Source organism: Pseudomonas protegens (assembly GCF_013407925.2).
Lineage (GTDB): Bacteria > Pseudomonadota > Gammaproteobacteria > Pseudomonadales > Pseudomonadaceae > Aquipseudomonas > Aquipseudomonas fluorescens_AP.
The window spans coordinates 1,521,223-1,576,400 of the sequence record NZ_CP060201.1 but is presented as its reverse complement, the minus strand read 5'-3'; the positions used below and the strand labels follow the sequence as shown (position 1 = coordinate 1,576,400).

The following is a 55,178-nucleotide window of genomic DNA, read 5'->3' as shown; positions in this document are numbered from 1 at the left end:
CTGCCGGCAGCACCGCCGACGTGGAGTTCACCAACCGTTCGCTCAACACCGGCCTGGACGCGGCGCTGGTGGACGACATGCTGGCCAGCATGAGCCGTACTGCCGAGAAAGGCGGTTCGGTGTCCCTGTTGGCGGCTCGTGATTTCGATACCCCAAGCCGGGTCAGCCTCAGCGAAGACGGCAGCGGCAACCCGGTGCTGAACCTGGGCGCCGACCTCGATCGCGCCTGGTCCAGCGTGGGTCGCGCCCTGGAGCAGGGCGAATGGCGGGTTGAGGACATCAACCGCAGCCTGGGTCTGTACTACATCAACCTGGCGGAAAAAGCCGAGAAGAAAAACGACGAGCCGGGCTTCTTCGGCAAGTTGTTCGGCAGCAAACCGGCCAAGGAAGAGATCGAAGCTCGCGCCGAGCGCTATCAGGTTCGCCTGAGCAAGGTCGGCGACAACGTCCAGGTCACCGTCGAGAAGAACATCAACACCGTGGCGCCGGCCGATGTGGCGCGCAAAGTGTTGGGCGTGATTCAGGACAACCTGGGCTGATCAGATGCGTTTTGCCGTTCTCGGCAGTGGTAGCCAAGGGAATGGCACGCTGATCGCCAGTGCTGACACCTGCATCCTGGTGGATTGTGGTTTCTCCCTGCGGGAAACCGAGCGGCGCCTGCTGCGCCTGGGAGTCCATCCCTCGCAGTTGAGCGCCATCCTGGTAACCCACGAACATGCCGACCACGTGCATGGCGTGGGTTTGCTGTCTCGGCGCTACAATTTACCGGTCTACCTCAGCCAGGGCACGTTGCGCGGGATGCGCAAGCCGGTGGAGGCGGAGGGTTTTGTCCGCGGTGGCGAGCAGTTGCAGATCGGCGACTTGTGCATTGACGTGATTGCCGTCGCCCACGATGCCCAGGAGCCTACCCAGTTTGTCTTCAGCGACGGTCAGCGGCGCTTTGGCCTGTTGACCGACCTGGGCTCCTACTGCGCCGACGTACTGCAAGGCTACCGTGGCCTGGATGCCTTGATGATCGAGGCCAATCACTGCCGTGACCTGCTGGCGCGCGGTTATTACCCGTACTTTCTCAAGCAGCGGGTTGGTGGTGACCAGGGACATTTGAACAACCATCAGGCCGCAAGCCTGGTGGCCGAATTGGGATGGCAGGACCTGCAGCATCTGGTCCTGGCCCATCTGAGCAGCAAGAACAACCTGCCGCAGCTGGCCCGGCAATGTTTTGTCGACACCCTCGGGTGCGACCCGGACTGGCTGCAACTGGCCGATCAAGATTCAGGGCTCGACTGGCGTCACATCGCCTAGCCCACCTACGTAGCAAGCGGAGCCCATCATGGAAAAACGTGAAGAACTCTACCGCGGCAAAGCCAAGTCGGTTTACAAGACCGATGACGCCGACCGCTTGATCCTGCTGTTTCGCAACGACACCTCGGCGTTCGACGGCAAGCGCATCGAGCAGCTGGACCGCAAGGGAATGGTGAACAACAAGTTCAACGCCTTCATCATGCAGAAACTCGAAGCCGCCGGTGTGCCGACCCAGTTCGACAAGCTGCTGGGCGACAACGAGTGCCTGGTGAAGAAGCTCGACATGATTCCGGTGGAGTGCGTGGTGCGCAACTACGCGGCCGGCAGCCTGGTCAAGCGCCTGGGTGTGGAAGAGGGCATGAAACTCAACCCTTACACCTTCGAACTGTTCCTCAAGGATGACGCCAAGGGCGATCCGTTCATCAACGAATCCCACGTGGTGGCGTTCGGCTGGGGCACCGCTGAGCAACTGGCGCGCATGAAAGAGCTGTCGCTCAAGGTCAACGAAGTGCTGAGCAAGCTGTTCGATGACGCCGGCCTGCTGCTGGTGGACTTCAAGCTGGAGTTCGGCGTGTTCAGCGACGGTTCCATCGTCCTGGGCGACGAGTTCAGCCCGGACGGTTGCCGTCTGTGGGACAAGGCCACCAAGAAGAAAATGGACAAGGACCGCTTCCGCCAGGGCCTCGGTGATGTCATCGAAGCCTACGAAGAAGTGGCCCAGCGCCTCGGCGTACCGCTGTAATCGACGCAAGCATCTGATAGCACGGAAAAAATTCGCTTAAGGGGCTTCGCTTCAAGCAAATGTGCTGTTATGATGCGCGCCGTTGGAGAGATGCCAGAGTGGCCGAATGGGACGGATTCGAAATCCGTTGTACCTTCACCGGTACCTAGGGTTCGAATCCCTATCTCTCCGCCATACATGAAGTACGCAAAGCCCCCGCAAACATCGATGTTTGCGGGGGCTTTGTGGTTTCTGGGGTAGTGATTGGGGCAGGTTTAGGGCGGGATTCGTCTGGCTTGGGCCGTTCCAGTCCGCTCAGTGCCTTTTGTGCTTGGGGCTATGGAGTCCTCCACCGAGCAGCTATGGCGCTCAACCTCTGTCCTGGGAGGTTATGGACGTATCTCAAGTTCATTGAGGCTCATCTACCTGCCGCCGAGACCGCAGTAGCGCGCGCCTTGTTGCGCAATTGTTTCGGCGAAGTCTTTTAACTCATCAATGCTCTCGACATCGAGAATGCGCTTCACGTCCTCAACGTATTTTGCCGATATGCATCTGGTGAGTATTTAAAATGCGTCAGGGTTATGGCCAAGACCAACCAGTGTTTTGCGCCATCAGTGGCCAGCATTCGTTTTAGGTAAATATTTCACTGTGTTAATTATTGCGTGAAGAAGTTTGACCCTGATTAGGGTGGTTCTTTTATGCGTTTGAGTGCTTGTTTGTTAAAAGTAATATGTCGTTATTGGGTTCTATCCTTAAGTTTAAAAGTGTTTGAGTGTGATCCTCTAATGCCAAACTTGAGATGTCCTTTGATCTTTTGTCGTTGAGTTTACTCGATTGGCGATAGGTGCCAGCGAAGCCAGTTTTTAAATTTTAGTCATCCAGTACCGTGGCAATGCCAGGCATCATTTGGTTCTTTGCAAGATCAAGAATCCATTGCTTAGGCTTTGGATTGGACCAGCGGTACGAGGTGAGTGTTTTGGGCTGCACTTGTTTATTCCTCAAGCGCTACTAGCTGCCTACTTTGGATCAGGTGTCTCAAGCTGAGAGGGGATGTTGCCACCGATGGATAACAGCAATGTCTTCGACTATCGCATTGCCCGCTTCGGCCGCTATTTTCCACATCAATTTCCTGGCGGGGGTGATCAGCTCAATGTGCAAAAGCTGGCACGCTCCTTTGCTACTTTAAATTCCCTGATAACTAAGGCGTAACGATCCCGTATAAAACATGCACAGGGATATGCCCCATGCACACTGCAACTTCTGCAGAACCCCTTGACCCGCCACTGACTTGCCTGACCTTCCTCAAACTCATGCGATTGCTGATCGTGGCCTATGTGCTGCGCTCTCCCGATCGCAGCAACATCGCCCTGGCCAAGCCTGGGTCTTGCCGCCGCGGCCTAAGGTGTGTGAGAGCGGGGCTGGGCCTTCGCGCCTATGCGCTGTCCGATGCGCCGGGCAACCGGATCACGCACAGGGGCGACGCGCGTTTTTGAATCACCCGGATCAGGGGCGCCAGGGAGCTGATCCCTGCTGCCATCAATTGCAGGTTTGCAGTGTAGGCGACTCTATATAAGAAGTGTCTTATTTAATGGTTGTTTTTAATCTGCTTGAGCGGTTTTTTATAAGTAGTACAAGTTCCCAAGAAAAATCTTGTTTATTTAGGGAGCGCTCCTCGTCACATGAGGATTGGTCGTTATTCTAAAAGAACAGATTGGTCTGTATCGTAATGTCCGCTCTGGATGGAATGCAGATGCCTGTTGTCGATGTGTATTTCATTGTGGGTAACAGCAGCTGATTGAGGTTGTTGTGGTGTTCAACTCATGTTTCGTTGGCTCGAAGTTCAGCAAGGCTGTACGTCTCGGGAGAGCGAGGTTGTTTTGAATGCTGTGCTCTTAGACGGTTTTTTATAATAGGGAATCAGATGAAACTTAAATCTTTTGCATCCAAGGCGACCTGTGGGTTGCTACTTGCGGCACTGACTCCGGCATTGAGTTACGCAGAGACCGGTGTCAACTCCGGCAACGTGAAGTTCGAAGGCCTGATCTCCAGCGTCAGTTGCAAGGTTCAGGTCGATGCCAACGAGTCCGGAGCGAACACGGGCACGGTCAAGTTCGGCAACGTCCTGCCTTCGGTTTTCGCCGGCGGCATCGGCTCCGCCTCCGAGTTCAAGGAATTCAACATCAACCTCAGTGGCGGCGGCTGCACCGACGGCTCCAAGGCTGCCGTCAGCTTCAACAAGGACGGCTTCATCGATAACGCCACCGGCAACCTGCGTCTGATCGACAGCGGTTCCGGTTCGGCATCGGGCGTGCAGATCCAGATTCACAACAACGGCGCCACCCCGGGGAAAATCGACCTGTCGGAAAACAACAACCAGCAGTTTGCCGAAGTCGTGGGCAACAAGGCGGTGCTGAAGTTCAAGGCCTCCTATGTGGCGGTCAGCGACACGATCGTCGAAGGTCGTGCCGACTCCAATATCAACTTCGATGTGACGTACAACTGACGTCTGTCAGTTACATAAGGAGTTGCTCATGGCGCCGAAAGCGCATGTGTTTAAAACTTTCGTTATCGGCGCCATCTTTCTGGGTCTGTTTTCATCGGCAGTCAATGCGGAAATAGTCATTCATGGCACCCGTGTGGTTTATCCGGCGAGTGCCCGTGATGTGACACTGAGAATGAATAACCCAGGCAGTATGCCGATATTGGTCCAGGCCTGGATTGATGATGGCGATGCCAGTAAGGCACCTGAAGAAATGAAAGTGCCCTTCCAACTTACTCCGGCACTCAGTCGCCTGGAACCCAATGCCGCGGCGGTACTGCGTATTGGTTATTCGAAAGAACCCTTGCCCGCGGATCGTGAGTCACTGTACTGGCTGAACATTCTGGAAGTTCCGCCACAACAGAAACAGGATGAAAACCGATTGGCCTTTACCTTCCGCCACCGGATCAAGTTGTTCTTTCGTCCTGCGGACTTGAAGGTCAATGTCAACTCGGCGGTGGAAAGACTCAGTTGGAAGTTTGAGCCCGCGGGAGTTGCCCAAGGCAAGGCCCCGGGGCCCGTCGTCCAGGTGTCCAATCCAACCCCTTATTACCTGTCCTTCAGCAAGGTCGAGGTGCAAGCGCAGGGACGCACCGTTGACCTGGGGGCTGGGATGGTCGCGCCCTTTGCCCGTGAGTCCTTTGCCTGGCCGGCAAACGCCGAACGAGCGCCACGCAATGCGGCTGTGCGCTTTGAAGTGGTCAATGACTTCGGCGGCCGGGTGCCGCTGGAAAAGAACCTTCTCTAGTTGCCCTGTTAATTCAACTCCGCTCTTGGCCCTGGTCATTAAACGCTGAGTGCATTGGTATCGATTATGTTCAGTGTGCAGCCCTTCTGGCTGGGTTTTCCTGTGCTCGCACGAGTCTGTCCTGGCGATGCTCCGGCCCTGTTCTTGCGAGCACTCTCGGTGCTGGCGGGGTTGTTGGGGCTGGCGGCTCCGGTGGCTGCCCAGCCGACGAGCGCTGATCAAGCCGTGCGATCGGAGGTGTCCGGCGATGCGTCTCAGAACAGCCCGGTGTTCTTCGATACCCAGATGCTGTTCAAGGCGCCAGGAGCCCTCATCGACACCCAGCGCTTCGAGCGTGCGGGGTATGTGGCGCCGGGCAAGTACCTGCTGGATGTGCGAGTCAGTGGCGCCTGGCGCGGCTTGATCGAGATCGAACTGCGCGAAAGCGATGACCCCCAGGGCAGCCAGCCCTGCTACAACCGCGAGTTGCTCAAGCAACTGGGCATCGACCTGAACAAGGTCGACGCCGCGCTGGCGCCTGCCAGTCATCCGCTGCAGGGCGACGGTGAGTTCTGCGGGGACCTCGCCAGTTACATCCCCCATGTCATCACCCAGGTCAACATGGCCGAACAGCAACTGGAACTCTCGGTGCCACAGCTGTTCGTGCTGCCCGAAGTCGCAGCCAGCTACGTCGATCCGGCCAGCTGGGACTCGGGCATCAACGCGGCCCGGCTCAACTACAGCACCAACCTGTTCAGCACCCAGAGCCGTGGCCAGCGCAGCACTAGCGGCTATGCCGGATTGAACATGGGCCTGAACCTGGGAAACCTGCGCCTGCGTCACAGCGGCACCTTCTCCTGGTCGCCGGACAGCGGCAGCGATTATCAACGGGGCTATATCTACGGCCAGACCGACCTGACCGACTGGCGTTCGCAATTGCTGGTGGGGGAGAGCGTGACCGACTCCGAGCTGTTCGATTCGGTGTCGTTTCGCGGGGTCAAGCTGTTCAGCGATGAACGCATGCTGCCCACCGCCCAGCGCTATTTCGCCCCGGTGGTGCGCGGTACGGCCAATACCAACGCCAAGGTCACGGTGCGTCAGCGGGGTTACCTGGTGTACGAAACCACCGTCGCCCCGGGCCCCTTCGAGATTGCCGACCTGCAGGCCGCGAGCTTTGGCGGCGACCTGGAAGTGACGCTGACCGAGGCCGATGGTCGCATCCAGCGTTTTACCGTGCCCTTTGCCACCATGGCCCGTCACCTGCGACCGGGGAGCACCCGCTACAGCCTGACCGGCGGGCAGGTGATCAGGGCCGGCGGGCGTGGTCAGCACCAATATGTGGCCCAGGGCACCCTGCAACGCGGGCTGGACAACCAGGTCACCGGTTATGCCGGCGCCTCGTTAACCGGCAGCTACATGGCCGGCCTGATCGGCGCGGCGCTGAACACCGAGCTCGGCGGTTTCGGCCTCGACCTGACCCAGTCCCGCACCGAGGTGCCGCGCAACGGCAACCTGCAGGGCTCCAGCCTGCGTCTGTCCTACAGCAAGAACCTGCATGACAGCGGCACCCAGTTCTCGTTGCTGGCTTATCGCTATTCCACCCGTGGCTACCTGAGCCTGAGGGATGCCATCGATCTGGAGGACTTCGTCAATCGAGGCGCGCGGTTCGAAGACTTCGCCCGGGTCCGCGATCGCCTGGATGTGACGATCAACCAGCGGGTGGACGGTATCGGCGGTGACTTTTACCTCAATGGCTCCTCCCTCAACTACTGGAATAGCCGCGGTCAGGCGCGCAACTACTCCATGGGCTACAACCACCAGTGGCGCGGCCTCAGCTATGCCTTCAGCGTTCAGCGGACCCAGGGTTCCAGCCAGTTCTCGGGGCGTCGCACCCGCAGCGAGAACACCCTGTGGAGCCTCAGCCTGTCGCTGCCCCTGGGGGGCGTCGCCGGGCGTTCCACCCTGGCCAACGCCTTCATCAGCCACGACCAGAATTCCGGTTCCCACTACTCCAGCGGCATTTCCGGCTCGCTGGGCGAGCGTGAGTCCGCCTCCTATGGCGTGTCGGTGTCCCATGACGCCCAGCCGCGGGAGACCTCGACCAACGCCAACCTGAGCTACTACCTGCCGCAGGTGTCCCTGAGTTCGAGCCTGTCCCAGGGCCGTGACTACCGGTCCCAGTCCCTGGGTGCCTCCGGCGGCATGCTCCTGCATTCCGGGGGCCTGACCCTGTCCCAGACCCTGAGTGAAACCGCAGCCCTGGTGCATGCCCCCCATGCCCGCGGCGCCAGTGTCGGCTATGCCGGTGCGCAGGTGGACGGGCAGGGTTATGCGGTGCTGCCGAGCCTGACGCCCTATCAGCTCAATACCGTGGACCTGGACCCCAGCGGCATGGATGAGGATGTCGAGCTGCAGGTCAGTTCACGCAACGTCGCGCCCAGGGCGGGGGCCGTGGTCAGGCTGTCCTACCCGACCCGCAAGGCCCGGGCGTTTCTGCTCGACAGCCGGCAGGCCGATGGCTCGCCGCTGCCCTTTGCCGCCAGTGCCCTGGACGCCGACAGCGGCGAGGAGCTGGGAGCGGTGGGGCAGGGCAGTCGCCTGGTGCTGCGCAGCGAGAAGGATCGGGGCCGCATCCGGGTGCAGTGGGGCGACGCACCCGCCGAGCAGTGCCTGATCGACTATGTGTTGCCGGCGCCCGCGGCGCAGCCGGGCAACGAATCGCTCTTGCTCGACTTGCCGTGTCACGGCCTGTCGCCGCAGAGCACCATCACTGCGGAGCCTGCATCTTGAGGGGCTGCCTTGCTCGTGTGTTGCGTGGCGTGTGCCTGCTGGGGGCGGCGTTGCTGCTGTTCAGCCAGGGCGCCTGGGCCGACCTGTCGATTGTCGGCACGCGCTTCATCTATCCCCAGGGGCTGGCGGCCTTGAGCATCCGGGTTGGCAATCTCGGCACGGCGCCGCTGCTGCTGCAGACCTGGCTGGACAAGGGCGATGCCTCGGTCGATCCGAGCCGGTTGGCCGTGCCATTCGTACTTTCACCGCCACTTTCGCGACTCGATCCGCAGCAGAGCGCCGTCCTGTCGCTGCGTCACAGCGGCGAGCCGCTGCCTGCCGATCGTGAGTCGGTGTTCTGGCTCAACTTTCTGGAAGTGCCGTCCCTGCGGCCTCTGAGCAGCAACCAGCTGAGCCTGAGCTATCGCCTGCGGATGAAGCTGCTGTATCGCCCCAAGGGCCTGCCGGGTCGGGCCGACGACGCGGCGCGCCAGTTGCGCTGGAGCCTGCACGGGGCGACGCAGGCGGGAGGCGCTGCGACGCTCAGCGTGAGCAATCCGACGCCGTACTACGTGTCCCTGGCTCGGGTGGATGTGGGCGATCCGCGCCAACCCATGACTGTACAGAGCATCACCGTCGAGCCGTTCGGTTCGGCGCGCCTGCCTTTGTCCGCCGCGCCGCCGTTGGGCGGCGGCGCGACAGAAATTCGATACCAAGTGGTTTTAGACAGCGGGGAGACGCTGAGTGGAAGTGTGCAAGTACAGCTGTAGTGGTACGCCAGCCGGCCAGCCGGCCGCTGAAGGCAAGGGGCCAGGTCCGGAGCGGGCGCGAGTGCAGTCGGCGCTGCGGCCGGGGATGTTGCTGGCGCTGCTGTTGCCCGCGTTGGCGCAGGCGCAGATGCGGGTCCAGGTGCCCAGTGCCGGGCAGGCCATACGGGATATCGAAGCCACCCAGCCGGCGCTGCCGCCGCCCACCGATGACGTGCAGCTGGAGGTGCCCAAGGCCGAGCGGCCGACACCGGCCCCGGATACTTCGGGCCTGCGCTTGCTGGTCAAGGCATTCGTCATCAAGGGCAATCAGGTGTTCAGCGATCAAGAGCTGCAGCTGCTGCTGGACGATCTGCGCGGTCAGGAGCTCGACCTGGGTGGTTTGCGTGACGCGGCGCAGCGCATCACCGCCCATTACCAGCAACAGGGCTACCTGCTGGCCCGGGCTTTCCTGCCGGCCCAGGAGATCGATGGCGCAGTGGTGCGCATCGAGGTCATGGAGGGCCGCTACGGCCGGATCGAGCTGAGCAACCAGTCCCGTGCCCGGGACAGCGTACTCCGCGCGCCGCTGACGGCCCTGGACGGTGGCGCGGCGGTCAACAGCGCAGACCTGGAGCGCAGTCTGCTGCTGCTCAACGACCTGCCCGGGGTCCAGGCCAAGGGCACCTTACGTGCGGGGCAGGCCCCCGGCACCAGCGATCTGTTGGTGGAGGCGCAGCCCGGCCCCTGGGCCAGCGGCAGCCTGGAGGCCGACAACTTCGGCGGCTACCACACCGGCGAGTTCCGCCTGGGGGGCAGCTTCAACCTCAACAACCCCCTGGGCCTGGGGGACCAGCTCAACCTGCGCCTGCTGGGCAGCGACCGCGACCAGCGCTACTGGCGCAGCGCTTATCAGCTGCCCGTGGGGCCCTGGTCGACCCGGGTCGGCGCCGGCTACTCGCACATGAGCTACGAGCTCAACAGAAAGCGTTTGAAGAAGCTGCAGATGAATGGCCAGGCCAGTGTCCAGAGCCTGTTCCTCGTCCAGCCGATCCTGCGGGGGCGGACCTTCGACCTGAGTGCGCAACTGCAGTACGAGAACAAGCAACTGCGCGACGACATCGACTTGTTCGAGCTGAGCAAGCGCAAGCACATCGAGTTGTGGACCCTGAGCCTGGGCGGCAGCCGTCAGGACCGCTTCTTCGGCGGTGGCTACAACCAGTTCAGCCTGTCCTACGGCTCGGGCCGCCTGACCTTCGATGACGCCTTCGAGCAGCGCCTGGATCGCTATAGCGCCGCCACTGGTGGCGGCTTCGCCAAGACCAACCTGCAGGTCGCGCGGCTGCAGCGCCTGGGCAACCGCTTCCAGCTCTATGCCCAAGTCAATGCCCAGTGGGCCTCGGCCAACCTCGACAGCTCGGAAAAGATGGGGCTGGGCGGCCCCTACGGCGTGCGCGCCTATCCCCTGAGCGCCGGTATTGGCGACCAGGGCTGGCAGGCCGGCCTGGAGCTGAGCTACGCCCTGGCACCGCGCTGGCAGCTCAGCCTGTTCGCCGACAAGGGCTATGTGCAGGTCAATCGCCTGCCCTGGACCCGCGAAATCAACACCCAGCGCCTGCAAGCGGCGGGGCTGGGGGCACGCTGGAGTGGCGACCGGCGGCAACTCAACCTGACCAGTGCCTGGCCCCTGGATAACCAGAAGGCCGGGGACGGTCCCGAGCGCACCCCACGGATCTGGGTCAGCGCGACACAGTTTTTCTGAAGGCCTGCGTGTGCTTTGGAAGTAGTGCCGTTCTGCGAACAACAGCAGAGCGTTTGAACGTTAATAAGGAGTCATTGTGAACAAGATTTATGCGTTGGTATGGAACCAGGCCCAAGGTCGCTGGAGCGTGACGTGCGAGGGCGCGCGGCGCCGGGGTCGCAGTGGTGGGCGCAAAGGGTTGCTGGTGATGGCCGCCGGCTTGCTCGCTCTGGGTGGGCTGACGCCGGCGATGGCGTTGCCCGAAGGTGGCACGCTGGTGTCCGGCAGTGCCAATTACGATGTCAATGGCAACAACCTGGTGATCAATCAAAAGACCGACAAGCTGATCACCAACTGGACCGAGTTCAACATCGCCGCCGATCAGTCGGTGACCTTCAACCAGCCGGGACGCGACTCCATCGCCCTGAACCGGGTGACCGGCTTCAAGGCCAGCAACATCCAGGGCGCGCTGAACGCCAACGGCCAGGTGTTTCTGATCAACCCCAACGGTGTGCTGATCGGCCAGGGCGCGCAGGTCAACGTGGGCGGCCTGGTGGCCTCGACCCGTGGCATCAGTGATGAGGATTTCGCTGACGGTCGCTACCAGTTCTCCGGAAAATCGGCGGTGGAAGTGATCAACGACGGCAAGATCACTACCGCCGAGGGCGGCTACGTGGCGCTGCTGGGCGCGCGGGTGCGCAACAATGGCGAAATCGTTGCCAATGGAGGAGCCGTGGCACTGGCGGCTGGTAACGATTTCACCCTGAGTCTGGGTAACGACAATCTGATCAGCTTGCAGATTAACGCTGCCGCCGCAGATGCGTTGGCGCAGAACACGTCGTTGCTCAAGGCTGATGGCGGTCAGGTGCTGATGCTGGCCAAGAGCGCCAATGCGCTGACTCAGGCGGTGGTCAACAACCAGGGCGTGATCGAGGCCAATACCCTGTCCAACAAGGGCGGGCGCATTGTTCTGGACGGCGGCGAGCGTGGCGTGGTCAATGTGGGGGGGAAATTGACGGCCAAGGCCGAAGCCACCTACGGCGACGGCGGTACGGTACAGACATCGGGCGCGGTCACACGAGTCGAGCTCAATGCCGAGGTCGATACCCGCTCCAGGAACGATCGCACCGGCACCTGGGTCATCGAGTCCAACGAGGTCAAGGTGGGGGCGACGGGCGTGACTGGCAGCCCGACCCTGGTCGACAGCACCCTCTCCCAGAACCTGAACAAAACCAACGTTCATCTGCGCAGCCGCAATGGCGATGTGGCGGTGGACGCTGCGGTGGCGTGGAAAAGCGGCAACCAACTGACCCTGACCTCCGCCAAGGACGTCAAGGTCAATCAACGGATCAACGCCACGGGTGACAATTCGCGTCTGCAATTGAACGCCGCCAAGTCGGTTCGGCTCGACAATCACGTGAGCCTCACCGGCGTCAACAACAGCCTGGGGGTCAATCATGGCGAGCAACTGGTCGTGGGCAACCAGGGCCTGGTGACCTTGTCTGGAGAGAACGCCGGGTTTGACGCCAATGGCAAGCAGCACAAAGTGATCCAGAACAGCCAGCAGTTGCAGGCCATCGGCAACAAGCTCGATGACCACTATGTCCTGGGCAATCAGATCATGGGATCAGGGACCATCAACTCCATTGGCGGCGATCAGCTGTTCACCGGCTCGCTCAATGGTCTGGGCAATACCATCAGTGACTTCACCATCGACAGTTCGGGCCTGTACGCCGGATTGTTCGGCCAGTCCTCCGGCACCATCAGCGATCTGAAGCTGGCCTCGATCACCGTCAACGGGCAAAACAGCAGGAACGGTTTCAGTGAAATCGGCGGCCTGGTGGGGCGTAACAGCGGCAGCATCGCTCGGGTCAGTGCCCGTGATATGCAGGTCAACGCCGAGAGCAACCAGCGCAACAAGCTGGGTGGCCTGGTGGGGGTCAACTACGGCGGTTCGATCAAGGACTCTTCGGTATCGGGTTCGCTGTACGGCGGCGCCCATACCGCGGCCATCGGCGGCGTGGCCGGGGAAAACCGCTTCGGTCTTGTCAAGGCCGGCATCATCAGCGGCAGTTCCAGTCATGTCGATATCACTACCCATATGCAGAGACAGATCATGGGCGCCGCCGGTGGGCTGGTGGGGGTCAACAATGGCGCGGTAATTATCAATTCGTCGAGCAAGGGCTCCGTCGGTACTTACAACCCGCTCTACAAGGGGCTGTATCTGGGCGGGTTGGTGGGTAATAACCAGAACGGCACCATTACCGGCTCCAGTTCTTCGGCGAGCGTGTATGGCTCGCTGGGTAGCCATATTGGCGGCCTGGTCGGGGTCAACCGGTCTGGCACCATCAGCGGTTCCAGTGCCAGCGGCAATGTCTATGGGGTGGGCACTGAGGCGGCCGGCGGGTTGGTCGGCTCGCAGCAGAACCAAAGCGTGCTGAGCAACGTCCAGGCCTCCGGGAATGTCATTGACCGCGCTGGCATGAATCTGGGGGGGCTGGTAGGAAAGAGCGATGACAGCACGATCCGCGGTTACATCGAGGCCAAGGGACAGGTCAAAGGCGGATTGAAGGCCAACGTCGGCGGCCTGGTCGGCAGCAACACCGGTGGGCTCATCTACGATGCCAAAGCGCTTGGCGCGGTGGAGGGCTATGCCAGCAGTAATATTGGCGGCCTGGTGGGCTACAACGATGGCGACCTGATCTCGGTTGAGGCCCATGGCAAGGTATTTGGCGATACCTACAGCTCGGTGGGGGGACTGGTGGGTACTAACACCAACTACTCCAACCACATCATCGAGCGTGCAGTGGCGACGGGCGACGTCCATGGAACCTGGCACAGCAAGGTGGGTGGCCTGGTCGGCGACAACCAGTCGCGGATCATCAACTCCGAATCCCGTAGCAAGGTCAGTGGCGGCTGGCGTGCCACCCTAGGTGGCCTGGTGGGCGTGAACGAGGGGCAGATCCAAGGCTCGAAATCCACCGTCAAGGTCGATACCGTCTGGCACTACTTCCAGACCTCCGGTGATCAGGTCGGCATCAACCAAGGTACCTACTCGTCGGTCCGCGTTCCCGACAGCCTGACGCGGTTTGCCAGCCTGACGGAGTAAGTCTCGTCCGTAAAACCTCGGCCCGGCTGCCAGGGACTGTCCCTGGCACGCCGGGCACCGCAACCTATCCACTATCGATTGGCGGGCTCCCGGGGCGCTTTAGCGCGCCAGGAGCCGGCATGGAAAAAGAGGCAATGACCGATGAGTGACCCATGGCTCAGGCTTCTCACCGATGGGCGGCGGCCCGGACTGTTGATTTGCGCGATCATCCTGATGCTGTCTTGCCAGCTAGGAAGCCTGCCGGCGTATGCCGTTTCGGAGGGCCAGGCCACAAATTGCGTATTCAGTAGCTATGGCGGCACTGCCCGGGACTGGGTCGAGATCACGCCATTGACCCGCAGCACGCCGGTGGGGTCCGTATTGCAGCAGCGTCACGTGAACCCGATCATCGAATACACCACCGAGGAGGCTGAATCCCTGGAGATGCATGAATTGGTGGCCGCTGCGCATTTGCCGGGGGTGAGATTTCCCGACGGCATCATTCCGACCAATATCGATGGCATCAGCCTCAAGGTGACGGCCTATCCGTCCGGCTCGGACCCTCATGTCCTCACGGGCAATTTCTATCCCCGGGTACTGGAAAAGTACAGCGTGGAGCATTCAAGTGGCGCGTTGAAAAAGGTAGTCACGGCCTACGTGTATTCGCTGATCCTGACCCGGCCCGCCGATGAGTTGCCCAAGGGCACGCTGGTGGTCAACAGCTTGAGCGGTGCCCAGATGGCGCTGTACGCGCTGGATCTGGACAAGGGGGCGGTGACGGTAGGGCAACACTTGCTGGAGCTGCCGCAATACGACAATAGACAGCGCTGTTCGAAACAACTGCTGCTCAGCGAACAGGAACTGCTGGGGGGCGAAGGCGTCAAGTTCACCGCCACGTGCCAGGTGATCACCCGCAACGTCACGCTGCGTCTGGGCAGTCCCTCGGCCCATGACTTTCCCACGCTGGGCTCGACCTCGCCGCCCTCGGCCGCGGCCAGGCTTGAAGTCAACGACTGCTCGTTCAACAGCCTGCCGAAGGTTTCGTTCAGCGCCGAACCCGCCTCGCGCTGCGATCCGACAGGAATCCTGGGGCTCACTCAATCGGCTCAGGATCAGGGGCGGTCCGTCGCCAAGGGCGTCGGCATCGTCATGTTCAACGAGCAGATTCCGCGCATTCATTGCAATGGCACTCAGTACCCCATGGAGCGCCTGTTGGGCGGCGATAGCGCCAGCTTCAGCTTCCGCGCCCAATACATCCGTACCGGTCCGATCACCGAGGGGGCAGCCAACAGCAGCGCCCAGTTCAACTTCACCTTCGACTGACGCACCGGCCGCAGGCCTCGGGTGTTTGCCTGGACGCCGGCCCCCGGGCCTTTCTACACTGACCTCCGTCTGGGGACCGGGGGAGCACCGATGAATCGTAATGAACTGCGCAAGGCCGACATCAACCTGATGGTGGTGTTCGAGGCGTTGATGTTGGAACGCAACGTCACCCGGGTGGCGGAAAAGCTGTTTCTCGGCCAGCCCACCATCAGCTCCGCGCTCAACCGCCTGCGGGCGATGTTCAACGATCCGCTGTTCATTCGCGTCGGCCATCGCATGGAACCCACCGCGCGCGCCGAGCAGATCATCCAGCACCTGTCGCCGGCCCTCGACGCGCTGTCCTCGGCCCTGAGCCTGACCCACGATTTCGATCCCGCCAGCAGCACCATGACCTTTCGCATCGGCCTGTCCGACGACGTCGAGTTCGGCCTGCTGCCGCCCCTGCTGCGAGCCCTGCGCCAGGAAGCGCCGCAGGTGGTGGTCGTGGTGCAGCACGTGGATTACTGGCGGATTCCCGATCTGCTGGCCTCGGGCGACATCACCGTCGGCATCAGCCAGACCCGGGGCCTGCCGGCCAATGCCAAGCGCAAGTTGCTGCGGCATATCCAGCCCAGCGTGTTGCGGGCCGATGCCAGCGAGACGCCGCTGACCCTCGACGAATATTGCGCGCGGCCCCATGTGCTGGTGTCGCACACCGCCAATGTTGCCGGCTTCGCCGACGAGTGGCTGGCGGAAATCGGCCGCACCCGCCAGGTGGTGCTGTCGGTGCCGCAGTACAGCTCGTTGCCGGCGCTGCTGGCGGGCACCGACATGCTCGCCAGCCTGCCGGACTATGCGGCGGCGGCCATGGCCGCCTCGGGGCAGCTGTTTGTCGAGCCTTATCCGTTCAAGACCCCGACCCTGGACTTGTCCATGGTCTGGCTCAGCCACGTCGACAGCGATCCCGCGGAACGCTGGCTGCGTTCGCGCCTGGAAGCCTTCATGGGGGAAAGGGCGCCCATCGCCCCGTTCTGAGCGACTACCGAGCAACCGGATTGGATTCGCTGTTGCCGGCTTGGCATCGGCACCGGCGGCTGCTTTGCTGTGTAGATCATCTGTTGAAACACTGATCGGTGGAGTGTGCCCATGAGTCGTTCCCGTTCCCTGTTGCGTGGGCGTGGCCGCCACGACAGCGGCAAGGTTGGCATGGTCGAGCTGTTTTTCGACCTGGTGTTCGTGTTCGCCGTAACCCAGCTGTCCCATTCCCTGCTGGCCCATCTGTCCCTGGGCGGCGCCGTGCAGGTGGCGTTGCTGATGGTGGCGGTGTGGTGGGTGTGGATCTTCACGTCATGGATCACCAACTGGCTGGATCCGGAAACCCTGCCGATCCGCCTCGGGCTGTTCGTGCTGATGGTGGCGGGGCTGCTGCTGTCATCCTCGATTCCCCAGGCCTTCGGCGAGCGCGGGCTGCTGTTCGCCGGGGCCTATGTGTTCATGCAGGTGGGGCGCACCGCCTATTCCCTGTGGGCGGTGCGCGGCGAGCCGTTGAACATGACCCGCAATTTCCAGCGGATTTTGTTGTGGCTGATGTTCTCCGGGGTCTTCTGGATCAGCGGCGGCCTGCTCGAAGGGCCGCAGCGCCTGGCGTGTTGGGGGCTGGCTCTGGCCATCGAGGTGCTGTCGCCGTCGCTGTATTTCTGGGTGCCGGGGTTGGGCCGCTCGACCCTGGCCGACTGGAACGTGGAAGGCAATCACATGGCCGAGCGCTGTGGCCTGTTCGTGATCATCGCCCTGGGGGAGTCGCTGCTGGTGACCGGCGCCACGTTCGCCGAGCTGAGCACCAGCGCCCAGGGCTTGCTGGGCTTCGTGGTGGCGGTGCTGGGCAGCATTGCCATGTGGTGGGTGTACTTCGACAGCGGCGCCGAACGGGCGCACCACCGGATCGCCCACTCCGCCGATCCGGGGCGGCAGGCGCGGATTGCCTACACCTACCTGCACCTGCTGATCGTGGCCGGGATCATCGTCAGCGCCGTGGCCGATGAGCTGGTGCTGGTGCACCCGGATCACGCCAGTCCGGCCGGGGTGCTGGTGATTGTCGGCGGTCCCTGGCTGTTTCTCCTGGGGTGCGCCCTGTTCAAGTGGGTAATGAACGACCGCCCGTTGCCGCCGCTGTCACACCTGGCCGGGCTCGTGGCGCTCCTGCTGTTGTTGCCGGCGGCCGGCAGTCAGCGGTTTTCCGCCCTGGCGCTGGGCAGCCTGAGCACGCTGGTGATGCTGGGCGTGGCGGCCTGGGAAACCCTGGCCCTGCGCGAGCGGAGGTCGACTGCCGGGCAATGAGGTCAGGAACTCATGCGGTCGGCCGCCGCTGCTTGTGTAGTATGGAGCGCCTTTTTCCCTGACAGACCAGGAGTTCTGCCATGCCGCACCTGCATATGGAATACACCGCCAACCTGCCGCAACTGGACGTCGACAAGGCGCTGCTGCGACTCAACCACGGGCTGGTGGCGTCCGGGCAGTTCTCCGATGAGTTCGATATCAAGAGCCGTGCGGTCAAGGTCGAAGCGTTCCGGGTCGGCACGGGCCTGGGCGAGCGGGCCTTTGTCCACGTCAAGCTGGCCTTGCTCAGCGGCCGTTCGCCGGAGGTCAAGAAGCACTTGTCCGAAAGCCTGCTGGCGGTGCTGCAGGACCTGGCGCCCTGGCCGGCGGACATTCAGGTGCAGCTGTGCGTGGAGATCATCGATATCGATCGCGCTTCCTACAGCAAGGCCGCCATCGGCCGTTGACGGCTAGACCAGCCCCGGTTCGGCGCAGACCTTGACCACCTGTTCGCGGAACCAGGTCTGCGCACTGTCCTGATCGGTGTGCTCGCTCCATTGCATATCCAGGGTGAACCCCGGCAGGCCGCTGGGGGCCTCGCAGTGGCTGAACACCGCCTCGTTGGCCAACAGGCCCTGGATGCGTCGCGGCAGGGTGAGGATGAAGTCGGTGCCGGTGATCATCTTCAGTGCCGCGCTGTAGCTGTTGGAGCGGGCGACGATCTGCCGCTTGTGGGCCTGGCGGGCCAGCCAGCCATCCACCATGTTGCTGTCCGAGGTCCAGGGCGTGGGAAACACATGGCGCCGCTCGATGAACGATTGCAGGCTGAAGCGCGGCTCCTTGGGCGGGGTCGCGCGCTTGTCGAAGACGCACACCAGGTCGTCCTCCAGCAGCATCTGCGATTTCAGGTCGGCATGGCTGCGATGGAAGTTGGGGCCGAAGCAGATCACCAGGTCGACGCTGCCATCGCGCAGTTCCTCGGCGGGAATATCGCTCTCCAGTTTCTGCACATTGACCGTCACCGGCAGGTCGGCGTAGTCGAAGCCCTTGAGTAGCCGGGGCAGGATCAACAGCTCGAAGTACTCCGGGGCACAGAGGTTGAAGGTCACAGCCTGGCGGGTCGGATCGAAGGCCGGCACGCCGCTGTGGCACAGGTTGATGCTCTCGAGGATCTTCAGCACGTGGCCGTACATGCTGGTGGCCTTGTAGGTCGGGCGCATGCCGTTGCGGGTGTGGACGAACAGCTCGTCCTCGAAGCCGTTGCGCAGTTTCTTCAGGCAGTAGCTGACCGTCGACTGACTGACGCAGAGGGTTTCCGACACCCCGGTGACACTGCTTTGCTCGTACACCGCGACAAAGACCATCAGGTCCTGCATGTCGAGTTTTCTGAGCGTGTTGTTGATGAGCATCCGTTCCATCCCGCTGGGCACCTGGCGCCGGTGGCGCGCAAACCGGATCGATGCTAGCGGAACGATCGTCCTAATTAAATGCCCGGAACGGGGATTCGCGGACAGCATCGGGACATTAAATTCCGATAACACGACCTGCGCATTTTCGCTCAGCCAGCGGCTGCCTGTCCCGGGGCAATTTCAGGCCGCGGCGGCCTGCGGACGGCTGCCGCGTACCAGGCCGAGCATGCCCAGGGCCACCAGCACGGCACCCAGCAGTTCCCCGGGGTGCGGCGTCTGGCCCAGCCACAACCAGTGGAACAGCGTCAGCAACAGGGTGCTGAGGTAGATGTAGGAAATCACCGTGGCCGGGGCGATGACGCCGATCGCCCGATGCAACAGCCAGAAGGTCGCCAGGGTGGCGAACAGCGCTAGGTACAGCAGCCACAGCAGATCCTGGCTGTCCAGCAGGGTTGCGCTGCGCCAGCCGCCGCTGGCCAGACTGGCGGCAAACAGAAACAGGGCGCCGAACAGCATGTTCCAGAAGGTCATGGCCGCCGGGCTGCGCCCTTGAAGGCTATGGGCCTTGAAGCGCTGGCTCAGCGGCGAGTAGGCGGCCATGGCCAGGCATCCCAGGCCATAGACGCCCATGGCGTACAGCGACGGCCATTGCCCCGGGGCATCCCCCTTGAGGATCAGCAGCAAGGCCCCGGCGCCGGCCACCAGCATCGCCGGCCAGCGCCGGGGCTGGCGCTGGCCGGGCAGCAACCAGCCTTCGAGCACCAGGGTCAGCAGCGGCACCAGGGTGAACAGGGTTCCGGTGTTGACCGCCGAGGTGTAGCGCAAGGCCTCGAACAGCGAGCCGAAGTACAGCGCCAGCAGCAGCCCCAGCACCGCGTGGGCCCGCAGTCCGGCCAGGGTCATCGCCGAGGAGCCCTTGAGCCACAGCAGGGGGGCGAACAGCAGGGCCGAGAACAGCAGGCGCAGCGCGGTCAGCAGCACCGGGTCGATGGCCTGATTGACCTGGGCGGCGGCGAAGAACGAAGCGGCGATCAACGCCGCCCACAGCAGCATGCCGAGATGCGCCTGGGTGAAGTTCACGGGATTCATGGCAGGCTCCGGTGGCTCAGCGGATGTGCTGGCGGTAATGCCGCGGATCGAAACGCAGCACCATGAGGATCATCAGGCCCATCACCGCGGTCAGGGACCACCAGGCCCATTCAAAGCTGCCCAGCTGGTCGCGGATGATGCCCGCCAGCAGCGGCGACAGGCCGGCGATCAGGTAGCCGATGCCCTGCACGAAGGCGGTCAGGCCCCCGGCCCGGCGTGGGTCGGGCAGGTGGTCCAGGGACACGATCAGGCTCATCGGAAACAGCCCGCCAATGCCCAGGCCCAGCAGGCACGGCCACAGCAGGCTCAGGTGCTGCGGGCTGAGGATCAGGCCGCAGAAGCCGGCGATGATCAGCACCAGCAGGCTCACCAGCACCCGGCGCCGGTCCGGGCTGCGGTTGGCGATGGCCGGAGTGACCAGCCCGGAAATCACTTCCATGGCGGTGAGAAAACCCAGTAGCAGGCCGGCGTTCTGTTCACTCCAGCCGTTCTCCACGTAATAGGGCGCGAGCCAGGCCAGCACGCAGGTGTAGGAGGCGGTGCCGAGGCCGAAGAACACCGCCAGCAGCCAGGCCCGGCGATTGCCGGCAAAGGACTCCCGTGCACCGCGCGAGGCCGGCAGGCTTGGCAGCGAACTGCGCTGGGCGTACCAGAACACTAGCGCCAGCGCGGCCAGTGCGGCCCAGATCGCCAGGGCCAGGCGCCAGCTGCCGCTGTGATTCATCACCAGCGGGGCGAAGGACGCCGCAATGGCCGCGCCGCCCATGATCGAGGTGACATACAGGCCCATGAACAGCGAGACATTGTCGGCAAAACGCGACTTGATCAGCGCCGGCATCAGCGCCTGGATCAGGGCGATACCGATGCCCGCCAGCACCGCGCTGAGAATCAGCTCGGCGGCCGAATCCATGAACAACCGCGAAACGGTCGCCAGGCCGATGATCAGCAAAGACAGGACCACGGTACGGTGCTCGCCCAGGCGCTGACTGACGGCCATGCCGAAGAACATCGCCAGGCCCATGGCCATCACCGGCAGCATGGTCAGCAGCGAGGCCAGACTGAAACTCAGCGGGATGTCACCGCGAATGCCCGACAAGAGCGGGCCGACAGCGGCCATCGACGGCCGCAGGTTGAGCGCCACCAGCACCACACTGACCATCAGCCAGAGCGCGGGGCGGGAAGTTGCACGAACGTTTTCCATAACCAGACCTTCAAGAAATCAGGACCTGATTAGGCGGTGCGGCTCAGAAACGGCGCAAATCAGAAAGTCTGCGGTGCTATTTAAAAATTAAATAAGCCGCAAGCCGCAAGCCGCAAGCTGCAAGCCGCAAGCTGCAAGCGGGGTGCTTGAACTTGCAGCTTGACGCTTGCCGCTTGCCGCTGCCTTTAGAAAGGCTTGGTCGGCAGGTACTTGCCGTCCAGGGTGATCACCGCGCGGGAGCCGCCTTCGGGGTCCTCGACCTTCTTGATGTCCAGCTTGAAGTTGATGGCGCTGATGATGCCATCGCCGAATTGCTCGTGGACTAGGGCCTTGAGGGTCGAGCCGTAGACCTGGAGCATTTCATAGAAGCGGTACACGGTCGGGTCGGTGGGGATGCCGCCGGCGATGCTGCCGCGCAGGGGGATGCTTTGCAGCAGGCGGCTGGCGTCCTGGTCCAGGCCGAGCTTGTCGCACACCAGGTCGGCGGCTGCGGCCGGCAGGGCATGCTGGCCCAGCAGGGCGGCGGTGACGAAGGCCAGGCTCAGCCCGGTGCCGTCGGTGAGGTCCTGCCACGACAGGTTCTTGCGTGCCTTGGCGTCGATGATGGTGTCGGCCAGGGCCAGGCGTGGGGCTTGGGCAAATTGCGATTGCAACATGGGGTGATTCCTCTTGGGTGACGAAACGGGGGCTGCTCAGGCAGCGCTGGAAGGTTGGCTGGCCAGGGCACAGGTGTGCGGGTGCTCGGCCAGGGACACGAAGCGTTGTTGGTTGCCGTCGAGGGCGGCGATGGCGCCGCTTTCGATGTCATACACCCAGCCGTGCAGGTTCAATCGGCCCTGCTCCAGGGCCAGGGCCACCGCAGGGTGGGTCTTGAGGTTGGCCAGCTGGGCGATCACGTTGTCGCGCACCAGGGCGTCCAGGTGTGCGGCGGGCGAGGCGTGCTGGCGGGCGGCGTTGATCACCTTGGCCGACTCGGCGTGGCGCAGCCAGTTGGCCACGGCGGGCAGGTGGTCGAGGCACTTGCAGGTGGAAATGGCGGTCATCGCGCCGCAGTCGGAGTGGCCGCAGATGACGATGTCGCTGACCCCCAGCACGGCGACGGCATATTCCACGGTGGCCGACACGCCGCCCGGCTCGGGGCCGTAGCTGGGCACGATGTTGCCGGCGTTGCGGATCACGAACAGGTCGCCGGGCTCCTGCTGGGTCAGCAGCTCGGGCACCACCCGGCTGTCGGAGCAGGTGATGAACAGGGTGCCGGGGCTCTGGGTGCTGGCCAGCTGCTTGAACAGGGCGCTGCGTTGTGGAAAGGCCTCGCGCTGGAATTTGAGGAAGCCGTCGATGATGTTCTGCATGGGGTTCTCCTTGCGTCGCTGATGGGGCAAGGATGGAAGTTTTCAGCTATAGCGTCCAAGACCGGCTTATTATGCTCTCCATAAGTACAGCCTATAGTTGGAGCCTGCATGCTGCTGCGTCATATCCGTTACCTGCTGGCCGTGGCCGAGCACTGCAACTTCACCCGCGCCGCCGAGGCGCTGCATGTGTCGCAGCCGACCCTGTCGCAGCAGATCAAGCAGTTGGAGGAGAGCCTGGGGGCGCCGCTGTTCGATCGCTCCGGGCGCAGCGTGCGCCTCACCGATGCGGGCCAGGCCTATGTCGCCTATGCCCGCCGCGCCTTGCAGGACCTGGAGGCCGCCAGGCGGGCGATCCACGATGTGCAGGACCTGAGCCGCGGCTCGCTGCGCCTGGCGCTGACCCCGACGTTCACCGCCTACCTGGCCGGGCCCTTGCTCAGCCGCTTTCACCAGCAGCACCCGGGAATCGGCCTGAGCATCGAGGAAATGCCCCAGGACCGCCTGGAAGCGGCCCTGGCCGAGGATCGCCTGGACTTGGCGATCGCCTTTGCCGGCGAGCACCTGGCGGAGATCGACAGCCAGGCGCTGTTCAGCGAAACCCTGAGCCTGATGGTCGGCCCGCAGTATCCGCAGCCGGACCGCCTGCCCCTGACGGCCGAGGCGCTAGGCCGTCAGTCCCTGGTGCTGCTCAGTGGCGATTTCGCCACCCGCCAGCATATCGACCTGTATTGCCGGCAGCAGGGCATTGCACCGCGGATCGCCGCCGAAGCCAATTCGGTCAGCGCGATTGTCGAGATGGTCCGGCACGGGCAGTTGGCGACTATCCTGCCCAGCTCGATTGCTCGGGAGCAGCCGGGGCTGCGCACCCTGGCGCTGCAGTCAGCGCTGGCGCCACGCCGGGTGGTGCTGCTGGAGCGCCGTGGCGCCTACCGCAGCGCCGCCAGCCAGGCCTTTCGGCAGATGCTGCTGGATCAGGGCGCCGGCGCGGCCAGCCACTGATTGACCACCTGGTCGTAGGCGCCGGTGGCCTTGCTCAGGTGCAGCCACTGGTCGACATAGCTTTTCCAGGCCATGTCGTCCCGGGGCAGGAGGAAGGCCTTCTCACTGTATTGCAGGTAGCGCTCGGGGTGGACCGCGCACAGGCCCGGCTTGTGTTTCTGCTGGAAGCGCGCTTCCGAGGCGTCGGTGATCATCACGTCGGCCTGCCGGCTCAGCAATTGATCGAAGATCTTCACGTTGTCGGCGAACAGGATCAGCTCGGCCTTGGGCACATGGGCCCGGGCGAAGACTTCGTTGGTGCCGCCCGGCGGTTCGATCAGGCGCACCGAGGGCTGGTTGATCTGCTCCAGGGTTTCGTAGCGCTTGAGGTCCTGGCAGCGCACCAGGGGAATCTTGCCGTCGATGCCCAGGGGCTGGCTGAAGAAGGCCGTTTTCTGCCGCTCCAGAGACACCGAAATACCGCCCACGGCGATGTCGCATTGCTGGCTGTGGAAGTCGGCCATCAGGCTCTTCCAGGTGGTGCTGATCCACTTCACCCGCACCCCCAGGCTCTGGGCCAGGGATTGGGCCATGGCGATGTCGATGCCTTCGTACTGGCCGTCGTCGCGCAGGTAGCTGTAGGGCTTGTAGTCGCCGGTGGTGCAGACCTTCAACTGGCCGCGCTGGAGCACCTGGTCCAGGCGCGAGTCGGCGTCCTGGGCGAAGCTGAGGGCGGGGGCACTGAGGCCCAGCAGAGTGCAGAGCAGGAAGCGGCGGAGCATGGGGTCGATCCTTGAGTGGCGGTCGGGGCGGGGTGGCGAAGCATTATTGGTCCCCGGTCAAGCACGGGCAAGCAGGGTGTTGTTCAGCGCCGGGACAGGAGTGGCGGCGGGCTTTCGACCTTTTTTTCACGAACGACTGGTTAATCTGCCCTCTCTGGATACCCACAAGAGCTCGCCAGTCATGTCGTCCCACCCCCCACCGTCCATCGAACTGGAGTTCGCTCGGCGTTACGACCAGGAGCACGCGCGCGTCTGCGGCGAGCCCCGGCCTGCCGGGCTCGGCGCACGCCTGGCGCACTGGCGCATGACGCGCCTGGTGCGCCATGCCCTGAAAGTGGCCGGGGAACCGGGGCTGATCCTGGACGTGGCCTGCGGCGCCGGGCGCTACTGGCCGGTGCTGGCCGAGCACGGCAATCGGGTGATCCTGGCGGCGGACCCTTCCCAGGACATGCTCAAGCATGCCCAGACCCACCATCCGGCCAGCCTGATGCAGCGGGTCAAGACCTTCCACAGTTCGGCGTTCGACATCGGTCTGCCGGCCAATGCGGTGGACAGCATCATCTGCATGCAGCTCTTCGCCCATGTGAGTCACAGCGAGGACCGCCTGGCCCTGCTGCAGGAGTTCCATCGGGTCAGCCGTGACTCGCTGATCATCGCCACCCGGGTCGAGCCGCTATTGAGTGTGCGCGGGGCCGCGTCCGCCGAGCCTGCGGCCTTGCGCCCGGTGAGCAAGGGGCTGCTGGAAGGCGAGTTCAAACAGGCCGATTTTGAGGTCCTGGGCCATCAGGATCTGCTGCCCGGCTTTGCAGCCTTGCGGGTCTACGTCCTCAGAAAACACAGCTAGTTGCAACTCTCGGACTATTCTTGCCCTCCGGCAGAAGGTTTCGCACTTGCTCTTGTCGGGTGAATGCTCAGAAATCTCCGGCGGCGATATATACTGCGCGCCATTCTTCAAGGGAGAGCCGTGTGGCCATCGATATACATTGGATTCGCGACAACGATAGCCTCGGTCAGTTTTGTGCTCAGTGGCAGCAATTGCCCTTCGTCGCCCTCGACACCGAATTCATGCGGGTCGACACCTTTTACCCCATCGCCGCCCTGTTGCAGATTGGCGATGGGCAACGCGCCTACCTGATTGATCCTTTGACCATCGACAACTGGCAGCCCCTGGCGGCCCTGCTGGAGAACCCGGCGGTGGTCAAGGTGGTGCATGCCTGCAGCGAAGACCTCGAAGTCCTGCTGCGCCTGACCGGCAGCCTGCCGGCGCCATTGTTCGACACCCAACTGGCGGCGGCCTACCTGAACCTGGGCTTCTCCATGGGCTATTCGCGCCTGGTGCAGGAAGTCCTGGGCATCGAGCTGCCCAAGGGCGAAACCCGCTCCGACTGGCTGCAGCGTCCGCTGTCGGAAACCCAGGTCAGCTACGCCGCCGAAGACGCCGTGCACCTGGCCCAGGTGTTCACCGAACTGCGGCCCAAGCTGTCTGCGGACAAGTACCGCTGGGTGCTGGAAGACGGTGCCGAGCTGGTGGCCAACCTGCGCCGTGAAGTGGACCCCTACGAGGTCTATCGCGAGGCCAAGCTGGCGTGGAAACTGTCCCGCGGCCAGTTGGCGGTGCTGCGCGAGCTGTGTGCCTGGCGCGAGCGTGAAGCCCGGGCCCGGGATTTGCCGCGCAACCGCATCGTGCGTGAACACGCCCTCTGGCCCCTGGCCAAGACCCAGCCCGACACCCTGTCGGCGCTGGCCAAGATCGAAGACATGCACCCGCGCACCGTGCGCCAGGACGGCGAGTTTCTCCTCGACCTGATCAAGCGCACCGCCGCCCTGGGCCCGGATCAATGGCCGCCAGCCGTTCCCGAGCCATTGCCGATCGAAGCCGCGGCCCTGCTCAAGCGCCTCAAGGCCGTGGGCCAGGCCGAGGCCGAACGCCTGGGCATTGCCCCGGAAGTCATGCTGCGCAAGAAAACCCTGGAGAGCCTGCTCAAGAGCGGCTACCCCAACGGGCCTTATCAATTGCCTGATTCGCTGCGTGGCTGGCGCCGCGAATTGATGGGCCAGGCGCTGCTGGACAGCCTGGCCACCGCCGGAGAACAGCCTTGAAACGTATCTGCTCCATCTACAAAAGCCCGCGCAAGAACGAGATGTACCTCTACGTCCTGAAAAGCGAGGCCCTGGAACGCGTGCCGGAAAACCTGCTGCTGGCTTTCGGCAAGCCGCAACATGCCTTCGACCTGGTCCTGACCCCGGAGCGCAAGCTGTCCCGGGAGGACATCCACCAGGTGCTGGAAAACCTCGAAAAGCAGGGTTATCACCTGCAGATGCCGCCGGCCGAAGACGAGTACATCGAGCATTTGCCCGAAGAGCTGCTGCGTCGCAATGATCCGGTCTGACCCTTAGCGGCTCGGTCCCGAGCCGCTGTTAGATGCAAACTGACTGACCTGGGCGCCGCCTTGATCGATGGAGCGATACTCCGTCGGCGGCGACCTGCACCGTTTTTTAAGGTTTGAGCCATGCGCGTTCTGATTGCCGAACACGATCACGCTGTTTATGCCCGCCTGTTGCGTCAGGCGGCCCCGGAGCTGGAAGTGCTGACCAGTGGCGACTCCGCCGAACTGTCGCGGCTGGCGGCCGATTGCCCGGTGTGGCTGGGCCAGCCGGACCTGCTGGCGACCCTGCTGCGCCAGGGCCACCAGCCCCAGTGGTTGCAATCCACCTGGGCCGGCATCACTCCGCTGCTGGCCGACGGTTTGCCGCGGCATTACCGCCTGACCCGGGCGGTGGGCATCTTTGGCCAGGTGATGGCCGAATACGTGCTGACCTACATCCTCGGCCATGAGCGCGAAGTGCTGGCGCGGCTGGTCAGCCAGGTGGAGCGCAAGTGGGACAACCGCCTGGGCCAGAGCCTGGTGGGACGCAAGGTGCTGATCGTCGGCACCGGCGATATCGGCCAGAGCGTGGCGCAGTTCCTGGTGCCGTTCGGGGTCAAGCTGTACGGCATCGCCAGTCAGGCCCGGGAGCAGGCGCCCTTTATCGAAGTGGCCGGGCTGGAAGAGCTGGGACGCTTGGTGGGGGAGGTGGACTACGTGGTCAACCTGTTGCCCAACACCCCCAGCACCCACGACCTGTATGACGCCGCGCTGTTCAGGCAATTCAAGCCCACCGGGCTGTTCATCAATGTCGGGCGGGGCGTTTCCGTGGTCGATGCGGACCTGGTGCAGGCCCTCAAGGATGGCCATCTGGCCGGGGCGGTGATCGATGTCTGCCGCCAGGAACCGCTGCCGCAACGGCACCCGTTCTGGACCGCCTGGGGCTTGCTGCTGACCGGCCACAGTTCGGCGCCGACCTCGCCGGAACTGATGGTGCAGCTGTTTGTCGACAACCTGCGGGCCTACCAGGCCAGGCAGGCCTTGCGCGGCGAAGTGGATTTCGCTCGCGGCTACTAGAACCCAGCGCCAAGCTTCAAGCCGGTAGCTTCAAGCTTGACGCTACCGACTTGGGGCGGCTTTAAAGGCTGAAATCGCCTTCGGCCACGGTTTCGCTCAGTGGACGACGCGGGCTTGGCTCTTCCCGGGCCTGCAGGTAGTCGGCCAGGGTCGACTTGTCGCCCAGCTTGCCCACGGCAATAGCGGCGTGCAGCGCATAGCCTTCGGGAATCTTCAGCTCCTTGCGGGTCAGTTCCTGGTCGAAGCCGGCCATGCCGTGGGTGTACCAGCCGCTCAGGCTCGCCTGCAGCGCCAGGTGGCCCCAGGCCGAGCCGGTGTCGAAGGTGTGCCACAGGGCCGGGGATTCTTCCGTGGCGCCCGGAGCGGTGAAGGTGGTCTTGGAGATCACGATCACCAGGGCCGAGGCGTGCTGCGCCCAGCCGCGGTTGAATTCGTTGAGCAGGCCGAGGAAGCGTTCCCAGTTCGGCGTGTCGCGGCGAGCGTAGAGAAAACGCCAGGGCTGCGAGTTGTAGGCCGAAGGCGCCCAGCGCGCCGCTTCGAAGAAGCTCAGCAGGGTTTCTTCCGGGATGGTTTCGCCGGTGAAGGCCCGGGGCGACCAGCGTTGGGTGAACTGCGGATGGATGGCGTAATCGGCAACGCGAGGATTGGCGCTCATGCAAAGACTCCAGGCAACGTTTGAGAATGATGGGGGTAAACCGGCAGGCGCAGTTGGGCTGGGCGAAGGGGTTTTCCTGACCTTGTGGGGTTCGTCGGGTGCGACGCGGTCGAGCGTTAATGGCACACGGACGCAAGGTGGTCCGAGGCGCAAAGCTACTGTGCGGGCCTGTCGCTGACAAGCCCTGGCCTACCGGCAGTCGCTAGCGCTTGGCCCCAGGGGGCTTGGGCACTAGACTGGCGGCCTTTTCATCCTCGGATACTGATGCTTGAGCCATGGCCGCCAAAGTCGAACCTTTCTGGATACGCAAAACCCTCGAACAACTCGACCAGGACGAATGGGAGTCGTTGTGCGATGGCTGTGGCCTGTGCTGCCTGCAAAAGCTTGAGGACGAGGACGACAACAGCGTCTATTACACGCGCATCGCCTGCAAACTGCTGGACCTGAAAACCTGCCAGTGCAGCGACTACGCCAACCGTCGCGCGTCGGTGCCCGACTGCATTCAGCTGACGCCGGGCAAGGCCGACGAGTTCAAGTGGCTGCCGCCCACCTGTGGCTACCGTCTGGTCAGCGAAGGCAAGGACCTGCCGCTCTGGCACCACTTGGTGTGTGGCGATCGCGATGCCGTGCACCACGAGCGTATTTCCCAGTCCGGGCGCATGCTCGCCGAAGGCAGCGTGGCGGAGGAGGACTGGGAGGATCATCTGATTTTTCGCGCAGGTTGAGGATTCGCTGCGCAGGCCGTGAATGCTGCCGACGCTCGCTTGAGCGCCAGCAGTCTGCCAAGCAAGGAGTGGGTATGAGGGTGGGGGCGAAGCTGGCGCTGGTCGCGGCGCTGCTGGCGATGAGCGCATCGGCCTTGGCGGCGAACAAGGTCGATCTGAATTATCACGTGCGTTTTCTGCCGCAGAGCGATCAGGCCGAAGTGCGCCTGACCCTGGCCGAGGGGGCGGCGTTGCGCAGCCTGGATTTCGACCTGGGCGCCGGCAGCGACTACAGCGACTTCAAGGCCGACGGTCAATGGCAGGCGGCGGCCGCCGATGGTGGAGGCTTGCGCGGTATCTGGCGTCCGGCCAGGGGCAGCGCCAGCCTCAGTTACCGGGTACGCCTGAGCCACAGCATCAAGAAGGGCAGCTACGACAGCCGCAGCACCGCCAACTGGGCGCTGCTGCGCGGCGAAACCCTGGTGCCGCCGGCGCGGATCGATCAGCAGGATGGGGTCGAGCTGGTGTCGCGCCTGGACTTCGACTTGCCCGCCGGCTGGAAGAGCATCGAGACGGCCTGGCCGCGCATCGGCAAGAACCGCTTCCGCATCGACAACCCCTCGCGCCTGTTCGATCGCCCCACCGGCTGGATGCTGGCCGGCAACCTGGGCAGCCGCCGCACGCGTCTTGGGGCGACCGAGGTCAGCGTCGCCTCGCCCCTGGGCCAGGGCATGCGGCGCATGGATGTGCTGACGCTGCTGACCTTTGTCTGGCCGCAAGTGCAGGCGGTGTTTCCCCGTCAGCCGGGCAAGCTGTTGATCGTCGGTGCGGCCGATCCGATGTGGCGGGGCAGTCTGGCCGGGCGCGACTCGCTGTTTCTCCACAGTCGCCTGCCGCTGGTCAACGAGAGTGGCAGCAGCCCGTTGCTGCGCGAGCTGGTGCAGTCATTGGCGCGCATCAACGACAGCCAGCGCAGCGACTGGATCAGCGAAGGCCTGGCCGAGTATTACGCCATCGAACTGCTGCGCCGCGCCGGAGGGATCAGCGACGAGCGCTATCAGGTGCTGCACCAGCACCTGGTCAAGGACAGCCGCCAGGTCAGCAGCCTGCGGGGCGAACAGGTGGACAGCGCCACGCTGGCCAAGGCGGTGTTGCTGTTGCAGGAACTGGACCGGGAAATCCGCCTCAAGACCCGCAACAAGCGCTCACTGGACGATGTGCTGCAAGGAGCGATGCGCCTGCAGAGTGTCAGCACCGCCGAGTTCATCAAACTGAGCGAAAGCGTGCTCGGGGAATCGTCCAAGGTGCTCGACAGCCCCTTGCTGCACTGAGCCCGGGGGCAGCCAGGACCCGGGAGGGCGCCCCGGGTGCCCGCTGCTGACTGCGCAAGCTCAGGCCTTGGGCGCTTTCACCGCATCATTGCTGGCGGCCTTGGCACTGCGCCCGGCGGCCTCGGCACCGGCCTTCAGGTTGCGCAGCTCATCCCCGGCGCGCTCGATCTTGGTCCGCACCTGATGCAGGTCCTGGCGGCCTTTTTCCAGCAGGCTCTTGGCCGAGCTGTGGCCACTGATTCCGCGGGCCAGGGCGACGCCGCCAATGGCCACCTGCAGCAGGCCGAACAGGCCGCCGCGGCGCAGTCCCTTGCCCAGCATCACCACGCCCCCCGCCAGGGAGCCGATGCGTTCCCAACCCTGGACGTTCTGCGTCGGTTGACTGGACAACGGGGCCGGCTCGATGGTTTGCAGCTGTTTGCGCTCGCTCATGATCTGTCTCCAAAGGACATAAGGGTATGCAGCTGACTGCACCCGGGGCGCGGGGGTTCCCGCCAATTGTCCGGCGTGGCGTCAGAACTTGGGCCCGGAGCGGGTGTTGTTGCCCTTGGCCAGGCGGTCGTAGAGCACCACGTTGACCGTGGCGGCCAGGTTCATGCAGCCGGTGGTGGGGATATAGACCACGTCCTCGCACCAGTCGCGGATCTCCTTGTCGAGGGAGCCGTCTTCCGGGCCGAAGATGTACAGCGCGCGATCCGGGTGGGTGTATTCCGGCAGCGGGCGGGCGCCTTCCACCAGTTCCACCGCCACCGGGATGCAGCCCAGGGGGAGGATTTTCTTCAGGTCGTCGATGCCGATCAGGGGAATGTCCTGATGGACCTTCTTGGTGTCGGTGACGAAATCGCGGGCACGCTCATAGCGCTTGCCGGTGTAGAACACCGAGGCGACGCCATAGCAGCCGGCGGCACGCATCACCGAACCGACGTTCTCCGGCGACTTGGGGTTATACAAACCGATGCAGCTGTACCTTTTGTTTGCCACGAGCAGGGAGCCTTGGGGGAAAAGAGCGCGATTATACGGGGATTGGGCGGGGTGTGGCGGGGTGTTCGGCGGTTCGCGGTCCCGCCCGCTCCTGCGGGAACGGGCGGGACCGCGAAGGGGTTACTCGCTGTCTTTCTTCATCAACCCGGCCAGGGCGGCGAACGGGTTGTGGGTCGCCTTGGCGACTTTCGGCGTGCTCAGCGAACCTTCGCCGAAGTACTGCTGGTCGGTGTAGCGCGAGTGCTCGTTGTCGTGGCAGTACAGGCACAAGAGTTCCCAGTTGGAACCGTCCTGGGGGTTGTTGTCGTGGTTGTGATCGCGGTGGTGCACGGTCAGCTCGCTCAGGCGCTTGCCGGAGAATTCCCGGGCGCAGCGGCCGCAGACGTGGGGGTACATCTTCAGCGCCTTGTCGCGGTAGCCCATTTCCCGGTCGCGCTGGGCGTCGGCAAGGATACGGTCCAGCTTGGCGGTGTTGGACGGGGGAGTGGACGAACTCATGGGTTCACCTTTGTAGAAGGACTAATGACGGTAATGGACAAAGTTTAGCTCAGGCCTTGAGCTTCTCGGCAATCCAGATGGTGTGCCGGGTGCCGCGATTGCCGTGGGCGTACACCTGCACTTCCTCGGCCTTGAAGCCGGCCTTGCGCAGGCGCTCGGAGAACTTCTGGTCGGCGCTGGCCGACCACACCGCAAGCACGCCCTTGGGCCGCAGGGCCCTGGCGCAAGCCGCCAGGCCGGCGCTGGAGTAGAGCCAGCTGTTGGCTTTCTGGGTCAGGCCTTCGGGGCCGTTGTCGACGTCGAGCATGATCGCGTCGAAGCCCTGAGGCTCGGCTTGCAGGACCTTGGCCACGTCTTCCAGGCGGATCACCGTGCGCGGGTCCAGCAACGGCCGGCCGGACTTCTCCCCGAGCGGGCCGCGATTCCATTCCACCACCCCGGGCACCAGCTCGGCGACCACCACCTCGGCACTCTGGCCCAGGTGCTTGAGGGCAGCGGCCAGGGTGAAGCCCATGCCCAGGCCGCCGATCAGTACCCGCGAGTTCGGGCGCCCGGCGACCTTGCTGCAAGGGATCTGCGCCAGGGCGTCCTCGGAGCCGTGCATGCGCGTATTCATCAATTGGCCGCCGTCGCCGCCCTGGATCTTGATGACGAAATCCTCACCGTATTCGAACAGGCACAAGGCACCGCCGTTGTCGGGAATCGCAGTGGTGTCCAGCAGTACGAAACGTTTCATGGAGATCTCATTGAGGAAGGCAAAAGCTTCCGGTTGGGAGTAGCCTGACGCCAGACAATAGCAATGGAGCCATTGATGAAGCGCACTATTCTAACGGTGATTGCCCGGACGGCGCTCGCCCTGACTGCCGCCCTGGGTTTGGGCGCAGGCCCGGCTTCGGCCGACGAGCCGCAAAGCGCCCCGGTGGTGACCCCGACGCCGAACCTCGGCGCCCCGGGCACCGCAACGCCCACGCCTTATCCGCAAGTGACCCCGCCCAGCACGCCGAAAGCCGGCAGCAGTGGCAGCGCGCCCCTGCTACCACCGATCGACATGCCCAAGCCGCCCAAGGACCAGACCCTGCCGGGGCTGGAGCAGAACGACAACAAGGCCAAGGCGCAGGGTTGATGGTTGCAGCAGGCGGGTGTGGCGAGGGAGCTTGCTCCCGCTCGGCCGCGCAGCGGCCGCATCACCTGAGTCCCGGTTGCAAGGGTTGAAAACGAGTAGCGGCCATTGGGGCGGCTGCGCCGCCCAGCGGGAGCAAGCTCCCTCGCCACAGGTTGGGTATCCCGTGGCTCAGATCTGCTGCGCGAGCAACTGGCCGTCGGCCATGCGCAGACGCCTGGACAGGGACACGGCCAGGGCGCGGATGATCTTGGCGGCGATCTTCGGCGCTTCGTTGAGCATCTTTTCCAGGGAGTCTTTGCCCAGGTTGAGCAACTGGCAATCAGTGGCCGCCACGCAAGTGGCCGAGCGCCGTTCGCCATCGAGCACCGCCATCTCGCCAAAGGCCCGGCCGCTGCGCAGGGTGGCGATGGTCAGGGGCTGGCCGTCCAGGGTGCTCTTTTGCACGGCCACCTGGCCGCTGTGGATGATGCACATGAAGCTGCCGGCATCGCCTTCATGAAAGATCGCTTCGCCCTCGCCGATGCTGCTGATGCTGAAATAGCCGGCCGCCGCGTTGAAGTCGGCGGGCAGCAGTTGGTCGAACAGGCCGCAGTCCATCAGCCAGTCGCGGATCTCGTTGTTCAGTAAGGTGGGTTCGGACATGGGATCACAGTCTTTTTCTTGTGTCTGTTGCGCGGGCGCGGGCCCGGTCCGGCGTTTGCCGGCGGCGGTCCTGGGTTAAGACAGGCGCGCCGCCGAGAGTTCCTCAGCCCAGGCCCAGAATGTTCAGGACAAAGGCATATTCGAGGGCTACGTCACGTAATCCCTGGTAACGGCCACTCATGCCGCCATGGCCGGCACCCAGTTCGGTCTTGAGCAGCAGCGGGTTGTCGTCGGTCTTGGTGGCGCGCAGTTTGGCCACCCATTTGGCCGCTTCCCAGTACTGCACGCGACTGTCGTTGTAGCCGGCGATCACCAGGGTCGCCGGGTAAGCCTGGGCGCGCACGTTCTCGTAGGGCGCGTAGGCCTTGATCCGTTCATAGACCTCAGGCTCCTCGGGATTGCCCCATTCGTCGTACTCGGTGACGGTCAGCGGCAGCTCCGGATCGAGCATGGTGTTGAGCACATCGACGAAGGGCACTTCGGCGATGGCCGCGCGGAACAGCTCGGGGCGCTGGTTGAGCACCGCGCCGATCAACAGGCCGCCGGCGCTGCCGCCGCTGATGGCCAGTTGCTGGGCGCTGGTCAGGCCCTGGGCGATCAGGTGTTCGGCGCAGGCGATGAAGTCGCTGAAGGTGTTCTGTTTGTGTTCCTGCTTGCCGGCGCGATACCAGGCTTCCCCCAGCTCGCCGCCGCCACGCACGTGGGCGATGGCAAAGGCCACGCCGCGATCGAGCAGGCTCAGGCGCGCGTGGGAGAACCAGGGGTCGAGGCTTTCGCCATAGGCGCCGTAGCCGTAGAGGTACAGCGGCGTCGGCTGGCCCAGGCATTCGCGCTTGACCACCAGGCTGATGGGCACCTGGGTGCCATCGGCGGCGCTGGCCCACAGACGCTGGCTGACGTAGGCATCCGGATCGAACGGGCCCAGTACCGGGGTTTGCTTGAGCACTTGCTGCTGACCGTCGGCCAGTTGCAACTGACGCACCTGGGCCGGGCGGTTCAGCGCCTCGTAGCGCAGGCGGATGCGCTCGCTGGAAAACTCCAGGCTGTTCTGCACATGCAGGCTGTAGGCCGCATCCGGCAGTTGCACGCGATAGGCGGGCAGGCCTTGCGGGTGCACTTCGATGATCGGCAGGCCGCCTTCGCGCAGGCTCAGGGTCATGGCACCGGCGTTGAGGGTCACGCCGTCGAGCATCACCTCGGGATTGTGCGGGACCAGCAGTTGCCAGTCGCTTTCCTCGGGGATAGCCCCCTGGTCGGCTGCCTGATACAGGGCGAAGTTGATGCCCTGGCGGTTGCTGCGGATGAACCAGGTCCACTGGCCGTCGAGCTGGCCATGGTCGACATCGTATTCATGACCTTCGACCCGGGGCGCCAGGCAGGTGAACGGCAACTGCGGCTGCGCGGCGTCCAGGACCCAGGTTTCGCCGGTGGTCTTGCTGCCCAGGGACAGCAGCAACTGGCGCTCGGAGCTGGAGCGGTAGCAGTGCAGGAAGAAGCGTCCGTCCGGCTCGTGGAACACTTCCTCGGCGGCCGTGCCGTCCAGGCGGTAACGGAACAGTTTGTGCGGGCGGTGAGTGTCGTCCAGTTCGCCGAAGAACAGGGTCAGGCTGTCGTTGGCCCAGGTCATGCTGCCATCGCAGTTGTCGAAGGACAGCTCGCTGACCTTGCCGCTGGCCAGCTCCTTGACGAACAGGGTGTAGATTTCCTCGCCGGTGGTGTCGAGGCTGTAGGCCAGGCGCTGGTGGTCGGGGCTGATGCTGAAGGCGCCGAGGGAGAAAAAGCCGCCGTTGGCCAGGGCGTTGGGGTCCAGCAGCAGTTGTTCGCGGCTTGCGTCGACCGTCAGGCTGTCGTCCGCCGGGCGCGGGCAGCGGTAGTGGCGAGGGTATTCGTCGCCGGCGGTGGTGCGGGTGTAGTACAGGTACGGGCCCCAGGGCGAAGGCAGGGACAGGTCGGTTTCGAGGATCCGTCCCTTGATCTCCTGGAACAGCGTTTCGCGCAGGGGCGCCTGGTGCGCCAACTGGGCGTCCAGGTAGCTGTTTTCAGCCTTCAGGTAATCGAGCACCGCGTCGGTGTCGCGTTCCTGCAGCCAGGCATACGGGTCAGCGCCGTTGGCCTTGTGGGCAATCGGGGCGCTGCTGTCGTTGGCGGGTAAGGGCATGGGTGGCTCTCGGGCGATGACAAATGAGGGCTGGGCAGACGGCGGGGCAGCCTGACACGGCAAAAGTCGTTATCATAAGCGCCTCTTTGCCTGCCTTGCCATGGACACCATGACCGAGAACGACTATCTGATCGCCTGGGGGCTCTATGCCTTCGCCGCCTTGGGCTGCCTGCTGGTGTGGATGCGCCTGACCCGCTGGATGTGGCGCTGGCTGCGCGAGCCGCTGCGCGTACTGGTGGCGGTGTTGTTGTTCAGCCCCACCATCATCGACCCGGTCAAGGAAAAATTTGCCCCGGCGGTGGCCATCACCGCCCTGGACATCGCCTTCAAGGTCGGCAACAACGCCTGGCGCGCGGTGTCCGATCTGTTCATGTACGGCATGATCGCCTTTGGCGTCTATCTGCTGTTCGTGCTGATCCGCTGGCCGATCGAGCGCGCCGCCAGGGAGCGCCGCGAGCGTAGCGAAGCGGCGAAAGCCGCGGCCAAGGCCGCCGAAGTGGAGGATGACCAGCCCTTTGGCGGTGCCGGCAACGACCGTTATGGTCGGCCTGCCGCGGGCACTCCCCTGAATACGCGGGTCGAGCCGCGTCTGTAACCTGGCCCCGGCATTGAAGCGAGAGTCCGAGCATGTGTGAGTTGTTGGGCATGAGCGCCAACGTACCGACCGATATCGTCTTCAGCTTTACCGGGCTGATGCAGCGCGGCGGCCGCACCGGCCCCCACCGCGACGGTTGGGGCATTGCCTTCTATGAAGGTCGTGGCCTGCGCCTGTTCCAGGACCCGGCGGCCAGCTGCGAGTCGGAAGTGGCCAATCTGGTGCAGCGCTATCCGATCAAGAGCGAAGTGGTGATCGGCCACATTCGCCAAGCCAACGTCGGCAAGGTCTGCCTGGCCAACACCCATCCCTTTGTCCGCGAGCTCTGGGGCCGCAACTGGTGCTTCGCCCATAACGGCCAGTTGGCCGACTTCCAGCCCCAGGCCAGCTTCTATCGCCCGGTGGGCGATACCGACAGCGAGGCGGCGTTCTGCGATTTGCTCAACCGGGTACGCGCAGCCTTTCCCGAACCGGTGGAGATCGAGCAACTGCTGCCGATCCTGATCCAGGCCTGCAGCGAATACCGTAGCAAAGGCGTGTTCAACGGCCTACTCAGCGACGGTGACTGGCTGTTCTGCTTCTGCTCCACCAAGCTGGCGCAGATCACCCGGCGCGCGCCGTTCGGCCCGGCCCGGCTCAAGGATGTCGACGTGATCGTCGACTTCCAGGCGGAAACCACGCCCAACGACGTTGTGACGGTGATCGCCACCGAACCCCTGACCGAAAACGAAACCTGGACCCGCTATCAGCCGGGCCAATGGAGCCTGTGGCGGCGCGGTGAATGCGTCAGCCACGGCCAGACCGAATAAGGACATCTCTATGTTGCTCAGTTATCTGCGGCTGGTGTTGTTCGCCGCCGGCCTGTTGGTCGGTGTGCAAGTGCCGGGTTTCATCAGCGACTACGCCAAGCGCGTGGAAGCCCACCTGATTGAATCGCAGAACAGTCTGCGGGGCTTCCAGGCTACCGCGCAGCAGTTCTTCAAGGGCGATCTGAATGCCCTGGTGGCTCATTACCGGGCCAGTGAAGACCCGGTGTTTCGCAGCGATGCCGAGAGCCTGAGCGGCTTGCTGCATCGCCAGCTGGCCCTGGACAAGCAATACCAGGCGATGCAGGGCCCCTGGTACATCCGCCTGTTGCAAGTGGCCCTGGCACCCGATCCTGAGATCCGCAAGGAAACCTGGGACGGCTACAGCTACCAGATCCTGCTGACCCCGGAAGCGATGATCTGGGGCATGAGCGGCGCCATGCTGCTGTCCTTCGGCCTTGAGTGCCTGTACCGCCTGATCGACTGGGTGGTCCTGGGTGGCCGGCGCCTGCGCCAGAGCCGTCCCATCGAAGAGCGCGACCTCAAGGGCCTCTGACCTCTGTAGGAGCCGGCTTGCCGGCAAAGGGGCCCGCAGGTCCTGCGCCTGGCGGCAGATCGCTTTCGCTGGCAAGCCAGCTCCTGCGAAGGGGGGAGGGCGATGTTTACTGGGGGGCGATCAGCACCAGGTGATCTTCGCCGACCTTCTGCCCGTAGCGCTGCACCACGCGCTGGCACAGCTCCACGATGTCCTCCACCAGTTCCACGCCGACCCGCCATGACACCACCACCTGCAGGTTGGGCGGTCGCTGGTCGATGGCCAGCAGGGTCAGTTCGCCCCGGGCCAGTTCTTCGCGCACCAGCACCGGCGGCAGGGCGCCAATGCCGAAGCCGTCGCGCAGCAGGCGGGTGATGGCCGATACCGAGTTCACGCAATTGAGCCGTGGCGCCAGCACCCCGTTGGCCTGCATCAGGCTCAGCACTTGCTGGTGGGGCAGGGAGTTCTTCGAGTAGGTGATGATCCGCTCCTGGGCCAGTTCCGCAAGGCTGGCGTAGTCACGGTTGTAGATCGAATTGCTGGCGGCGATCCAGCCCACCGGGTGGCTGGCCACTTCCAGGCTGCGGATGCTTTCCTGGCGCAGCAGGTCGGTCTGCAGCACCAGGTCGAGAAAGCCTTTTTGCAGCTGGTCGCACAGATTCAGCGAGGTGTCGGCCACCAGCTCGATTTCCACTTGCGGATAGTGGTCCATCAGTTCCGTCACCAGGGGACTGAGCCAGGTGTGGATCACCGTGTCCATGACCCCGATGCGTATCCGTCCGACCTTGCTCGACGGCGCCTCGATGGACTGTTTCAACAGGTGCAGGGTGTCGAGCATCTGCTCGGCGTGCTCCAGCACCTTGAGTCCTTGCGGGGTCAGGCTGACGCCTCGGGAATCGCGCAGGAACAGCTTGACCCCCAGTTCGCCTTCCAGCACCGCGATGCGGCTGGAGATCGCCGCCTGGGTGGTGAAGAGTTTTTCCGCGGTGAGGCTGAAGCTTTTGAGCCGCGCCACCCAGACGAAAGTTTCGAGAAACTTGAGATTCATGGGATCAACTTTTCTTATGCCTTGGGGCGGTTTTTATTAGTTGGACGCGCCGGGCGTCCGCGTCGAAGAATGCGCCAACCCACGATATGCGTCGTCTGGGCCCAGAACAACACCAATAAATCACCCTGGAGATCGCCATGAGTGCGCCCGAAACCCTGGCCGCCAAGGCCCCGCGCCGCGCTGGTCCGTTTGACTGGTACCGGGACATCAACCAGCAGGAGCGCCGCACCTTCTGGAGTTGCAAGATCGGTTATGGCCTGGATGGCATGGACACCCAGATGCTCAGCTTCGTGATCCCGACCCTGATCGCGTTGTGGGGCATTACCTCCGCCGAAGCCGGCCTGATCCATACCAGCACCTTGCTGGCCTCCGCCCTGGGAGGCTGGATCGCCGGGATTCTCTCCGATCGCATCGGTCGGGTGCGGACCCTGCAACTCACTGTGCTGTGGTTCGCCTTTTTCACCTTTCTCTGCGGCCTGGCCCAGAACTACGAACAGTTGCTGATCGCCCGGACCCTGATGGGCTTCGGCTTCGGTGGCGAATGGACCGCCGGCGCGGTGCTGATCGGCGAGGTGATTCGCGCCAAGAACCGTGGCAAGGCGGTGGGCATGGTGCAGTCCGGCTGGGCGCTGGGCTGGGGCCTGACGGCGATCCTCTATGCGCTGCTGTTCTCCTGGCTGCCGCCGGAAGACGCCTGGCGCGGTCTGTTTCTGTTGGGCATCCTGCCGGCGATCTTCGTGATCTTCGTCCGTCGCCTGGTCAAGGATCCCGAGGTCTACCGGGAAACCCGCGCCCGTGAACTGCCCAGCAACCCGGTGCGGTTCTACGAGATCTTCGCCCCCGGGATCCTCAGCACCACCCTGCGTGCGTCCTTGCTGGCAGCGGGCGCCCAGGGCGGCTACTACGCCATCACCTTCTGGCTGCCGACCTATCTGAAGACCGAACGCGGCCTGAGCGTGCTGAGCACCGGCGGCTACCTGGCCATGGTGATCGCCGGCTCCTACGTGGGCTATGTGATCAGCGCCTACCTGACGGACATCCTCGGGCGCAAAAGGAACTTCGTGCTGTTCGCCGCCGGTTCTTTCACCATCGTCCTGCTTTACACGCAAATGCCGGTGAGCAACGCCGTGATGCTCTGGCTGGGCTTTCCCCTGGGCTTCTTCGCGTCGGGTATTTTCAGCGGCATGGGGGCGTTCCTCACCGAGCTGTTCCCCACCCGCATCCGCGGTTCCGGCCAGGGTTTCTGCTACAACAGCGGCCGGGCACTGGCGGCGCTGTTTCCGCTGCTGATCGGCCTGCTCAGCCAGCATGTGCCTCTGAGCCTGGCCATCGGCAGCTTTGCCGCGGTGTCCTACGGCGTGGTGGTGCTGGCGGCCCTGAGCCTGCCGGAAACCCGCGGCAAGGAACTTGAGGCGCGCTAACTGATAATCTGCGCGAACATTGCCCGACAGCCCTGCAGCTGACCCACAACAAGAACCACAGGAGCACCGACCATGAGCCGCCTGTTATTGAATTGCGACATCGGCGAAAGCTTTGGCAACTGGACCCTGGGCCTGGATGCCGAGGTGATGCCTTTTATCGACTGCGCCAACATTGCCTGCGGCTTCCATGCCGGCGACCCGGGCATCATGCGCAAGACCGTGGCCCTGGCCCTGGCCAATGGCGTGCGCATCGGCGCCCACCCGGCCTATCAGGATCTGGCCGGTTTCGGCCGCCGCTCCATGAGCTATTCGCCCGAGGAGATTCGTGACCTGCTGCACTACCAGATCGGCGCGCTGGACGGCATCTGCCGGGCCCAGGGCACGCGGGTCAGTTACGTCAAACCCCATGGCGCGATGTACAACGACATGATGGCCAAGCCGGCCCAGTTGCGGGCGGTGATCCAGGCGGTGGCGGCCTACGACCCGCAGCTGCCGCTGATGCTCATGGCCACCCGCGACAACAGCGCGGCCCGGGCGTTGGGCGATGAATACGGCGTGACCCTGTGGTTCGAAGCCTTCGCCGACCGGGCCTACGACAACGCCGGGCATCTAGTGTCGCGGCAGTTGCCGGGGGCGGTGCATCACGATCCGCAGACCATCCTCCAGCAAGCCCTGACCATCGCTCGGGGCGACACCCTGACCGCCAGCGACGGCAGCGCCTTGCTGCTGCAGGCCGACACCCTGTGCGTGCATGGCGACAACGCCAGTTCGGTGGCCGCCGTGCAGCGCATTCGCGAGGCCTTGAACCAGCAGTCCGGCCTATGAAACCACAGGTTGAAGTCGTCGCCATCGACTGCCTGATGGTGCGCTTGTTCGAGGTCATCGCCGAGGACAACATGCCCTGGATGCTGGCCGCCGCCCAAGGGCTGCGGCGGGCTTTTGGCGAGTCGCTGGTCGATCTGGTGCCGTCCTATACCACGCTGATGGTGCATTACGATCTGCTGGCCCTGAGCCCGTCCGAGGCCCGGCAGCGGGTCGAGGTCGCCTTGACCGATCTGGCGCCCAGTACCACTCAGGCCGGGCGCGAACATGTGCTGCCGGTGTGGTACGACCTCAGTGTCGGGCCGGAGCTGGCGCTGTTGTCCCGGCGCAGCGGGTTGTCGGTGGCCGAGGTGATCGAGCGTCACAGCCAGCGTGAATATCAAGTGTTTGCCCTGGGCTTTGCCCCCGGATTCGCCTTTATGGGGCTGGTGCAAGAGGCGCTGGCGGCGCCACGGTTGAACACCCCGCGCAAGCGGGTGGCGGCGGGCAGTGTGGGGATCGCCGAACGGCAGACCGCGGCCTACCCGGTGGTATCGCCGGGGGGCTGGAACCTGATCGGCCGTACCCCGAGCCGCCTGTTCGATCGCGAGCGCGACGGCTACAGCCTGATGCAGCCGGGAGATCGGGTGCGCTTTGCTGCCGTGGAGCGGGCCGAGTTCCTGCGCCTGGGTGGCGATGACACGCCGTTGGAGGTGCCGGCATGAGCCGCTTGACGATCGAGGCCAGCACCCCGCTGTGCCTGCTGCAGGATGCCGGGCGTTTTGGCGTGCGCCATCTGGGCGTGACCCAGGGCGGGGCACTGGATTGGGTGTCGATGTCCTGGGCCAACTGGCTGCTGGGCAATGCCCTGGATGCGCCGGTGGTGGAAATCACCCTGGGCGGCTTCAGCCTCATGGCCGAGGACTATTGCCTGCTGGCCCTGGCCGGTGCTGATCTTGGGGCTTATGTGGATGAGCGGCCCTTGAGCCCGGGGCGCAGTTTCATCCTGCAAAAGGGCCAGCGCCTGCGCTTTACCCAGCCTTTCTTTGGCGCCCGGGCCTATCTGGCGGCGCCGGGTGGTTTCGACGCGCCCAAGGTCCTGGGCAGTTGCGCCAGTGTGCTGCGCGAAGCTCTCGGTGGGCTCGATGGTTACGGCCGGGCGCTGAGCGAGGGTGGGGTGCTGAGTTATTCGGGCACTGGTGGGGCGCTAAAGACTCTCTCGGCTGCGCAGTTGCCGGATCTGCAATCCGCGGCGCCGCTGGAGGTGATCCTCGGCGCGCAGATCGGTCGGTTCAGCGGCTTGAGCCTGTTCGATGCCTTCAACAGCACCTGGACCCTGGACAGCCGCGCCGATCGCATGGGCGCGCGCTTGCTCGGGCCGACCTTGGAGTATCAGGGGCCGCCGATGATTTCCGAGGGCATTCCCTTGGGGGCGATCCAGGTGCCACCGGACGGCCAGCCGATTGTCCTGCTCAATGACCGGCAAACCATTGGCGGCTATCCGCGATTGGGGGCGTTGACGCCGCTATCACTGGCGCGGTTGGCGCAGTGTCTGCCGGGCAGCGAGGTGCGCCTGGCACCGGTGGTGCAGGAGACGGCGCATCGGCAGCAGGTGGCGTTCTTGCGCAGGTTTGGGGGAGTGTCTGAAGGGCTTCGCCAGCAAGCTGGCTCCTACACTGTCTTGTAGGAGCCGGCTTGCCGGCGAACGGGTTCATTTGGACAAAAAGCGCATGCCTTCTTCCAGGCCGCGCAAGGTCAGCGGGTACATCTGGTCTTCGATCAACTCGCGGACGATGTTGGTCGAAGCGGTGTAGCCCCAGGTGTCCTTGGGGTAGGGGTTGATCCAGATGAGCTTCTTGTACTTCTCCATGAAGCGCTGCATCCACACATAGCCGGCTTCTTCGTTCCAGTGCTCGACGCTGCCGCCGGCCTGGGTGATTTCATAGGGCGCCATGGCGGCATCCCCGACGAAGATCACTTTGTAGTCGGCGCCGTACTTGTGCAGCAGGTCCTGGGTCGAGGTGCGCTCGGAACCGCGGCGCAGGTTGTTCTTCCACACCGACTCATAGATGAAGTTGTGGAAGTAGTAGTACTCCAGGTGCTTGAACTCGGTCTTGCAGGCCGAGAACAGTTCCTCGCAGATTTTTACGTGGGCATCCATGGAGCCGCCGATGTCGAACAGCAACAGCAGCTTGATGCTGTTGCGCCGTTCCGGGCGCATCTGGATGTTCAGCAGCCCGGCGTCGCGGGCGGTGTGGTCGATGGTGCCGTCGATGTCCAGCTCCTCCGCGGCGCCCTGGCGGGCGAACTTGCGCAGCCGGCGCAGGGCCACCTTGATGTTGCGGGTGCCCAGCTCCACCGAGTCGTCGAGGTTCTTGTATTCGCGCTGGTCCCAGACTTTCACCGCCTTGCCCTGGCGCTTGCCGGCATCGCCGACGCGAATGCCTTCGGGGTTGAAGCCGCCGGAGCCGAACGGGCTGGTGCCGCCGGTGCCGATCCACTTGTTGCCGCCGGCGTGGCGTTCCTTCTGTTCTTCCAGGCGCTTCTTGAATTCTTCGATGAGCTTGTCCAGGCCGCCCAGGGACTGGATCTGCGCCCGCTCTTCATCGGTCAGCGAACGCTCGAACTCCTTGCGCAGCCAATCCTCGGGGATCAGCGCCTGCAGGTGGTCGTCGAGTTTTTCCAGGCCGTTGAAGTAGGCGCCGAAGGCCCGGTCGAACTTGTCGAAATGCCGTTCGTCCTTCACCAGGATCGCCCGGGCGAGGTAGTAGAACTCGTCCATGTCGGCGAAGATCACGCGCTGCTTGAGCGCGTTGATCAGGTCCAGCAGCTCGCGCACCGACACCGGCACCTTGGCCGCGCGCATTTCATTGAACAGGTTGAGCAACATGGCATCAGCCTCTTAACGATTACCGCGACGGCTCATGAAGGCCAGGCGTTCGAGCAACTGCACATCCTGCTCGTTCTTCACCAGGGCGCCGGCCAGGGGCGGGATGGCCTTGGTCGGATCACGTTCGCGCAGCACCGCTTCGCCGATGTTGTCGGCCATCAGCAACTTGAGCCAGTCCACCAGTTCCGAGGTCGAGGGCTTCTTCTTCAGGCCCGGCACCTTGCGCACGTCGAAGAACACGTCCAGGGCTTCGCTGACCAGGTCCTTCTTGATGTCGGGGTAATGCACATCGACGATTTTCTGCAGGGTGCTGCGGTCGGGGAAGGCGATGTAGTGGAAGAAGCAGCGGCGCAGGAAGGCGTCCGGCAGTTCCTTCTCGTTGTTGGAGGTAATGATGATGATCGGCCGCTGCTTGGCCTTGATGGTTTCGTCGATCTCGTAGACGTAGAACTCCATCTTGTCGAGTTCCTGCAGCAGGTCGTTGGGGAACTCGATATCGGCCTTGTCGATCTCGTCGATCAAGAGGATCACCCGCTCCTCGGATTCGAAGGCTTCCCAGAGCTTGCCCTTCTTCAGGTAGTTGCGGATGTCGTGGACCTTGTCCACCCCCAGCTGCGAGTCGCGCAGGCGGCTGACCGCGTCGTACTCGTACAGACCCTGGTGGGCCTTGGTGGTGGACTTGATGTGCCAGGTGATCAGCTTGGCGCCGAAGGATTCGGCCAGTTGCTCGGCGAGCATGGTCTTGCCGGTGCCGGGTTCGCCCTTGACCAGCAGCGGACGCTCCAGGGTGATGGCGGCGTTGACTGCCAGCTTCAGGTCATCGGTGGCGACGTATGCGCTGGTGCCTTCGAACTTCATCTGCAATTCCTCGAACGGTGACGGCGAGCTGCCCGGGGCAGGTCGGTTGAATAGATGCGATGCGCGACTATAACGCGGCGCCCGGTCGACTGTGAACGTAGACGCCCCATTCAGTCTCTGAATGGAGCGTCACGGGGTGACTCAGTCAGTCGAGGGCTTGGGCTGTTCATAGCGGGCATTGAAAGCCTGGATGAAACCATTGCGCAAAATCTGCAAAAACGCGGAGAACGCGCTGATATCTTGCCGATGCACGCTGCCGCTGAGTTCGACCCGGGTGGCGAACTGGTTCTTGCGCTGGTTCTTCAGCAGGGTTTCGCTGGCCCCCACCAGGGCCTCCCATACCGAGCGGAAAATGCTCTTGTTGCGGTTCTCCACGTCCTGCTGCCAGTTGAAGACTTCAACGTCTCGCAGCAACGGCTTGATATAGCCGTGCAACTGGCCCTTCTCGGCCTGGGCTTCGATCACCACGTCGCCGCGCCCGGCGTTGAAATCGAACTTGCCATAGGCCGAGGCGAAGTCGTTGAAGCGCTTGAGCTCGATGTCCCGGGCCCGCAGGCGAAACTGGAAGTTCTCGAAGTCGCTCAGGGGGTCGAAGGTGGCGCTGCTCTCCATCGGGGCCTGGTCCTGGAGCAGGGCCTTGCCGTTGAAGCGCGCGTCGCGCTTGCCCTGGCTATCGACCACGTTGGTCAGGTTGTAGAAGCTGGCGTTGACCTGGGTGGCACCGATGTTCACCGGCGGCTTGGAGTTGAAGTTGCGAAAGTGGATCTTGCCGTCTTCGATCCGCACTTCGTCGAGGGTGATGGGCAGCAGCTTGCCCAACTGCGCCCGCCAGTCGGTGCCGGCACCGGTCTGCGAGGCCTGCTGGTCGGCGCCGCCGTCGACGAAGTTCAGCTCCGGCTGGACGAACAGCGCCTTGGCCACCACGGCGTGGTCGTACCAAAGTGAATGCCAGCTCACCGAGAGGTCGATCAGCGGCGCCTTGACGAAGGGCACCGGCACCTGGCCGCTGACCTTGACGATCTCCAGGCCGTTGATGCGGTAGGCGCCGCGCCACAGGGCCAGGTCGATGTCGCTGATGCGTCCGCGGTAGTCGCCCATGTCCGCCAGCTTGTCATTCAGGTAGTCGCGCACCAGGTAGGGCAGGGCGATGTGCAGGGCTACCAGCAGCACCACCAGGCTTGCCAGGGTCCACAGGGGCCAACGGTAACGAGCTTTCATGATCAGCAGTCTCCGGCCGTATACAGGCATTGACTGCCTGCGATCGCAGTCGTTCGGCGCGACTGGACGCTCAAGGGCACCAGGCATACCCTTGGGAGCTTCTTCACTGCTGCATAAGGACCCAGCCATGAGCCGAATTTTTGCTGACAACGCCCATTCCATCGGTAATACGCCCTTGGTGCAGATCAACCGCATCGCCCCGCGCGGGGTGACCATCCTGGCCAAGATCGAAGGACGCAACCCGGGCTACTCGGTGAAGTGCCGGATCGGCGCCAACATGATCTGGGACGCCGAGAGCAGCGGCAAGCTCAAGCCGGGCATGACCATCGTCGAGCCCACCTCGGGCAATACCGGGATCGGCCTGGCCTTCGTTGCCGCGGCTCGTGGCTACAAGCTGATGCTGACCATGCCGGCGTCCATGAGCATCGAGCGGCGCAAGGTGCTCAAGGCCCTGGGCGCGGAACTGGTGCTGACCGAGCCGGCCAAGGGCATGAAGGGGGCGATTGAAAAGGCCGCCGAGATCCTCGCCAGCGATCCGTCCAAGTACTTCATGCCGCAGCAGTTCGACAATCCGGCCAACCCGGCGATCCACGAGAAAACCACTGGTCCGGAAATCTGGAACGACACCGACGGCGCGGTGGACGTGCTGGTGGCCGGGGTCGGCACCGGCGGCACCATCAGCGGCGTGTCGCGCTACATCAAGAAGACCCAGGGCAAGCCGATCCTCTCGGTGGCGGTGGAGCCGGCGACTTCGCCGGTGATCAGCCAGCAGCTCGCCGGTGCCGAGATCAAGCCCGGCCAACACAAGATCCAGGGCATCGGCGCCGGTTTTGTGCCGAAGAACCTCGACCTGGACATGGTCGACCGGGTGGAGCTGGTGACCGATGAAGAGTCCAAGGCCATGGCCCTGCGCCTGATGCAGGAAGAGGGGATTCTCTGCGGGATTTCCTGCGGTGCGGCCATGGCGGTGGCGGTGCGTCTGGCGGAAACCCCGGAAATGCAGGGCAAGACCATCGTGGTGATCCTGCCGGACTCCGGCGAGCGCTATCTGTCGAGCATGCTGTTCAGCGACCTGTTCACCGAGCAGGAAAACCAGCAGTAACGCCCCCCAGGCATTCGCCGGCGAGCCTGCGAATGCTGATCCACATCAGGCAAGGGCCTGGCCGCTTGTGCTACTTAAGCGCCTTTGTTGCACGACCGTTAACACTGAATGTTGAGTCGTGCGGGTTTTTCCAGGGTCCAGGAGTGTTTATCATTGCCGGCTGCCAGGTCGGGTGAACACTCCCCCCACAGGTGCCTATTTCCAAGGAGTCGTTGCATGAGCTTTTCCTTTGCCGCCAAGTTCGCGGTGTTGTCGCTGTTCGTCGGCAGCATCCTTTACGTGCATCTGCGCGGCAAGGCGCGTCTGCCGGTACTGCGCCAGTTCGTCAACCATTCGGCGCTGTTCGCCCCCTATAACGCCTTGATGTACCTGTTCTCCGGGGTGCCTTCCAAGCCTTACCTGGATCGCAGCAAGTTCCCCGAGCTGGACATCCTGCGGGACAACTGGGAAGTGATCCGCGAAGAGGCCATGCACCTGTTCGACGAGGGCTATATCCGCGCGGCGGAGAAGAACAACGACGCCGGCTTCGGCTCCTTCTTCAAGAAGGGCTGGAAGCGTTTCTACCTCAAGTGGTACGACAAGCCGCTGCCTTCGGCCGAGGCGCTGTGCCCGAAGACCGTCGAGCTGGTGAGCGCGATTCCCAACGTCAAGGGCGCCATGTTCGCGCTGCTGCCTGGTGGCAGCCACCTCAACCCGCACCGCGATCCCTTTGCCGGGTCCCTGCGTTATCACCTGGGCCTGTCGACCCCCAACTCCGATGCCTGCCGGATTTTCGTCGACGGCCAGGAATACGCCTGGCGCGACGGTGAAGACGTGATGTTCGACGAAACCTATGTGCACTGGGTGAAGAACGAAACCGACGTCACCCGGGTCATTCTGTTCTGCGACATCGAACGGCCGTTGAGCAGCCCGCTGATGACCCGCATCAACCGCTGGGTCAGTGCGCAACTGGGCCGCGCCACCGCGCCACAGAACCTCGACGACGAGCGCGTCGGCGGGATCAACCAGGCCTACGCCTGGAGCAAGCGTTTCAGCGACAGCTTCAGTGGCGTGGTCAAGCAGTGGAAGCGTCGCAATCCCAAGCTCTACCGCATCCTGCGCCCGGTGCTGGCGGTGCTGGTGCTGGTGGTCTTGTGGAAGTGGCTGTTCGGATAAGTCTTGCAATGAATATCGGGCGCCGGTTACATTCGGCGCCCGATGAGTCAGCCGACTCATGGTTTTTTCCCTTCAAGAAAGATCAGCACATGGCCTTTTCCCCCCTCAACGCGGTAGTGCTTTCAGCGGTCAACGCTGGCGTCGTGCCGTGCGGGAATCAGCAGCCTGTGCAGATCGGTCAGTACCCCCCACCTGTCAGTAGCACGCCGGTGTACGCAGTCGTATCACCGCCGGGCGTTGGCTTCTCGGGCTGATCAGCAACCGCTGCTGTTCCCTGTGCCCGCCTGAACCAAACACTACTGAACTTCAGCCTCGGCTGAATTGGCTTCTTGCCTGATTACAGGTGGTATTCATGTTGCTCATGTCCAAAAAATCCGCGTTGGCGGCGGCTTCCACGAGCCTGTTCGTCCTGCTCTGGAGCAGTGGCGCGATTTTCTCCAAATGGGGGCTGGCCCACGCTTCGCCCTTTGCCTTCCTGCTGCTGCGCTTTGCCATCGCCTTGATCGGCCTGGTGCTGCTCATGCCCCTGCTCAAGCTGCGGCTGCCCCGGGGACGCCGGGCCATGGGCTTTGCCATGGCCACGGGGTTGGTGCTGCTGGGGGCCTACCAGATCTTCTACCTCCTGGCCCTGGACCTGAAGGTCACCCCCGGCGTGATGGCCACCATCATGGGGGTGCAGCCGATCCTCACCGTGGTGCTGATGGAGCGCCAGCGTTCCTGGAGCCGCCTGTTCGGCCTTGGCCTGGGGCTCGCCGGGCTGATCATGGTGGTGTACCAGGGCATCGGGATGGCGGGGATGTCCGTCTCCGGCATGCTTTGCGGCCTGCTGGCCCTGGTCAGCATGACGGCCGGTTCGATCATGCAGAAGCGCATCACCGACAACCCCTTGGGCACTCTGCCGGTGCAGTACCTGGCGGGCCTGCTGCTGTGCGCGCTGTTCGTGCCGTTCCAGCCGTTTCACGTCGACTACAGCGCCGGCTTCGTGATTGCGCTGCTGTGGATGGCTCTGGTGGTGTCGGTGCTGGCCACCCTGTTGCTGTACCGCTTGATCGCTCAGGGCAACCTGGTGAATGTCACCAGCCTGTTCTATCTGGTGCCGGCGGTGACCGCGCTGATGGACTTTGTGTTTTTCGGCAATCGTCTGGCCTGGCTGAGCCTGATGGGCATGGGCCTGATCATTGTCGGCCTGGTCTTCGTGTTCCGTCGGAGCGCCTGATAGTCGCGGGCGACGATCTTCGCGGTGGTTGCCCAGACCTGCGGCCGAGCGCAATGCTCGGCCGCTTTTGCCCATTATTGATTCAATTAATGATCGACTATAAGCAAGAATAGTGGCTAGATGCCACTATCGTCGTGTAGTTCTTTGCCGGTCAGTAAAGGTCTGATTTCAAACCTTGCATGTGCACGTAATGAGCGACTGAAGCGAACCCTAGAGGTTCTTTTGATAACCAGATGTTTGGACTTCTTTTTTGGTATTCCAAATTAGTCCATCAGACAAACCTTAAAAATTAAAGCCGGTACCTAGACTGACGACATAGTCCTTAAACAAAGGAGAGTCAGTATGAACGTAACGTTCGCTTCAACCGCTTTCGGTTTGCTTTTGGGACTGTCGAGCAGTTGCTTCGCCGCTGCTCCCGTGGCGCAAGGCGTCATCCGCTTTACCGGCAGTATTGTCGAGTCCAATTGCGCGTCCAGCGCTGCCAGCACCGGCTTGAGTCTGCGCCAGTGCCCTCAGGGGTCACGGGGTGGGGCGATTGATGTGACCCGGGTCGGGACCAGTGTCAGCGCGGTGGATCGTTCCGCGGTCAAGCTCAAGCTCCTGGCCGACAGTGGTTCCCAGGGCCGTTACTACGACCAGCAGTACGCCTTCGTCGATCAGTCCGGCAAGGCGGTGACCTCCGGCACTTACCTGATTACCCTGAGCGTTCCATAGGGCCGCCGCCAGTGTTGCGACTCGGAGCCCCAGGCACACCGGGTCGCAGGCTGATCAGAACCAGGCGCTGCTTCAGGCGGCAGATTTTGCAGTGGGCCGCAGCACCAGCCACAGCGCCACGCCAATCAGCGCACCGCCATACAGGTGCGCCATGGACAGTGGCTCATCCAGCAGCAAGGCTCCCCACAACACGCCGAACGGCGGAATCATGAAGGTCACGGTCATTGATCGCACCGGACCGATGGCGCTGAGCAGACGGAAATACAGCACGTAGGCAAACGCCGTGCAGCCCAGCCCCAAGCCCAGCAGCGACAGCCACACGCTCCAGCCACCCCAACTGGCCGGCGGCTGGCTGATGGCGTTGTAGACGAACAGCGGCAACAGCAGCAGGCTGGCCCCGAGCATACTGCCCAGGGCCGAGAGGCGACTGTCCAGGCCGCCGGCCTGATCCAGCCAGCGCCGGGCGAGGAACCCGGCAAAGCCGTAGCAGGTGGTGGCCATCAAGCAGGACAGGGCGCCCAGCAGCAGATCATGGTCGAAGGCCACGGGGCCGGCGCGGGTCAGGATGCCGACGCCGAACAGGCCCAGGCAGACGCCGGCGATCTTGCTCAGGCTCAGCCGCTCATGAAAGAACAGCCCGCCGATCAACACCCCCATCAAGGGCGTGGTGGCGTTGAAGATCGCCGAGTAGCCGGCGGGCAGCACCTGGGCGGCCACCGAATACATGGTTGCCGGGATTCCGGAGTTGATCACGCCCAGCAGCAGCACGGTCTTGAGCTTGCCGCGAAAATTCCAGTCGACCCGCATCAGCGCCAGCATGACCAAGAGCCCGAGCGCGGCGATCGACACCCGGAAAAACGCCGTGGGCACGCTGCCCAGCACCGGGGCGATGATGCGCATGAACAAAAAGCTCGCGCCCCAGATGGCGGCCAGTGACAACAGGCGCAAGAGGTCGACTAGTCTCACGGCAATTTCCTTTATCGAAGGGCGGCGATCTTGCCCAGAGCCTGAGAGCATGGCAAACCCTATCGCACCCGCTACAGGATAAATCGCGTCACCAGCCCATTGAGGTCCACTGCCAGGCGCGACAGTTCCTGGCTGGCGGCGGAGGTCTGGGTGGCGCCCGCAGCCGTCTGGGTCGACAGGTCGCGGATGTTCACCAGGCTGCGGTCCACATCCCGGGCCACCAGGGCCTGCTGCTCGGCGGCACTGGCGATCACCAGGTTGCGCTGGCTGATCTGCGAGATCGCCCCGGTGATCTTCTCCAGCGCGCTGCCGGCGCCGTTGGCTTGCTGCAGGGTTTGCCCGGCCTGTTCGGCGCTGCTCTGCAGGGCGCTGACGGTGGCATCGGTGCCGTGCTGGATACGGTTGATCATCTGTTCGATTTCTTCGGTGGAGTCCTGGGTGCGTTGCGCCAGGGAGCGCACTTCGTCGGCCACCACGGCGAAACCGCGGCCGGCCTCGCCAGCCCGGGCCGCCTCGATCGCGGCATTCAGCGCCAGCAGGTTGGTCTGGCCGGCAATGGCCCGGATCACCTCCAGCACTTTGCTGATGTCCTGGGCCTGGGACGCCAGCCCCTGGGCCTGCTCCGAGGCATCCAGTACCTGGCTGACCAGGTGCTGGATCGACTCGATGGTCTGGCTGACCTGCTGATGCCCGTGGCGGCTGTCCTGGTCCGAGGCTTGGGAGGCTTCGGCGCTGGAGACGGCGTTGCCGGCCACTTCATCCACCGCCGCGCTCATTTGCGTGACCGCGGTGGCGGCCTGCTCGATTTCATCGTTCTGCAACTGCAGGCCGCGGGTGCTCTGTTCCATTACCGAGCTCATTTCCTCGGCGGCCGAGGCCAACTGCCGCGATGAGTCGGCGATGCCACGGATGGTCGAACGCAGGTTGTCCTGCATGCCGGCCAGGGCCGTCAGCAGTTGCGCCGGCTCGTCCCGGCCCTGGCCATTGACGTTCTGGGTCAGGTCGCCGGCAGCGATGGTCCGGGCTATCGCCAGGGCCTGGGCCAGGGGCGCGGTGATGCTGCGGGTCAGTAGCCAGGCCAGGAGCAGGGTGCTGGCCAGGGCGATGGCGATGATGATGCCGACGATCCACTGTGAGCGCTCATAGAGCGTGGCGGCCTCTTCGGCGGCGGTATCGGCGCCTTGCTGGTTGAACTGGATCAGCTCTTCCAGGGTGCTGTCCAGCTGGTTGCCCAGGGGAGCCAGTTCAGCGTTGAGTCGGGTGTAGGCCTGCTCCTTAAGGCCGCTATCGATCTGCTGGATGATGTCTTGCAGAAGGGTCGTGTACTGGTCGATGGCGTTTTTCAGCCGTGCCAGCAGCGCCGCTTCCTGCTCGTTGGTCAGCAGGGCCTTGTGCTGCTCCAGGCGTTGGGCCAGTTCCAGGCGTTCGTCGGCGATCATGCGCTTGCTTTTTTCCCGACTCAGGGGCTGGTCATTGACCAGCAGGCGCAGCGCTTCCAGGCGGATGGTGGCGATATTGGCGGCGCTGTCATGGATGTTCTCGATGCTGGGCATCCACGAGGCCTCGATGACTTTTGCACTTTCGCGCAGGGTTGCCATCTGCCCCAGGCAGAACAGCCCGACTGTCACCAGCAAGGCGGCCAGTACCGTAAAACTCAGGCTGGCTCGCAAGCCGATTCGAATATTCCTGATCGACATCATGTGCTCCTTGAAAACATTAAAAAAACATTCGGCCCTCGCTGATTTAGCGCTGTTGTTAGGGGAGGGTGGGCGCTTTATATGGCAAAGTGCCATTACATTGAAAGTCCCTGAATAGAGCCTTTTCCCCGATAGTCGTGAGTGTTTCCCGGCAACGGGAGCAACTTTTGCGCTACCGGCTTGCGCAAGGCATGAGGCCCTCACGCCGCGTACTGGAAGGCCTGCGGATGAATCGATAAAGCCCTGGCGGTGCCGACCCGCAGGTTTTTTATTGACCGAACGGTCGATTTAAAAAAATGACCGGCAATCGTCAGCAAAGATTTCCCGGCGCGGCAGGCTGGGCGAAAAATGCGCTTCTCCTCGGGTCGTTTCACTGGCTAAGCTCTGGCATCGCAAATTCCCGCAGAGGTCTACTTATGCCGCAGTCATGGCCCGCCGCCGATATCGCTCGAATGATCCTCGATGGCTTCGACGACTACCGCGAGCACTTTCGCCAGATCACCGACGGTGCCCGGCAGCGCTTCGAGCAGGCGCAGTGGCAGGAGGCGCAGAAAGCCTCGGCGGCGCGGATCAACCTGTATGAGGAAAAGGTCGGTGAAACCGTGGCCCGCCTGCACCAGGCCTTCAGCGACGATGCGCTGATGGATGTCGGCCAGTGGCCACTGGTGAAAAGCGCCTACATCAGCCTGATCGACCTGCGTTTTGACGATGAGCTGTCCGAGACCTGGTACAACTCGATCTTTTGCGGCCTGTTCAGCCATGACCTGATCAGCGACGGCTGCATGTTCATTCACACCACCCGGCCCAGCCTGCGCCGGGCCCGGGCCGCGCAGACCCGCAGCTACCACCCCAAGGGCAACCTGCCGGCGATGCTCGAACAGGTGTTCGCCGACTACCGTTTCAGCGAGGACTATGCCGATCTGGCGGGGGACCTGCGGCGCCTGGAGGCGCAACTGCGGGAGAACCTGCCGGACTGGGTGTGCAAGGACCCGGAACTGACCCTGGAGCTGTTTTCCTCGGTGCTCTACCGCAACAAGGGCGCGTACCTGGTGGGACGCATCTTCACCCACGAGGAACAGTGGCCGCTGGTGATCCCCTTGCTGCACCGCGAAGGCCGGGGCATCCAGATCGATGCGCTGATCACTGACGAAGCGGATGTCTCGATCATCTTCTCCTTCACCCGCTCGTACTTCATGGTGGACGTGCCGGTGCCCGCGGAATTCATCGGCTTTCTCAAGCGCATCCTGCCGGGCAAGCACATCGCCGAGCTGTACACTTCGATCGGCTTCTACAAGCACGGCAAGTCGGAGTTCTACCGCGCCCTGATCAACCACCTGGCCAGCACCGATGACCGCTTCATCATGGCCCCCGGGGTACGCGGGATGGTCATGAGCGTGTTCACCCTGCCGGGCTTCAACACGGTGTTCAAGATCATCAAGGACCGTTTCTCGCCGTCGAAAAACGTCGACCGGGCCACGGTGATCGAGAAATACCGGCTGGTGAAGAGCGTGGATCGGGTCGGGCGCATGGCCGATACCCAGGAGTTCGCCGATTTCCGCTTTCCCCTGAGCAAGTTCGACCCGGCCTGCCTTGAGGAACTGCTGGAAGTGGCGCCGTCCACCGTGGCCGTGGAAGACCAGACGGTGCTGATCCGCCACTGCTGGACCGAGCGCCGCATGACCCCGCTCAACCTCTACCTGGAGCACGCCAACCCGGACCAGGTGCGCGAGGCCCTGGAGGACTACGGCCTAGCGATCAAGCAACTGGCGGCGGCCAACATCTTCCCCGGCGACATGCTGCTGAAGAACTTTGGCGTCACTCGTCACGGCCGGGTGGTGTTCTACGACTACGACGAAATCTGCTTTCTCACTGAAGCCAACTTCCGCCACATTCCGGCGCCTCGCACCCCGGAAGACGAGATGGCTTCCGAACCCTGGTACTCCATCGGCCCGCATGATGTGTTCCCCGAGGAGTTCCCGCCGTTCCTGTTCGCCGATGCCGGCCAGCGCAAGTTGTTCGACCAGTTGCACGGCGAGTTGTACAACGCCGACTACTGGAAAGGCCTGCAAGAGGCGATTCGCGCCGGCAAGATCATCGATGTCTTTCCTTACCGGCGCAAAGGCCTGGAGGACGAATAGAAGCAGCGGCTGGCGGTAAGTGACAAGCAGCAAGCTAAAAGCGCAAAGCTGCGTTAATCTTGCGGCTTTTCGCTTGAAGCTTGCCGCTGCTTTCCTATGACTTCCGAATCGCCTGCAATCGACCAACTGCTGAAAAACCTCGATCACGCCATGCTCGCCGACCGCCACCGCTTGCGTCGGCAGTTGCTTGAGCTGCGCAAGAAGCCCGACGAGGCCAAGCTCGCCCAGTGGCTGGAGCGGATGCAGGCGTCGTGCAATCTGGTGACGGCGCGGCGCGACAGCGTGCCGCCGATTCGCTACGACGACAGCCTGCCGATCGCCGCCAAGCGCGACGAGATCAAGGAGGCGCTGCTCAAGCATCAGGTGCTGATCATTGCCGGCGAGACCGGCTCGGGCAAAACCACCCAGTTGCCGAAGATCT

55 protein-coding genes and 1 tRNA gene (2 of these 56 only partly in view) are annotated in these 55,178 nt (G+C 63.5%); 37 read left to right on the top strand and 19 right to left on the bottom strand.

All coding sequences use genetic code 11. From position 1 onward, the window contains the following. The 16 genes from bamC to GGI48_RS07325 form a co-directional block, all read left to right on the top strand. Positions 1–539 carry the final stretch of an outer membrane protein assembly factor BamC gene (bamC, locus tag GGI48_RS07400; protein WP_179597672.1) on the top strand. 577 nt of this gene lie to the left of the window's left edge, so only the last 539 of its 1,116 coding nucleotides appear in the window; the start codon falls outside the window, past its left edge; the stop codon is at positions 537–539. Positions 540–543: 4 nt separating this feature from the next. Next, the gene (locus GGI48_RS07395; RefSeq protein WP_179597670.1) at positions 544–1,302 is read left to right on the top strand and encodes an MBL fold metallo-hydrolase; all 759 of its coding nucleotides are present in this window, start codon (positions 544–546) and stop codon (positions 1,300–1,302) included. A 28-nt stretch (positions 1,303–1,330) separates the two neighbouring features. Beyond that, complete coding sequence (gene purC, locus GGI48_RS07390) at positions 1,331–2,044, top strand: phosphoribosylaminoimidazolesuccinocarboxamide synthase (RefSeq protein WP_016963914.1); 714 nt, start codon at positions 1,331–1,333, stop codon at positions 2,042–2,044. An 84-nt stretch (positions 2,045–2,128) separates the two neighbouring features. Next, a tRNA-Ser gene (locus GGI48_RS07385) sits at positions 2,129–2,218 on the top strand. Between the two features lie 867 nt (positions 2,219–3,085). Next, on the top strand, positions 3,086–3,232 hold the full coding sequence (locus GGI48_RS07380) for a hypothetical protein (protein ID WP_179597668.1): 147 nt from the start codon (positions 3,086–3,088) through the stop codon (positions 3,230–3,232). Positions 3,233–3,267: 35 nt separating this feature from the next. Continuing rightward, the gene (locus tag GGI48_RS07375) at positions 3,268–3,516 is read left to right on the top strand and encodes a hypothetical protein (protein ID WP_179597666.1); all 249 of its coding nucleotides are present in this window, start codon (positions 3,268–3,270) and stop codon (positions 3,514–3,516) included. A 494-nt stretch (positions 3,517–4,010) separates the two neighbouring features. Continuing rightward, positions 4,011–4,526, top strand: coding sequence for a fimbrial protein (locus GGI48_RS07370; RefSeq protein ID WP_052960032.1), 516 nt, complete (start codon positions 4,011–4,013; stop codon positions 4,524–4,526). A 28-nt stretch (positions 4,527–4,554) separates the two neighbouring features. Further along, positions 4,555–5,310 (top strand): molecular chaperone, encoded by a 756-nt coding sequence (locus GGI48_RS07365; protein WP_016963324.1) that lies wholly within the window; start codon positions 4,555–4,557, stop codon positions 5,308–5,310. A gap of 285 nt (positions 5,311–5,595) precedes the next feature. Then, positions 5,596–8,079: a fimbria/pilus outer membrane usher protein gene (locus GGI48_RS07360; RefSeq protein WP_179601942.1), complete on the top strand. Its 2,484-nt coding sequence runs from the start codon at positions 5,596–5,598 to the stop codon at positions 8,077–8,079. Next, complete coding sequence (locus GGI48_RS07355) at positions 8,076–8,828, top strand: fimbria/pilus periplasmic chaperone (protein WP_181956948.1); 753 nt, start codon at positions 8,076–8,078, stop codon at positions 8,826–8,828. The genes GGI48_RS07360 and GGI48_RS07355 overlap by 4 nt, the downstream gene beginning before the upstream one ends. A gap of 85 nt (positions 8,829–8,913) precedes the next feature. Continuing rightward, positions 8,914–10,566 carry a ShlB/FhaC/HecB family hemolysin secretion/activation protein gene (locus tag GGI48_RS07350; protein WP_179601940.1) on the top strand — a complete coding sequence of 551 codons (1,653 nt, stop codon included), beginning with the start codon at positions 8,914–8,916 and terminating at the stop codon, positions 10,564–10,566. A 76-nt stretch (positions 10,567–10,642) separates the two neighbouring features. Continuing rightward, positions 10,643–13,654, top strand: coding sequence for a GLUG motif-containing protein (locus GGI48_RS07345; protein WP_179597662.1), 3,012 nt, complete (start codon positions 10,643–10,645; stop codon positions 13,652–13,654). Between the two features lie 141 nt (positions 13,655–13,795). After that, the gene (locus tag GGI48_RS07340; protein WP_179597660.1) at positions 13,796–14,956 is read left to right on the top strand and encodes a fimbrial protein; all 1,161 of its coding nucleotides are present in this window, start codon (positions 13,796–13,798) and stop codon (positions 14,954–14,956) included. 90 nt (positions 14,957–15,046) lie between these two features. Next, positions 15,047–15,970, top strand: coding sequence for a LysR substrate-binding domain-containing protein (locus tag GGI48_RS07335; protein WP_016963319.1), 924 nt, complete (start codon positions 15,047–15,049; stop codon positions 15,968–15,970). Between the two features lie 111 nt (positions 15,971–16,081). Then, positions 16,082–17,272, top strand: coding sequence for a low temperature requirement protein A (locus tag GGI48_RS07330; protein WP_179597658.1), 1,191 nt, complete (start codon positions 16,082–16,084; stop codon positions 17,270–17,272). 80 nt (positions 17,273–17,352) lie between these two features. Continuing rightward, positions 17,353–17,718 carry a 5-carboxymethyl-2-hydroxymuconate Delta-isomerase gene (locus tag GGI48_RS07325; protein WP_060838015.1) on the top strand — a complete coding sequence of 122 codons (366 nt, stop codon included), beginning with the start codon at positions 17,353–17,355 and terminating at the stop codon, positions 17,716–17,718. Positions 17,719–17,721: 3 nt separating this feature from the next. On the opposite strand, the gene GGI48_RS07320 is transcribed toward GGI48_RS07325, so the two are convergent. The 5 genes from GGI48_RS07320 to GGI48_RS07300 form a co-directional block, all read right to left on the bottom strand. Next, the gene (locus tag GGI48_RS07320; RefSeq protein ID WP_016965910.1) at positions 17,722–18,660 is read right to left on the bottom strand and encodes a LysR family transcriptional regulator; all 939 of its coding nucleotides are present in this window, start codon (positions 18,658–18,660) and stop codon (positions 17,722–17,724) included. 180 nt (positions 18,661–18,840) lie between these two features. Continuing rightward, complete coding sequence (locus GGI48_RS07315) at positions 18,841–19,749, bottom strand: DMT family transporter (RefSeq protein WP_179597656.1); 909 nt, start codon at positions 19,747–19,749, stop codon at positions 18,841–18,843. 16 nt (positions 19,750–19,765) lie between these two features. Beyond that, positions 19,766–20,950, bottom strand: a complete 1,185-nt coding sequence (locus GGI48_RS07310; protein ID WP_179597654.1) for a cyanate transporter — start codon at positions 20,948–20,950, stop codon at positions 19,766–19,768. A gap of 185 nt (positions 20,951–21,135) precedes the next feature. Further along, a complete protein-coding gene (gene cynS / locus GGI48_RS07305) occupies positions 21,136–21,606 on the bottom strand; it encodes a cyanase (protein ID WP_047284361.1) in 471 nt (156 codons plus the stop codon). Between the two features lie 36 nt (positions 21,607–21,642). Next, on the bottom strand, positions 21,643–22,302 hold the full coding sequence (locus tag GGI48_RS07300) for a carbonic anhydrase (RefSeq protein WP_103741487.1): 660 nt from the start codon (positions 22,300–22,302) through the stop codon (positions 21,643–21,645). A 108-nt stretch (positions 22,303–22,410) separates the two neighbouring features. On the opposite strand from GGI48_RS07300, the gene cynR reads away from it, so the two are divergent. Then, positions 22,411–23,301, top strand: a complete 891-nt coding sequence (gene cynR / locus GGI48_RS07295; protein ID WP_016964451.1) for a transcriptional regulator CynR — start codon at positions 22,411–22,413, stop codon at positions 23,299–23,301. On the opposite strand, the gene GGI48_RS07290 is transcribed toward cynR, so the two are convergent. Then, positions 23,274–24,062 carry a transporter substrate-binding domain-containing protein gene (locus GGI48_RS07290; RefSeq protein ID WP_179597652.1) on the bottom strand — a complete coding sequence of 263 codons (789 nt, stop codon included), beginning with the start codon at positions 24,060–24,062 and terminating at the stop codon, positions 23,274–23,276. The two genes, cynR and GGI48_RS07290, sit on opposite strands and share 28 nt — an antisense overlap. 181 nt (positions 24,063–24,243) lie before the next feature. Between GGI48_RS07290 and GGI48_RS07285 the strand changes: the two genes are divergently transcribed. The 4 genes from GGI48_RS07285 (at position 24,244) to GGI48_RS07270 (ending at position 27,505) form a co-directional block, all read left to right on the top strand. Then, positions 24,244–24,906 carry a class I SAM-dependent methyltransferase gene (locus GGI48_RS07285; RefSeq protein WP_047302501.1) on the top strand — a complete coding sequence of 221 codons (663 nt, stop codon included), beginning with the start codon at positions 24,244–24,246 and terminating at the stop codon, positions 24,904–24,906. Positions 24,907–25,028: 122 nt separating this feature from the next. Beyond that, positions 25,029–26,162 carry a ribonuclease D gene (gene rnd / locus GGI48_RS07280; RefSeq protein WP_016964448.1) on the top strand — a complete coding sequence of 378 codons (1,134 nt, stop codon included), beginning with the start codon at positions 25,029–25,031 and terminating at the stop codon, positions 26,160–26,162. Further along, on the top strand, positions 26,159–26,452 hold the full coding sequence (locus GGI48_RS07275; protein ID WP_016964446.1) for a YcgL domain-containing protein: 294 nt from the start codon (positions 26,159–26,161) through the stop codon (positions 26,450–26,452). The genes rnd and GGI48_RS07275 overlap by 4 nt, the downstream gene beginning before the upstream one ends. Positions 26,453–26,572: 120 nt before the next feature. After that, positions 26,573–27,505, top strand: a complete 933-nt coding sequence (locus GGI48_RS07270) for a D-2-hydroxyacid dehydrogenase (protein ID WP_179597650.1) — start codon at positions 26,573–26,575, stop codon at positions 27,503–27,505. 61 nt (positions 27,506–27,566) lie between these two features. Here the strand turns inward: GGI48_RS07270 and GGI48_RS07265 are convergent, their stop codons facing one another. Beyond that, positions 27,567–28,160 (bottom strand): nitroreductase family protein, encoded by a 594-nt coding sequence (locus GGI48_RS07265; protein ID WP_016964445.1) that lies wholly within the window; start codon positions 28,158–28,160, stop codon positions 27,567–27,569. Between the two features lie 275 nt (positions 28,161–28,435). Between GGI48_RS07265 and GGI48_RS07260 the strand changes: the two genes are divergently transcribed. Both GGI48_RS07260 and GGI48_RS07255 read left to right on the top strand, forming a co-directional pair. Beyond that, a complete protein-coding gene (locus GGI48_RS07260) occupies positions 28,436–28,885 on the top strand; it encodes a YcgN family cysteine cluster protein (protein WP_016964444.1) in 450 nt (149 codons plus the stop codon). Between the two features lie 74 nt (positions 28,886–28,959). Continuing rightward, complete coding sequence (locus GGI48_RS07255) at positions 28,960–30,195, top strand: hypothetical protein (protein ID WP_179597648.1); 1,236 nt, start codon at positions 28,960–28,962, stop codon at positions 30,193–30,195. Positions 30,196–30,255: 60 nt separating this feature from the next. Here the strand turns inward: GGI48_RS07255 and GGI48_RS07250 are convergent, their stop codons facing one another. From GGI48_RS07250 to GGI48_RS07235, 4 genes are all read right to left on the bottom strand, one after another. Further along, on the bottom strand, positions 30,256–30,627 hold the full coding sequence (locus GGI48_RS07250) for a DUF2892 domain-containing protein (protein WP_179597646.1): 372 nt from the start codon (positions 30,625–30,627) through the stop codon (positions 30,256–30,258). Positions 30,628–30,708: 81 nt separating this feature from the next. Then, entirely contained in the window at positions 30,709–31,176 is a 468-nt protein-coding gene (locus tag GGI48_RS07245; RefSeq protein ID WP_011059840.1) for an RNA methyltransferase, read from the bottom strand. A gap of 120 nt (positions 31,177–31,296) precedes the next feature. Beyond that, on the bottom strand, positions 31,297–31,674 hold the full coding sequence (locus tag GGI48_RS07240; protein WP_016964441.1) for a YajD family HNH nuclease: 378 nt from the start codon (positions 31,672–31,674) through the stop codon (positions 31,297–31,299). A gap of 49 nt (positions 31,675–31,723) precedes the next feature. Next, complete coding sequence (locus tag GGI48_RS07235) at positions 31,724–32,410, bottom strand: spermidine synthase (RefSeq protein WP_016964440.1); 687 nt, start codon at positions 32,408–32,410, stop codon at positions 31,724–31,726. Positions 32,411–32,485: 75 nt separating this feature from the next. Between GGI48_RS07235 and GGI48_RS07230 the strand changes: the two genes are divergently transcribed. After that, positions 32,486–32,797 carry a hypothetical protein gene (locus GGI48_RS07230; RefSeq protein ID WP_016964439.1) on the top strand — a complete coding sequence of 104 codons (312 nt, stop codon included), beginning with the start codon at positions 32,486–32,488 and terminating at the stop codon, positions 32,795–32,797. 168 nt (positions 32,798–32,965) lie between these two features. On the opposite strand, the gene GGI48_RS07225 is transcribed toward GGI48_RS07230, so the two are convergent. Both GGI48_RS07225 and GGI48_RS07220 read right to left on the bottom strand, forming a co-directional pair. Then, on the bottom strand, positions 32,966–33,439 hold the full coding sequence (locus GGI48_RS07225; protein ID WP_047302511.1) for a cyclic nucleotide-binding domain-containing protein: 474 nt from the start codon (positions 33,437–33,439) through the stop codon (positions 32,966–32,968). A gap of 103 nt (positions 33,440–33,542) precedes the next feature. Then, positions 33,543–35,597 (bottom strand): S9 family peptidase, encoded by a 2,055-nt coding sequence (locus GGI48_RS07220; protein ID WP_179597644.1) that lies wholly within the window; start codon positions 35,595–35,597, stop codon positions 33,543–33,545. Between the two features lie 100 nt (positions 35,598–35,697). Here GGI48_RS07220 and GGI48_RS07215 point away from each other — a divergent pair, with 100 nt between their 5' ends. From GGI48_RS07215 to GGI48_RS07205, 3 genes are read left to right on the top strand one after another with little or no spacing between them, the layout of a single operon-like run. Next, positions 35,698–36,192, top strand: a complete 495-nt coding sequence (locus GGI48_RS07215) for an MFS transporter (protein WP_179597642.1) — start codon at positions 35,698–35,700, stop codon at positions 36,190–36,192. 32 nt (positions 36,193–36,224) lie between these two features. Further along, positions 36,225–37,001 (top strand): class II glutamine amidotransferase, encoded by a 777-nt coding sequence (locus GGI48_RS07210; RefSeq protein ID WP_047302515.1) that lies wholly within the window; start codon positions 36,225–36,227, stop codon positions 36,999–37,001. Between the two features lie 10 nt (positions 37,002–37,011). Next, the gene (locus GGI48_RS07205; protein ID WP_016965929.1) at positions 37,012–37,554 is read left to right on the top strand and encodes a DUF2937 family protein; all 543 of its coding nucleotides are present in this window, start codon (positions 37,012–37,014) and stop codon (positions 37,552–37,554) included. Between the two features lie 106 nt (positions 37,555–37,660). Here the strand turns inward: GGI48_RS07205 and GGI48_RS07200 are convergent, their stop codons facing one another. Further along, on the bottom strand, positions 37,661–38,581 hold the full coding sequence (locus tag GGI48_RS07200) for a LysR family transcriptional regulator (protein ID WP_047302519.1): 921 nt from the start codon (positions 38,579–38,581) through the stop codon (positions 37,661–37,663). A gap of 137 nt (positions 38,582–38,718) precedes the next feature. Between GGI48_RS07200 and GGI48_RS07195 the strand changes: the two genes are divergently transcribed. The 4 genes from GGI48_RS07195 (at position 38,719) to GGI48_RS07180 (ending at position 42,490) form a co-directional block, all read left to right on the top strand. Continuing rightward, positions 38,719–40,002 carry an MFS transporter gene (locus GGI48_RS07195; RefSeq protein WP_179597641.1) on the top strand — a complete coding sequence of 428 codons (1,284 nt, stop codon included), beginning with the start codon at positions 38,719–38,721 and terminating at the stop codon, positions 40,000–40,002. A gap of 72 nt (positions 40,003–40,074) precedes the next feature. Then, positions 40,075–40,827 (top strand): 5-oxoprolinase subunit PxpA, encoded by a 753-nt coding sequence (locus GGI48_RS07190; RefSeq protein ID WP_103741182.1) that lies wholly within the window; start codon positions 40,075–40,077, stop codon positions 40,825–40,827. After that, positions 40,824–41,528 carry a 5-oxoprolinase subunit PxpB gene (gene pxpB, locus GGI48_RS07185; RefSeq protein ID WP_179597639.1) on the top strand — a complete coding sequence of 235 codons (705 nt, stop codon included), beginning with the start codon at positions 40,824–40,826 and terminating at the stop codon, positions 41,526–41,528. Before GGI48_RS07190 ends, pxpB begins: the two co-directional genes overlap by 4 nt. Beyond that, on the top strand, positions 41,525–42,490 hold the full coding sequence (locus tag GGI48_RS07180; RefSeq protein ID WP_179597637.1) for a biotin-dependent carboxyltransferase family protein: 966 nt from the start codon (positions 41,525–41,527) through the stop codon (positions 42,488–42,490). The genes pxpB and GGI48_RS07180 overlap by 4 nt, the downstream gene beginning before the upstream one ends. 24 nt (positions 42,491–42,514) lie before the next feature. On the opposite strand, the gene GGI48_RS07175 is transcribed toward GGI48_RS07180, so the two are convergent. The 3 genes from GGI48_RS07175 to GGI48_RS07165 all read right to left on the bottom strand — a co-directional run bounded on the left by GGI48_RS07175 (position 42,515) and on the right by GGI48_RS07165 (position 45,769). Then, complete coding sequence (locus tag GGI48_RS07175; RefSeq protein ID WP_016966760.1) at positions 42,515–43,693, bottom strand: vWA domain-containing protein; 1,179 nt, start codon at positions 43,691–43,693, stop codon at positions 42,515–42,517. A gap of 12 nt (positions 43,694–43,705) precedes the next feature. Then, the gene (locus tag GGI48_RS07170; RefSeq protein ID WP_179597635.1) at positions 43,706–44,551 is read right to left on the bottom strand and encodes an AAA family ATPase; all 846 of its coding nucleotides are present in this window, start codon (positions 44,549–44,551) and stop codon (positions 43,706–43,708) included. Between the two features lie 141 nt (positions 44,552–44,692). Next, positions 44,693–45,769 carry a DUF748 domain-containing protein gene (locus GGI48_RS07165; protein ID WP_179597633.1) on the bottom strand — a complete coding sequence of 359 codons (1,077 nt, stop codon included), beginning with the start codon at positions 45,767–45,769 and terminating at the stop codon, positions 44,693–44,695. Between the two features lie 127 nt (positions 45,770–45,896). Here GGI48_RS07165 and cysK point away from each other — a divergent pair, with 127 nt between their 5' ends. From cysK to GGI48_RS07145, 4 genes are all read left to right on the top strand, one after another. Then, positions 45,897–46,871 (top strand): cysteine synthase A, encoded by a 975-nt coding sequence (gene cysK / locus GGI48_RS07160; protein ID WP_179597631.1) that lies wholly within the window; start codon positions 45,897–45,899, stop codon positions 46,869–46,871. Positions 46,872–47,087: 216 nt separating this feature from the next. Continuing rightward, the gene (locus GGI48_RS07155) at positions 47,088–48,026 is read left to right on the top strand and encodes an aspartyl/asparaginyl beta-hydroxylase domain-containing protein (protein WP_016966749.1); all 939 of its coding nucleotides are present in this window, start codon (positions 47,088–47,090) and stop codon (positions 48,024–48,026) included. Between the two features lie 352 nt (positions 48,027–48,378). Continuing rightward, positions 48,379–49,242: a DMT family transporter gene (locus GGI48_RS07150; protein WP_179597629.1), complete on the top strand. Its 864-nt coding sequence runs from the start codon at positions 48,379–48,381 to the stop codon at positions 49,240–49,242. Between the two features lie 342 nt (positions 49,243–49,584). Further along, positions 49,585–49,956: a hypothetical protein gene (locus GGI48_RS07145; protein ID WP_016966746.1), complete on the top strand. Its 372-nt coding sequence runs from the start codon at positions 49,585–49,587 to the stop codon at positions 49,954–49,956. A gap of 72 nt (positions 49,957–50,028) precedes the next feature. On the opposite strand, the gene GGI48_RS07140 is transcribed toward GGI48_RS07145, so the two are convergent. Both GGI48_RS07140 and GGI48_RS07135 read right to left on the bottom strand, forming a co-directional pair. After that, entirely contained in the window at positions 50,029–50,922 is an 894-nt protein-coding gene (locus GGI48_RS07140; protein ID WP_179597627.1) for a DMT family transporter, read from the bottom strand. A 71-nt stretch (positions 50,923–50,993) separates the two neighbouring features. Next, positions 50,994–52,619 carry a methyl-accepting chemotaxis protein gene (locus GGI48_RS07135; RefSeq protein ID WP_047302529.1) on the bottom strand — a complete coding sequence of 542 codons (1,626 nt, stop codon included), beginning with the start codon at positions 52,617–52,619 and terminating at the stop codon, positions 50,994–50,996. A gap of 416 nt (positions 52,620–53,035) precedes the next feature. Here GGI48_RS07135 and aceK point away from each other — a divergent pair, with 416 nt between their 5' ends. Both aceK and hrpA read left to right on the top strand, forming a co-directional pair. After that, a complete protein-coding gene (gene aceK / locus GGI48_RS07130) occupies positions 53,036–54,757 on the top strand; it encodes a bifunctional isocitrate dehydrogenase kinase/phosphatase (protein ID WP_016966740.1) in 1,722 nt (573 codons plus the stop codon). 96 nt (positions 54,758–54,853) lie between these two features. Further along, positions 54,854–55,178: the 5' portion of an ATP-dependent RNA helicase HrpA gene (gene hrpA, locus GGI48_RS07125; protein WP_047302531.1), read on the top strand. 3,587 nt of this gene lie beyond the right edge of the window; only the first 325 of its 3,912 coding nucleotides appear in the window; the start codon lies at positions 54,854–54,856; its stop codon lies beyond the right edge, outside the window.

Excerpts from the sequence above, each read along its gene's own strand:
- purC (WP_016963914.1), top strand. The coding sequence starts at position 1,331 with ATGGAAAAACGTGAAGAACTCTACCGCGGCAAAGCCAAGTCGGTTTAC.
- GGI48_RS07330 (WP_179597658.1), top strand. The coding sequence starts at position 16,082 with ATGAGTCGTTCCCGTTCCCTGTTGCGTGGGCGTGGCCGCCACGACAGC.
- GGI48_RS07320 (WP_016965910.1), bottom strand. The coding sequence starts at position 18,660 with ATGCTCATCAACAACACGCTCAGAAAACTCGACATGCAGGACCTGATG.
- pxpB (WP_179597639.1), top strand. The coding sequence starts at position 40,824 with ATGAAACCACAGGTTGAAGTCGTCGCCATCGACTGCCTGATGGTGCGC.
- GGI48_RS07135 (WP_047302529.1), bottom strand. The coding sequence starts at position 52,619 with ATGTCGATCAGGAATATTCGAATCGGCTTGCGAGCCAGCCTGAGTTTT.
- GGI48_RS07230 (WP_016964439.1), top strand. The coding sequence starts at position 32,486 with ATGAAGCGCACTATTCTAACGGTGATTGCCCGGACGGCGCTCGCCCTG.
- GGI48_RS07375 (WP_179597666.1), top strand. The coding sequence starts at position 3,268 with ATGCACACTGCAACTTCTGCAGAACCCCTTGACCCGCCACTGACTTGC.
- aceK (WP_016966740.1), top strand. The coding sequence starts at position 53,036 with ATGCCGCAGTCATGGCCCGCCGCCGATATCGCTCGAATGATCCTCGAT.
- GGI48_RS07265 (WP_016964445.1), bottom strand. The coding sequence starts at position 28,160 with ATGAGCGCCAATCCTCGCGTTGCCGATTACGCCATCCATCCGCAGTTC.
- GGI48_RS07175 (WP_016966760.1), bottom strand. The coding sequence starts at position 43,693 with ATGTTGCTCAACCTGTTCAATGAAATGCGCGCGGCCAAGGTGCCGGTG.
- GGI48_RS07170 (WP_179597635.1), bottom strand. The coding sequence starts at position 44,551 with ATGAAGTTCGAAGGCACCAGCGCATACGTCGCCACCGATGACCTGAAG.
- GGI48_RS07145 (WP_016966746.1), top strand. The coding sequence starts at position 49,585 with ATGAACGTAACGTTCGCTTCAACCGCTTTCGGTTTGCTTTTGGGACTG.
- GGI48_RS07235 (WP_016964440.1), bottom strand. The coding sequence starts at position 32,410 with ATGAAACGTTTCGTACTGCTGGACACCACTGCGATTCCCGACAACGGC.
- GGI48_RS07270 (WP_179597650.1), top strand. The coding sequence starts at position 26,573 with ATGCGCGTTCTGATTGCCGAACACGATCACGCTGTTTATGCCCGCCTG.
- GGI48_RS07205 (WP_016965929.1), top strand. The coding sequence starts at position 37,012 with ATGTTGCTCAGTTATCTGCGGCTGGTGTTGTTCGCCGCCGGCCTGTTG.
- cynS (WP_047284361.1), bottom strand. The coding sequence starts at position 21,606 with ATGTTGCAATCGCAATTTGCCCAAGCCCCACGCCTGGCCCTGGCCGAC.
- GGI48_RS07380 (WP_179597668.1), top strand. The coding sequence starts at position 3,086 with ATGGATAACAGCAATGTCTTCGACTATCGCATTGCCCGCTTCGGCCGC.
- GGI48_RS07225 (WP_047302511.1), bottom strand. The coding sequence starts at position 33,439 with ATGTCCGAACCCACCTTACTGAACAACGAGATCCGCGACTGGCTGATG.
- GGI48_RS07335 (WP_016963319.1), top strand. The coding sequence starts at position 15,047 with ATGAATCGTAATGAACTGCGCAAGGCCGACATCAACCTGATGGTGGTG.
- GGI48_RS07325 (WP_060838015.1), top strand. The coding sequence starts at position 17,353 with ATGCCGCACCTGCATATGGAATACACCGCCAACCTGCCGCAACTGGAC.
- GGI48_RS07315 (WP_179597656.1), bottom strand. The coding sequence starts at position 19,749 with ATGAATCCCGTGAACTTCACCCAGGCGCATCTCGGCATGCTGCTGTGG.
- GGI48_RS07365 (WP_016963324.1), top strand. The coding sequence starts at position 4,555 with ATGGCGCCGAAAGCGCATGTGTTTAAAACTTTCGTTATCGGCGCCATC.
- GGI48_RS07165 (WP_179597633.1), bottom strand. The coding sequence starts at position 45,769 with ATGAAAGCTCGTTACCGTTGGCCCCTGTGGACCCTGGCAAGCCTGGTG.
- GGI48_RS07285 (WP_047302501.1), top strand. The coding sequence starts at position 24,244 with ATGTCGTCCCACCCCCCACCGTCCATCGAACTGGAGTTCGCTCGGCGT.
- GGI48_RS07260 (WP_016964444.1), top strand. The coding sequence starts at position 28,436 with ATGGCCGCCAAAGTCGAACCTTTCTGGATACGCAAAACCCTCGAACAA.
- GGI48_RS07240 (WP_016964441.1), bottom strand. The coding sequence starts at position 31,674 with ATGAGTTCGTCCACTCCCCCGTCCAACACCGCCAAGCTGGACCGTATC.
- GGI48_RS07155 (WP_016966749.1), top strand. The coding sequence starts at position 47,088 with ATGAGCTTTTCCTTTGCCGCCAAGTTCGCGGTGTTGTCGCTGTTCGTC.
- GGI48_RS07340 (WP_179597660.1), top strand. The coding sequence starts at position 13,796 with ATGAGTGACCCATGGCTCAGGCTTCTCACCGATGGGCGGCGGCCCGGA.
- GGI48_RS07300 (WP_103741487.1), bottom strand. The coding sequence starts at position 22,302 with ATGCAGAACATCATCGACGGCTTCCTCAAATTCCAGCGCGAGGCCTTT.
- GGI48_RS07290 (WP_179597652.1), bottom strand. The coding sequence starts at position 24,062 with ATGCTCCGCCGCTTCCTGCTCTGCACTCTGCTGGGCCTCAGTGCCCCC.
- GGI48_RS07215 (WP_179597642.1), top strand. The coding sequence starts at position 35,698 with ATGGACACCATGACCGAGAACGACTATCTGATCGCCTGGGGGCTCTAT.
- GGI48_RS07200 (WP_047302519.1), bottom strand. The coding sequence starts at position 38,581 with ATGAATCTCAAGTTTCTCGAAACTTTCGTCTGGGTGGCGCGGCTCAAA.
- GGI48_RS07395 (WP_179597670.1), top strand. The coding sequence starts at position 544 with ATGCGTTTTGCCGTTCTCGGCAGTGGTAGCCAAGGGAATGGCACGCTG.
- cynR (WP_016964451.1), top strand. The coding sequence starts at position 22,411 with ATGCTGCTGCGTCATATCCGTTACCTGCTGGCCGTGGCCGAGCACTGC.
- GGI48_RS07180 (WP_179597637.1), top strand. The coding sequence starts at position 41,525 with ATGAGCCGCTTGACGATCGAGGCCAGCACCCCGCTGTGCCTGCTGCAG.
- cysK (WP_179597631.1), top strand. The coding sequence starts at position 45,897 with ATGAGCCGAATTTTTGCTGACAACGCCCATTCCATCGGTAATACGCCC.
- GGI48_RS07150 (WP_179597629.1), top strand. The coding sequence starts at position 48,379 with ATGTTGCTCATGTCCAAAAAATCCGCGTTGGCGGCGGCTTCCACGAGC.
- GGI48_RS07210 (WP_047302515.1), top strand. The coding sequence starts at position 36,225 with ATGTGTGAGTTGTTGGGCATGAGCGCCAACGTACCGACCGATATCGTC.
- GGI48_RS07190 (WP_103741182.1), top strand. The coding sequence starts at position 40,075 with ATGAGCCGCCTGTTATTGAATTGCGACATCGGCGAAAGCTTTGGCAAC.
- GGI48_RS07360 (WP_179601942.1), top strand. The coding sequence starts at position 5,596 with ATGCTGTTCAAGGCGCCAGGAGCCCTCATCGACACCCAGCGCTTCGAG.
- GGI48_RS07250 (WP_179597646.1), bottom strand. The coding sequence starts at position 30,627 with ATGAGCGAGCGCAAACAGCTGCAAACCATCGAGCCGGCCCCGTTGTCC.
- GGI48_RS07195 (WP_179597641.1), top strand. The coding sequence starts at position 38,719 with ATGAGTGCGCCCGAAACCCTGGCCGCCAAGGCCCCGCGCCGCGCTGGT.
- GGI48_RS07220 (WP_179597644.1), bottom strand. The coding sequence starts at position 35,597 with ATGCCCTTACCCGCCAACGACAGCAGCGCCCCGATTGCCCACAAGGCC.
- GGI48_RS07310 (WP_179597654.1), bottom strand. The coding sequence starts at position 20,950 with ATGGAAAACGTTCGTGCAACTTCCCGCCCCGCGCTCTGGCTGATGGTC.
- GGI48_RS07255 (WP_179597648.1), top strand. The coding sequence starts at position 28,960 with ATGAGGGTGGGGGCGAAGCTGGCGCTGGTCGCGGCGCTGCTGGCGATG.
- GGI48_RS07350 (WP_179601940.1), top strand. The coding sequence starts at position 8,914 with ATGTTGCTGGCGCTGCTGTTGCCCGCGTTGGCGCAGGCGCAGATGCGG.